The 57,671-nt window shown below is 48.2% G+C and carries 49 protein-coding genes, 3 tRNA genes, 4 rRNA genes and 1 pseudogene; 27 read left to right on the top strand and 30 right to left on the bottom strand.

The window, feature by feature from the left end; all coding sequences use genetic code 11:
- Positions 1 to 162: 162 nt before the first annotated feature.
- Entirely contained in the window at positions 163 to 1,392 is a 1,230-nt protein-coding gene (serA, locus tag CEQ48_RS06635) for a phosphoglycerate dehydrogenase (protein ID WP_089070695.1), read from the top strand.
- Positions 1,393 to 1,622: 230 nt separating this feature from the next.
- On the opposite strand, the gene ilvN is transcribed toward serA, so the two are convergent.
- From ilvN to CEQ48_RS06595, 7 genes and pseudogenes are all read right to left on the bottom strand, one after another.
- Entirely contained in the window at positions 1,623 to 2,117 is a 495-nt protein-coding gene (gene ilvN, locus CEQ48_RS06625) for an acetolactate synthase small subunit (protein WP_001215918.1), read from the bottom strand.
- Between the two features lies 1 nt (position 2,118).
- Positions 2,119 to 3,839: pseudogene (locus CEQ48_RS06620) on the bottom strand (acetolactate synthase 3 large subunit).
- A 484-nt stretch (positions 3,840 to 4,323) separates the two neighbouring features.
- Complete coding sequence (locus CEQ48_RS06615) at positions 4,324 to 6,129, bottom strand: AMP-dependent synthetase/ligase (protein WP_089070694.1); 1,806 nt, start codon at positions 6,127 to 6,129, stop codon at positions 4,324 to 4,326.
- Positions 6,130 to 6,304: 175 nt separating this feature from the next.
- Complete coding sequence (gene leuO, locus CEQ48_RS06610; protein WP_000884665.1) at positions 6,305 to 7,264, bottom strand: transcriptional regulator LeuO; 960 nt, start codon at positions 7,262 to 7,264, stop codon at positions 6,305 to 6,307.
- Between the two features lie 305 nt (positions 7,265 to 7,569).
- Positions 7,570 to 8,658, bottom strand: coding sequence for an MJ1255/VC2487 family glycosyltransferase (locus CEQ48_RS06605; protein WP_089070693.1), 1,089 nt, complete (start codon positions 8,656 to 8,658; stop codon positions 7,570 to 7,572).
- Positions 8,655 to 9,188 carry a phosphatase PAP2 family protein gene (locus CEQ48_RS06600; protein WP_198301220.1) on the bottom strand — a complete coding sequence of 178 codons (534 nt, stop codon included), beginning with the start codon at positions 9,186 to 9,188 and terminating at the stop codon, positions 8,655 to 8,657. Before CEQ48_RS06600 ends, CEQ48_RS06605 begins: the two co-directional genes overlap by 4 nt.
- A gap of 129 nt (positions 9,189 to 9,317) precedes the next feature.
- Positions 9,318 to 9,953 (bottom strand): TetR/AcrR family transcriptional regulator, encoded by a 636-nt coding sequence (locus CEQ48_RS06595; RefSeq protein ID WP_089070691.1) that lies wholly within the window; start codon positions 9,951 to 9,953, stop codon positions 9,318 to 9,320.
- 382 nt (positions 9,954 to 10,335) lie between these two features.
- Here CEQ48_RS06595 and leuA point away from each other — a divergent pair, with 382 nt between their 5' ends.
- The 5 genes from leuA to CEQ48_RS06570 all read left to right on the top strand — a co-directional run bounded on the left by leuA (position 10,336) and on the right by CEQ48_RS06570 (position 16,060).
- On the top strand, positions 10,336 to 11,886 hold the full coding sequence (gene leuA, locus CEQ48_RS06590; protein ID WP_089070690.1) for a 2-isopropylmalate synthase: 1,551 nt from the start codon (positions 10,336 to 10,338) through the stop codon (positions 11,884 to 11,886).
- Positions 11,887 to 11,997: 111 nt separating this feature from the next.
- Entirely contained in the window at positions 11,998 to 13,089 is a 1,092-nt protein-coding gene (leuB, locus tag CEQ48_RS06585; RefSeq protein WP_089070689.1) for a 3-isopropylmalate dehydrogenase, read from the top strand.
- A 57-nt stretch (positions 13,090 to 13,146) separates the two neighbouring features.
- Positions 13,147 to 14,550, top strand: a complete 1,404-nt coding sequence (leuC, locus tag CEQ48_RS06580; protein ID WP_089070688.1) for a 3-isopropylmalate dehydratase large subunit — start codon at positions 13,147 to 13,149, stop codon at positions 14,548 to 14,550.
- Between the two features lie 15 nt (positions 14,551 to 14,565).
- Positions 14,566 to 15,168, top strand: coding sequence for a 3-isopropylmalate dehydratase small subunit (gene leuD, locus CEQ48_RS06575; protein WP_089070687.1), 603 nt, complete (start codon positions 14,566 to 14,568; stop codon positions 15,166 to 15,168).
- A gap of 100 nt (positions 15,169 to 15,268) precedes the next feature.
- Positions 15,269 to 16,060 carry a DUF547 domain-containing protein gene (locus tag CEQ48_RS06570; RefSeq protein WP_089070686.1) on the top strand — a complete coding sequence of 264 codons (792 nt, stop codon included), beginning with the start codon at positions 15,269 to 15,271 and terminating at the stop codon, positions 16,058 to 16,060.
- Positions 16,061 to 16,118: 58 nt separating this feature from the next.
- Here CEQ48_RS06570 and rrf (CEQ48_RS06565) read toward each other — a convergent pair.
- The 8 genes from rrf (CEQ48_RS06565) to CEQ48_RS06530 form a co-directional block, all read right to left on the bottom strand.
- Positions 16,119 to 16,234: ribosomal RNA gene (rrf, locus tag CEQ48_RS06565) — 5S ribosomal RNA — on the bottom strand.
- 42 nt (positions 16,235 to 16,276) lie between these two features.
- Positions 16,277 to 16,352, bottom strand: a tRNA-Thr gene (locus tag CEQ48_RS06560).
- A 48-nt stretch (positions 16,353 to 16,400) separates the two neighbouring features.
- Positions 16,401 to 16,516, bottom strand: a 5S ribosomal RNA gene (rrf, locus tag CEQ48_RS06555).
- A gap of 129 nt (positions 16,517 to 16,645) precedes the next feature.
- Positions 16,646 to 19,532, bottom strand: a 23S ribosomal RNA gene (locus CEQ48_RS06550).
- Between the two features lie 287 nt (positions 19,533 to 19,819).
- A tRNA-Glu gene (locus tag CEQ48_RS06545) sits at positions 19,820 to 19,895 on the bottom strand.
- A 68-nt stretch (positions 19,896 to 19,963) separates the two neighbouring features.
- A 16S ribosomal RNA gene (locus CEQ48_RS06540) occupies positions 19,964 to 21,506 on the bottom strand.
- The 16S, 23S and 5S rRNA genes sit together here with 2 tRNA genes alongside, the layout of an rRNA operon.
- Positions 21,507 to 21,991: 485 nt before the next feature.
- A complete protein-coding gene (locus CEQ48_RS06535) occupies positions 21,992 to 23,245 on the bottom strand; it encodes a cyclic di-GMP phosphodiesterase (RefSeq protein ID WP_089070685.1) in 1,254 nt (417 codons plus the stop codon).
- A gap of 164 nt (positions 23,246 to 23,409) precedes the next feature.
- A tRNA-Leu gene (locus CEQ48_RS06530) sits at positions 23,410 to 23,494 on the bottom strand.
- Positions 23,495 to 23,684: 190 nt separating this feature from the next.
- On the opposite strand from CEQ48_RS06530, the gene CEQ48_RS06525 reads away from it, so the two are divergent.
- Positions 23,685 to 24,158 (top strand): RDD family protein, encoded by a 474-nt coding sequence (locus tag CEQ48_RS06525; protein ID WP_198301286.1) that lies wholly within the window; start codon positions 23,685 to 23,687, stop codon positions 24,156 to 24,158.
- Between the two features lie 103 nt (positions 24,159 to 24,261).
- On the opposite strand, the gene lptG is transcribed toward CEQ48_RS06525, so the two are convergent.
- Together lptG and lptF are read right to left on the bottom strand one after the other, a co-directional pair.
- Positions 24,262 to 25,332, bottom strand: coding sequence for an LPS export ABC transporter permease LptG (gene lptG, locus CEQ48_RS06520; protein WP_089070683.1), 1,071 nt, complete (start codon positions 25,330 to 25,332; stop codon positions 24,262 to 24,264).
- Positions 25,333 to 25,335: 3 nt separating this feature from the next.
- Positions 25,336 to 26,436 (bottom strand): LPS export ABC transporter permease LptF, encoded by a 1,101-nt coding sequence (gene lptF, locus CEQ48_RS06515; RefSeq protein ID WP_000587728.1) that lies wholly within the window; start codon positions 26,434 to 26,436, stop codon positions 25,336 to 25,338.
- Positions 26,437 to 26,629: 193 nt separating this feature from the next.
- Here lptF and pepA point away from each other — a divergent pair, with 193 nt between their 5' ends.
- From pepA to CEQ48_RS06500, 3 genes are all read left to right on the top strand, one after another.
- A complete protein-coding gene (gene pepA, locus CEQ48_RS06510; protein ID WP_055027386.1) occupies positions 26,630 to 28,141 on the top strand; it encodes a leucyl aminopeptidase in 1,512 nt (503 codons plus the stop codon).
- An 83-nt stretch (positions 28,142 to 28,224) separates the two neighbouring features.
- Positions 28,225 to 28,674 (top strand): DNA polymerase III subunit chi, encoded by a 450-nt coding sequence (locus CEQ48_RS06505; protein WP_089070682.1) that lies wholly within the window; start codon positions 28,225 to 28,227, stop codon positions 28,672 to 28,674.
- Positions 28,675 to 28,767: 93 nt separating this feature from the next.
- Complete coding sequence (locus CEQ48_RS06500; RefSeq protein WP_089070681.1) at positions 28,768 to 31,629, top strand: valine--tRNA ligase; 2,862 nt, start codon at positions 28,768 to 28,770, stop codon at positions 31,627 to 31,629.
- 88 nt (positions 31,630 to 31,717) lie between these two features.
- Here the strand turns inward: CEQ48_RS06500 and CEQ48_RS06495 are convergent, their stop codons facing one another.
- The 5 genes from CEQ48_RS06495 to rapA all read right to left on the bottom strand — a co-directional run bounded on the left by CEQ48_RS06495 (position 31,718) and on the right by rapA (position 38,771).
- Positions 31,718 to 32,713, bottom strand: coding sequence for a M48 family metallopeptidase (locus CEQ48_RS06495; protein WP_089070680.1), 996 nt, complete (start codon positions 32,711 to 32,713; stop codon positions 31,718 to 31,720).
- Positions 32,713 to 33,885, bottom strand: coding sequence for a YjgN family protein (locus tag CEQ48_RS06490; protein ID WP_089070679.1), 1,173 nt, complete (start codon positions 33,883 to 33,885; stop codon positions 32,713 to 32,715). The genes CEQ48_RS06495 and CEQ48_RS06490 overlap by 1 nt, the downstream gene beginning before the upstream one ends.
- A gap of 125 nt (positions 33,886 to 34,010) precedes the next feature.
- Positions 34,011 to 34,988, bottom strand: a complete 978-nt coding sequence (locus CEQ48_RS06485; protein ID WP_089070678.1) for a D-2-hydroxyacid dehydrogenase — start codon at positions 34,986 to 34,988, stop codon at positions 34,011 to 34,013.
- Positions 34,989 to 35,027: 39 nt separating this feature from the next.
- Entirely contained in the window at positions 35,028 to 35,765 is a 738-nt protein-coding gene (locus CEQ48_RS06480; protein WP_001251797.1) for a pseudouridine synthase, read from the bottom strand.
- A gap of 96 nt (positions 35,766 to 35,861) precedes the next feature.
- Positions 35,862 to 38,771 carry an RNA polymerase-associated protein RapA gene (rapA, locus tag CEQ48_RS06475; RefSeq protein ID WP_089070677.1) on the bottom strand — a complete coding sequence of 970 codons (2,910 nt, stop codon included), beginning with the start codon at positions 38,769 to 38,771 and terminating at the stop codon, positions 35,862 to 35,864.
- Here rapA and CEQ48_RS06470 point away from each other — a divergent pair.
- The 6 genes from CEQ48_RS06470 (at position 38,770) to CEQ48_RS06445 (ending at position 43,876) form a co-directional block, all read left to right on the top strand.
- A complete protein-coding gene (locus CEQ48_RS06470) occupies positions 38,770 to 38,988 on the top strand; it encodes a hypothetical protein (protein ID WP_001013830.1) in 219 nt (72 codons plus the stop codon). The two genes, rapA and CEQ48_RS06470, sit on opposite strands and share 2 nt — an antisense overlap.
- Before the next feature lie 204 nt (positions 38,989 to 39,192).
- A complete protein-coding gene (locus CEQ48_RS06465) occupies positions 39,193 to 40,569 on the top strand; it encodes a PhoH family protein (protein ID WP_000502893.1) in 1,377 nt (458 codons plus the stop codon).
- Between the two features lie 149 nt (positions 40,570 to 40,718).
- Positions 40,719 to 41,723: an ornithine carbamoyltransferase gene (gene argF / locus CEQ48_RS06460; RefSeq protein WP_089070676.1), complete on the top strand. Its 1,005-nt coding sequence runs from the start codon at positions 40,719 to 40,721 to the stop codon at positions 41,721 to 41,723.
- Positions 41,724 to 41,973: 250 nt separating this feature from the next.
- A complete protein-coding gene (gene pyrB / locus CEQ48_RS06455) occupies positions 41,974 to 42,903 on the top strand; it encodes an aspartate carbamoyltransferase (protein WP_000013845.1) in 930 nt (309 codons plus the stop codon).
- Positions 42,904 to 42,914: 11 nt separating this feature from the next.
- Complete coding sequence (pyrI, locus tag CEQ48_RS06450; RefSeq protein ID WP_089070675.1) at positions 42,915 to 43,382, top strand: aspartate carbamoyltransferase regulatory subunit; 468 nt, start codon at positions 42,915 to 42,917, stop codon at positions 43,380 to 43,382.
- 104 nt (positions 43,383 to 43,486) lie between these two features.
- Complete coding sequence (locus CEQ48_RS06445) at positions 43,487 to 43,876, top strand: RidA family protein (RefSeq protein ID WP_000170058.1); 390 nt, start codon at positions 43,487 to 43,489, stop codon at positions 43,874 to 43,876.
- An 80-nt stretch (positions 43,877 to 43,956) separates the two neighbouring features.
- Here CEQ48_RS06445 and CEQ48_RS06440 read toward each other — a convergent pair whose 3' ends face one another.
- The 8 genes from CEQ48_RS06440 to mlaF form a co-directional block, all read right to left on the bottom strand.
- Positions 43,957 to 44,685: a 1-acylglycerol-3-phosphate O-acyltransferase gene (locus CEQ48_RS06440; RefSeq protein WP_198301219.1), complete on the bottom strand. Its 729-nt coding sequence runs from the start codon at positions 44,683 to 44,685 to the stop codon at positions 43,957 to 43,959.
- Positions 44,686 to 44,763: 78 nt separating this feature from the next.
- Entirely contained in the window at positions 44,764 to 46,023 is a 1,260-nt protein-coding gene (gene murA, locus CEQ48_RS06435; protein ID WP_089070673.1) for a UDP-N-acetylglucosamine 1-carboxyvinyltransferase, read from the bottom strand.
- A gap of 7 nt (positions 46,024 to 46,030) precedes the next feature.
- Positions 46,031 to 46,285, bottom strand: coding sequence for a BolA family iron metabolism protein IbaG (gene ibaG / locus CEQ48_RS06430; protein WP_000376481.1), 255 nt, complete (start codon positions 46,283 to 46,285; stop codon positions 46,031 to 46,033).
- On the bottom strand, positions 46,278 to 46,607 hold the full coding sequence (locus CEQ48_RS06425) for an STAS domain-containing protein (protein ID WP_089070672.1): 330 nt from the start codon (positions 46,605 to 46,607) through the stop codon (positions 46,278 to 46,280). The genes ibaG and CEQ48_RS06425 overlap by 8 nt, the downstream gene beginning before the upstream one ends.
- Positions 46,607 to 47,242: a phospholipid-binding protein MlaC gene (mlaC, locus tag CEQ48_RS06420; protein WP_089070671.1), complete on the bottom strand. Its 636-nt coding sequence runs from the start codon at positions 47,240 to 47,242 to the stop codon at positions 46,607 to 46,609. Before mlaC ends, CEQ48_RS06425 begins: the two co-directional genes overlap by 1 nt.
- A 3-nt stretch (positions 47,243 to 47,245) precedes the next feature.
- Complete coding sequence (gene mlaD, locus CEQ48_RS06415; RefSeq protein ID WP_089070670.1) at positions 47,246 to 47,737, bottom strand: outer membrane lipid asymmetry maintenance protein MlaD; 492 nt, start codon at positions 47,735 to 47,737, stop codon at positions 47,246 to 47,248.
- A gap of 2 nt (positions 47,738 to 47,739) precedes the next feature.
- Positions 47,740 to 48,516, bottom strand: coding sequence for a lipid asymmetry maintenance ABC transporter permease subunit MlaE (mlaE, locus tag CEQ48_RS06410; RefSeq protein WP_080004243.1), 777 nt, complete (start codon positions 48,514 to 48,516; stop codon positions 47,740 to 47,742).
- A gap of 4 nt (positions 48,517 to 48,520) precedes the next feature.
- Positions 48,521 to 49,324, bottom strand: coding sequence for a phospholipid ABC transporter ATP-binding protein MlaF (gene mlaF / locus CEQ48_RS06405; RefSeq protein ID WP_089070669.1), 804 nt, complete (start codon positions 49,322 to 49,324; stop codon positions 48,521 to 48,523).
- Between the two features lie 467 nt (positions 49,325 to 49,791).
- On the opposite strand from mlaF, the gene CEQ48_RS06395 reads away from it, so the two are divergent.
- From CEQ48_RS06395 to CEQ48_RS06345, 11 genes are read left to right on the top strand one after another with little or no spacing between them, the layout of a single operon-like run.
- On the top strand, positions 49,792 to 50,754 hold the full coding sequence (locus CEQ48_RS06395) for a calcium/sodium antiporter (protein WP_089070668.1): 963 nt from the start codon (positions 49,792 to 49,794) through the stop codon (positions 50,752 to 50,754).
- 56 nt (positions 50,755 to 50,810) lie between these two features.
- Entirely contained in the window at positions 50,811 to 51,785 is a 975-nt protein-coding gene (gene kdsD / locus CEQ48_RS06390) for an arabinose-5-phosphate isomerase KdsD (RefSeq protein ID WP_181710728.1), read from the top strand.
- A complete protein-coding gene (kdsC, locus tag CEQ48_RS06385) occupies positions 51,785 to 52,342 on the top strand; it encodes a 3-deoxy-manno-octulosonate-8-phosphatase KdsC (RefSeq protein ID WP_000099768.1) in 558 nt (185 codons plus the stop codon). Before kdsD ends, kdsC begins: the two co-directional genes overlap by 1 nt.
- Positions 52,339 to 52,902 carry an LPS export ABC transporter periplasmic protein LptC gene (lptC, locus tag CEQ48_RS06380; protein ID WP_089070666.1) on the top strand — a complete coding sequence of 188 codons (564 nt, stop codon included), beginning with the start codon at positions 52,339 to 52,341 and terminating at the stop codon, positions 52,900 to 52,902. The genes kdsC and lptC overlap by 4 nt, the downstream gene beginning before the upstream one ends.
- Positions 52,883 to 53,380 (top strand): lipopolysaccharide transport periplasmic protein LptA, encoded by a 498-nt coding sequence (lptA, locus tag CEQ48_RS06375; protein ID WP_181710727.1) that lies wholly within the window; start codon positions 52,883 to 52,885, stop codon positions 53,378 to 53,380. The genes lptC and lptA overlap by 20 nt, the downstream gene beginning before the upstream one ends.
- A gap of 2 nt (positions 53,381 to 53,382) precedes the next feature.
- Positions 53,383 to 54,108 (top strand): LPS export ABC transporter ATP-binding protein, encoded by a 726-nt coding sequence (lptB, locus tag CEQ48_RS06370; RefSeq protein ID WP_000996178.1) that lies wholly within the window; start codon positions 53,383 to 53,385, stop codon positions 54,106 to 54,108.
- Between the two features lie 55 nt (positions 54,109 to 54,163).
- Positions 54,164 to 55,627, top strand: a complete 1,464-nt coding sequence (locus CEQ48_RS06365; RefSeq protein WP_089070664.1) for an RNA polymerase factor sigma-54 — start codon at positions 54,164 to 54,166, stop codon at positions 55,625 to 55,627.
- Positions 55,628 to 55,651: 24 nt separating this feature from the next.
- The gene (hpf, locus tag CEQ48_RS06360) at positions 55,652 to 55,939 is read left to right on the top strand and encodes a ribosome hibernation promoting factor (RefSeq protein ID WP_001166643.1); all 288 of its coding nucleotides are present in this window, start codon (positions 55,652 to 55,654) and stop codon (positions 55,937 to 55,939) included.
- Between the two features lie 2 nt (positions 55,940 to 55,941).
- Positions 55,942 to 56,388: a PTS IIA-like nitrogen regulatory protein PtsN gene (ptsN, locus tag CEQ48_RS06355; protein WP_089070663.1), complete on the top strand. Its 447-nt coding sequence runs from the start codon at positions 55,942 to 55,944 to the stop codon at positions 56,386 to 56,388.
- 12 nt (positions 56,389 to 56,400) lie between these two features.
- Positions 56,401 to 57,261 (top strand): RNase adapter RapZ, encoded by an 861-nt coding sequence (gene rapZ, locus CEQ48_RS06350; RefSeq protein WP_089070662.1) that lies wholly within the window; start codon positions 56,401 to 56,403, stop codon positions 57,259 to 57,261.
- A 9-nt stretch (positions 57,262 to 57,270) separates the two neighbouring features.
- Positions 57,271 to 57,549: an HPr family phosphocarrier protein gene (locus tag CEQ48_RS06345; RefSeq protein ID WP_001135899.1), complete on the top strand. Its 279-nt coding sequence runs from the start codon at positions 57,271 to 57,273 to the stop codon at positions 57,547 to 57,549.
- Positions 57,550 to 57,671: the final 122 nt, after the last annotated feature.

The raw sequence follows: 57,671 nt of genomic DNA, 5'->3' as shown, positions 1-57,671 counted from the left end.
TTATTCCGTAATTTTCTTACCCAAAGCAAAAAAAGTTTGTTAATTTAGTGAGCAGAAGGCGCACAAGGAAAACGTTTGCTTTTCTAAATTACGACTCAAATTCGAACAATTCGAACCCAAGCGCCTGTTAGCCCACCTTCCCATAGTTTTAAGGACGATAAAATGGCCAAAATTTCACTGGAAAAAGACAGAATTAAGATCCTCCTTCTTGAAGGACTTCACCCCTCTTCGGTGGAAGTTTTGCAAGCGGCCGGTTACAGCAATATCGAATACCATAAAGGCTCGCTGGAAGAAGCAGAGCTGATTGAAGCTATCAAAGATGTGCATTTTGTCGGGATCCGCTCGCGCAGTAATCTGACGGAGAAAGTGATCAATGCGGCAGAGAAACTGGTGGCGATTGGCTGTTTCTGTATCGGTACTAACCAAGTCGACCTTAATGCCGCCGCCAAACGCGGTATTCCAGTGTTTAACGCACCATTCTCCAATACTCGCAGTGTGGCGGAACTGGTGCTCGGCGAAATTTTACTGTTACTGCGTGGCATTCCAGAGAAAAATGCACTTGCTCACCGTGGGATCTGGAAAAAAAGTGCAGATAACTCTTATGAAGCACGGGGTAAACGCCTAGGCATTATCGGTTATGGTCATATCGGTACTCAGTTGGGGATCATTGCTGAAAACTTGGGGATGCACGTGTATTTCTATGACATTGAAAGCAAACTCTCGCTCGGTAACGCTACCCAAGTGCATACCTTAAGCGAGCTACTCAATAAGTGTGATGTCATTTCACTGCATGTTCCGGAAACCGCTGGCACTAAAAATATGATGGGTGCGGAAGAGTTTGCGCGCATGAAACCGGGCGCTATCTTCATTAACGCAGCGCGCGGTACTGTGGTCGATATCCCAGCTCTGTGCAATGCGCTCGAATCTGGTCATATTGCAGGGGCAGCGATTGACGTATTCCCAGAAGAACCAGCATCAAACAAAGAGCCGTTTGAATCGCCACTGATGAAGTTTGATAACGTGATTTTGACACCACACGTGGGGGGGTCAACCCAAGAAGCACAAGAGAACATTGGCATTGAAGTTGCTGGCAAGCTGGCTAAATACTCAGACAACGGCTCAACGCTCTCTAGTGTCAACTTCCCTGAAGTGTCACTGCCAGAGCATCGCAGCTGCTCTCGCTTACTGCATATTCACTCCAACCGTCCGGGTATTTTGACCCAAATTAACACCATCTTCGCCGAAGAAGGGATCAACATCGCGGCTCAATATCTGCAAACCACTGCAGAAATCGGCTATGTGGTCATCGATGTGGAAACAGCTCGCTCTGAAGAAGCGTTAACTAAGCTTAAAGCGATCGACGGCACGATTCGCGCCCGTATTCTGCACTAATTGATGGGTGGGCTACATCGCACACCAATCTAGAACCTTGAATATAAAAACCAGCCTTTCGGCTGGTTTTTATTTGTACTTTGCTTGTAATTATAAAGACTATACCCAAACTACTTGGAGTTGCAGGTAGGCGGCAAGAGAGTTCATCCCCATGAGCATAGATACACTATGTGATTGGGGTGAACGAACGTAGCCAACACCGCTGCAGCTTCAAGTAGGAAGGGGATAAACTAAGCTCTGAGCGCTCGCTCACCACGCGCGATGCCTACCACACCACTTCGTGCCACTTCGATAACTTCCGTCACTTCCGCAATCGCCTCAATAAAAGCATCCAGTTTCTCGCTCGTACCGGCCAGTTGCACTGTGTATTGTGAAGCTGTGACATCAACAATCTGGCCGCGGAAAATATCCGCCGTACGTTTTACTTCCGCACGTGCAAAACCAGAAGCCTTGACTTTGACCAGCATCAGCTCACGCTCGATGTGTTCACACTCCGTCACTTCCTGCACTTTCAAAACATCAATCAATTTATGCAACTGCTTTTGGATCTGCTCTAGCTGCATTTCATCGGTTTTCGTCGTAATGTTCAGCCGTGAAAGGGTTTCGTCATCGGTCGGTGATACGTTTAGCGTTTCAATGTTGTACCCGCGCTGGGAAAATAGCCCGACAACACGAGACAGCGCCCCCGGTTGGTTTTCCAATAGCAGTGAAATAATGTGTCTCATCTTAGGTTCTCTCCGTTTTGCTCAACCACATTTTGTCCATCCCTTCGCCTTTGATCTGCATTGGGTAAACGTGCTCAGTTTCATCGACATTAATGTCGACAAACACCAGACGATCTTTCATCGCTAACGCTTTTTCCAGCCCAGCTTGCAGCTCATCAGGGTGAGAAATACGGATCCCAACATGACCATAAGCTTCTGCGATCGCCGCAAAATCCGGCACAGAACTCATGTATGAGTTAGAGTGACGACCTTGATAAATAATATCCTGCCACTGTTTCACCATTCCAAGAAAACGGTTGTTGAGGTTAATGATTTTCACTGGAATATCGTACTGCAGTGCGGTCGATAGCTCTTGAATATTCATCTGAATACTGCCATCTCCCGTCACGACCAGTACCTCTTCTTCTGGCATGGCGAATTTCACGCCCATTCCCGCAGGTAAACCAAAACCCATGGTGCCTAGCCCGCCAGAGTTAATCCACTGACGCGGCTTATCAAACGGATAGTAGAGTGCCGCAAACATTTGGTGCTGCCCCACATCCGAGGCCAAAATTGCTTTACCTTGCGTGATTTTATACAGCGTTTCAATCACTTGCTGCGGCTTAATCCGTTCTGCTGAGGTTTCATAAGCCAAACAGTGACGATCACGCCACACTTGGATCTCATTCCACCAACGATCCAGTGCTGCCGCATCATTGCGCTCAGCATTCTCTTCCAGAAGCTTGAGCATGCCATCCAATACTTGGTCGGCAGAACCAACAATCGGCAGATCGACTTTCACGTTTTTAGAAATCGATGACGGGTCAATATCGATGTGCATGATTTTCGCGTTGGGCAGTACTTCTCTAGGTTGTTAGTCGTACGGTCATCAAAGCGCACACCTACCCCAAAAATCAGATCTGCATTGTGCATCGCCATATTGGCTTCATACACACCGTGCATACCAAGCATACCCAGTGAGTTTTTATGAGTGCCAGGAAAAACGCCCAATCCCATCAAAGTACTGACCACGGGCAGATTTAAAGCCTCTGCAAGTTGGCGAATTTGCTGATCTGCATTAGCAATAATCGCCCCGCCACCGACGTACAGTACTGGCTTTTTCGCATCGAGCAGTGCGCGTAACCCTTTTTTGATCTGTCCTTTGTGGCCAGCCGTCGTTGGGTTGTAAGAGCGCATTTTAATGGTTTCTGGATACTCATAAGGCAGCTTATTAAGCGGGCTCATCACATCTTTTGGCACGTCAATCACTACAGGACCAGGACGCCCCGTTGACGCGATGTAAAACGCTTTTTTGATGGTTTCTGGAATATCTTCGGCTTTTTTCACTAAAAAGCTGTGTTTAACGATGGGACGAGACACGCCGACGATATCGCACTCTTGAAATGCATCGTTACCAATAAGATTAGTGGCTACGTTACCGGAGATCACAATCATCGGAATCGAGTCCATATAGGCGGTTGCAATACCAGTCACCGTATTGGTGGCGCCCGGACCTGAGCAGACGAGCACTACGCCCGGTTTTCCAGTGGCACGCGCATAACCATCAGCCATATGTGTTGCGGCTTGTTCGTGACGAACCAGAACGTGTTTAATTTGGTCGGTTTTTTCGTGAAGGGCATCGTAGATGTCGAGTACTGAACCGCCGGGATATCCGAAGATTTGCTCCACACCTTCATTGATCAGAGATTGGACGATCATCTCTGCGCCAGATAGCATTTCCATCTTGTCTCCTTACCAACATACCTTGTGCTCGGTCGGCAAAAGGGTTGGTTTTACATAGTTTAGGGCTTATTTGTAGCCTAATTCGAAAACGCTCCGCTTTCGGCTATGTCCTGCGTCTGTCATAACAGCCGCGAGGTTACGCAACAAATGTAACGCTTTCTTAGCAACTGGTCTAACCCCAATTTGTGCACTTTTACAGCAGACTCGAAAATAAGACGGTGATTAAGCATTCCATTTCAACCTTTACCTTGCTTTTAGGTCGAACAGCCATTGAGTAGTTAAAAAAAAGTAGATTATTTTGTCAGTACACCGGAGTATCGGATCTCACGGTTCCATCAACACCAAAAGACAATATGATTGGCATGAGCGAAGCTTGTCGCTTCAGGTAGCAAGGGCATGGATCATAGTATTGCAGATATAAAAACACCTCTGAGCGATTTTCGCCAAGAGGTGTTTAGAACATTCAGATAACAGCTTGATCGCGCTATTTTTTCGGAGAATCTTGGTACATTTCTTCGATTTCATCCTGATAGCGATCGTTAATCACTTTACGACGCAGTTTTTGGGTCGGTGTCAGCTCACCACTGTCCATCGAAAATGCTTTTGGCAACAATCTAAACTTCTTCACTTGTTCAAATTTCGCCAGCTCTTTTTGTAAATCGTTAACGCGCTTTTCAAACATCTCCAGCACTTGGCTATGTTTGATAAGCTCCAAACGGTCATGATATTTAATGTTCAGCTCTTTGGCGTACTCTTCCAATGAATCAAAGCAAGGCACAATCAATGCAGAAACAAACTTGCGCGTATCGGCAATCACCGCGATCTGTTCTATGAAATGATCTTTGCCAATCGCCCCTTCAATCACCTGCGGCGCAATATATTTACCACCTGAGGTTTTCATCAGCTCCTTGATGCGATCGGTAATAAATAAATTACCATTTTCATCAATATGACCCGCATCACCCGTTTTTAGGAAACCATGCTCATCAAAACTTTCGGCGGTTTCTTTATCGAGCTTGTAGTAGCCACGCATCACCATTGGACCACGAACCAGAATTTCATTGTTCTCGCCAATTTTGACTTGAGCTCCCGGCATAGAAAGCCCAATCGAATCTGGGTTAAAACAGTGGTCATCCCAACAAGAAACTGTGGCCGTGGTTTCTGTCATGCCATAACCAAGCTTGACGTTGATGCCAATCGCATGGAAAAAACGGCCGATGGTTTCATCCAACTTAGCGCCACCACAAGGCATGAAATTGATCCTTCCCCCAAGCAAAGCGCGCAGCTTACTTAACACCAGCTTGTCAGCGAATTGGTGGCTCTGTTTAAGCATCCAAGAAGGTTGGCGCTGCTGCTGTCGGCACACCGCCATTTTCGCCCCCATATTGACAGCCCAAGTAAAAAGAACCTTGCGTACCAACGGCGCTTTAGCGACTTTTTCATGGATTGCTGAGAAGATCTTTTCATAAAAGCGCGGTACGGCACACATCACGGTTGGACGGACTTCAGCTAAAGCTTCACGTACATGAGCCACGTCTTGCAAGTAACAGTTGGTCGCACCTTTATAAAGCACATACGCCGTCCATGCTCGCTCAAAGACATGAGAGAGTGGCAGGAAACAGAGTGAGACATCCTCTTGAGTCAGATTCAGGCGCTGATCGTGCCCCTCTAGCTGAGCACCGATATTACGATAATCCAGCATCACCCCTTTCGGCGTCCCGGTAGTGCCTGAGGTATAAATGAGGGTAAACAGATCGTCATAGTTGGCTTGCTCAATTAAGGCATCCAACGGCGCTCGATCTTGATGGTGACTTTGAGCAACAAACTCATCCCAATGCATCGCACAACTGGCTTGTTTGAGGTCGGTATTGGCATTCATAGCCACAATCAGACGCAGCTCTGGGCATTGTTCAAATTGGCTGAGCGCAGCATCAAATTGTGCCTGCTCACCCACAAAAACCACTTTCACATCCGCATTCTGTAAGATATAAGCCGCCTGCTCTGGCGTATTGGTAGGATAGATAGGAACCGTTACCGCACGGATCTGTAAAGCGGCAAAATCAGCAATCGTCCAACGTGGCATATTGTTGGAAAAAATCGCAATTTTGTCCTGTACACCGATGCCTTGAGCTAACAACGCCATCGAGAGTTCATCCAATTGTTCACCAAACTGGTGCCAATTGATTGCTTGCCATTGGCCGTTTTGTTTATGTTTTAGCGCGGCGTTATCACCCCCTTGGGCAATACGTTGGCGGATCCGTTTAACGATGTGGAAATCTAAGTTCGTCATATCTCTTACCTGTAGCTTACACCTGTAAGCCTTTTTCAGCGCACAAGTGTACATTTCAAAGGCCAAAACACAACTGACTAACGTCAAAGTTATCGATTAAAACTCATTCTGTAACAAAAAAGCCTTGGACAGTTTTTACTGCCCAAGGCTTTAGAAACATAGAATGAACAAAGGATCAGCGATTCGCGACCACTTCGCCACAAATCACCATCAGTTGGTCACGCAGCCAGATATGGCCTTTGTCTTTTTCACTCGACTCATGCCAACTCAGATAACCCGAGATTTTGGACTCAGCAAATGGGAAAGCGAGGATTTGCAACTCATCACGATTGGCCGCATTTTCCGCCATCCAACGTGGAGCAACGGTCACCAGTTCAGACTGGCCAACCACATACAACACATTGCTTAGGCTGGTGCCTTCGTAATAAGACTGACAATCAAAATCACGATACGCCAGCTCAGAGAAACTGCGCTGCCCATGTACTTTGGACAATTTTGCGTGTTTTTCCGCACTCAATTGCTCGGCCGTGATACTTCCTTGGATACGAGGGTGAAGTTTTGATGCCACCACCACCAACTCATCTTGGAAAATCTCAGTGCTTGAAAAACCTTGATCATCAAATCGAGCGTAATCAATCACAAAATCAATTTCTTGATAACGCATGCGCTCTGCGATTTGGCGATCAAACTCAGCATCCAAATGCAATTGTACACTCGGTGCTAATTCATCAATCGATGCCATGATCTGAGGAGCAAAGCGTAAATCGCAAGGACTGCAGATCGCAAGCTTAAACAGACGCGTTGAGGTTTCCGGTGTGAAAACTGAACTCGGTAGCTCGTTACGGATCAATTGCAAAGCTTGGCGGATCGGGCCAAACAGTTGGCGAGCACGTTGGGTTGGCTGAATGCCACGCCCTTGGCGCATAAACAACTCATCATTGAACATCACTTTTAAACGCGCCACGGCATTACTGACCGCAGGCTGTGACATACCTAAGTTGTGTGCCGCTCGCGTAATGTTTTGCTCTTGCATTACTGCATCAAAAACGGTTAACAGATTGAGGTCTACGCCTCGGAGGGTGCTTTCCATGCGGTAACTCGCAATGGCACTCATTGCGTCTTTTTTATCTAACATTTGCATGCCTCACAGTGTCGTCACTAGCGATAAATATGCATAAATCGCCAATGGAAAGATAAGCGCTGTTTCTATTATTTACCGCCCAGATATTTGGTGGATGGCGAGTAATATCGGCTAATCATTCGAAGCTATGCAATAGCATTGACAAAAAGTCACTTAATTTTAGCAATCACTAAAAAAAAGCCTTAATAATCAATGCGATTAATTTTTATAAAAATCTATAAAAATGCATTTTTAATGGGTTTTTATTAATTATTAATTTGAACAATAGATACATCCTTTAATGAACACTAATATTCACGTCAAAAATGTTTTAACGAAGGACTCATTGAGTTAGTCGGCTCATTGCTCAAAATCGCGTAACTTGGGAAATCGACTTTTTGCCAAAGTTGCTGACAAAGTACTTCACTATTTTCCCACTTCCCCTTGAGAATCCATTCAACTAAAGAGTGAGCCACATCGGGATAAATCACACGCTCAGCCTGTTTCTCATCAAGCCACTGACGTAAGCAGGCAGGGTCGAGAAACTCCATCACACTTGCCAGCCCAAGTGTTTCAAGGGTTGCCGCATTACTCACTTGTTCAAATTGACCAGCCAATGGCTTCATTAATAACTTTTTGCCTAACGCTAAAGCTTCAGAAGGCAACTCAAAACCACCACTGGTGATCACTCCGCTGCATTGGTGTAAATGATGCTGAAAATCACCATGATGCAAACGACGCAGTTCGACATTTTCCGTCAATTCGTTTTCTTGCACTTCAGGGTGATAACAAATGAAGTGTACATTGGTAAATCTATACAGTAACTCACAGATTTCATTCACATTTTCAAATGGAAGATAGATTAATATAAAGTTCTGCTGACTCAGCGGCTGCTCCGGCGCATAAATAATGGGAGGCAAGATCGGCTGTTCAAAATGGTACCAATGTAAACCTAAATGGTACTGGGCTGGCGCAAAATGCCGCAATATCGCTTTATCCAGCCAAGAAGCGCCTTTTAATGGCACTGGATACAAGAAGGCATTCTGATGACTAATTCCAATACAGGGAATATTTTGTAATTTGGCAGCCCAAGCCGTCACTGGCTCAAAATCGTTCAAAATCAGGTCATAACCAGAGAGATTTAGGCGCTTTACCTCACTCCAGAACTGCAACAGATTATTCTTACGTAATGTTTTAACGTAATTGACGTGACCATTTTCGGTGGCAAAGGTCAGCCCTCGTCGAGTTGCGAAATCACCAAAGCATTCCATTGAAAAATAGTTCTCGACTGGGCGTCCTGAAAACAGGTAATCAACGTCAACTTGCTGCTGCTTAAGTGCCGCACACATGGCTCTTGAACGCGCAATATGCCCATTCCCAGTTCCTTGAACGCCATACAATATTTTCAAATACTTTTCTCCATTACACTCATTGCGTAAGTTGCGCTGCCCATCCCAAGTAAAGCTCCAGCGATCACATCGCTTAGAAAATGCACGCCCAATAACACTCGCGCCAAGCCAATTAAGCCAGCCCAACAAACTGCGACGGCATACCAATGAGGATAGATATAACCAATTAATGTCGCCATGACGAAGGCGGCAGCGGTATGTCCCGACGGTAAGCTGTAGCGATCGCTCGGCGTGATATAAGCCGTAACTAAGGCGGAAAGTTCTTGTGGACGTCGGCGCTGAATACTGTTTTTCAGCAGCCAATAAATCGGTAATTCAATAGCAAACGCAAGCAAGCCAACCGCGAGAAACAGCAGCCCATGAGTCTCATCTAACCACCAAGCCAGAATGCCCATCAGCGCGTAAAGATGCCCATCTCCTGTATGAGAAATTGACTTACTGAGCCTTGCGACTCGCGTATTGTACTTATGCTGTAAGCAGAGTAATGAAAAAGCTAAATCGAGTTTAGCGATCGGTGCCATAGCTCGCATCACACATCCTTCCTTCTGGTGAGGTGATGCTTTGAGCTTATCGGCAGCAAATGACAGTCAGGTGAAAATTATTTGTCGAAATGGTGACAAGGAAACCGACTGTTTAGGTATCCATAACAGGGTGATTGCTTATACCACTCTTGTAATAAATCCTTGTTCCATGAGTTGAATGTTGTGTTCTACCAAGTTTTCAAGAAAGGTTTGCGATAATTCAACCCCATGAATCTTAAGTAGGGCTGGCGGAGCGATAAAAGGAAAAATCATCAAACTCAGGTAAGAAATTTTACACAGTTGCGGATCCATACCTTCTCGAATCACCCCTCGCTCAATCAGCTTCTCAAACAAAGTTTCCTGAATCGGGCGCGTAATATCGAGAACCACTTTCTCAATCAACTGCTTTTTCATATCGCTACCAGGTGTACTCATCACCTGCATAATCAAACGTGGGAAATACGGTATTTTGAACATTTCTCGATAGTAAGTGCGCATTAAATCGGTCAGATTTTGGTGACTACTTTCTGCCACCAACACCCCAAGCTGCGCTTTCATCGGTAGCAACGTTTCGCGCAGCATGGTCTCAAACAGGCCAGCTTTGTTGGCAAAATAGTAGCGAATCAAACCAATATCGACGCCGGCTTTGCTCGCAATCAAGCGTGTTGAGACCTTGTCATACGGCATAACAGAAAAAAGCTCACGGGCATGGATGATTAACTGGTCACGAGCTTGGGTCTGCTGGCTTGGTCGACCAACTTTACGTAATGGCATGAGCAATCCTTATTCATCATTTGATGAATTATAAATACTCGAGTGCTTTTTGTTCAATTTACTTGTCTTTTCAACTGATCGTTTCTCAGTGTTACGCTCAAATACTTATCAAGATGAATAAAAAATCAACTTTGGGGTTGACGCATTGTGTCGAGTACGGTACTAATCTGTTAACTTAATTTGGTGGATTGTTACAGATGACAATGCGTTTTTCTCTCCTGCTAGGCCTACTACTGATCGTGGAACCATCACGCGGGTAGGCTGTGGACGAAAAACACCACACAAGATAAAAAACCCGCAGCTGATGCGGGTTTTTTTATAGCCGATTTTTACAACAATATTCAGGAAGTTAGCCGTTAACTCTCGGTGCGAGGAAGCAAACATGAACAATCAGGTGATTATATTCGATACCACATTACGCGATGGTGAGCAGGCATTGTCTGCCAGCTTGACAGTAAAAGAGAAACTGCAAATCGCCTACGCACTGGAGCGCTTAGGGGTAGATATTATCGAAGCTGGATTTCCTGTTTCCTCTCCGGGCGATTTTGAATCGGTACAAACCATCGCTAAAAACATCAAAAATAGCCGTGTTTGTGCCCTTTCGCGAGCCGTTGCGAAAGACATTGATGCCGCGGCAGAAGCCTTGAAAGTGGCCGAAGCCTTTCGTATTCACACTTTTATCTCCACATCCACTATCCATGTACAAGACAAATTGCGCCGCAGCTATGACGATGTCGTCGAAATGGCAGTCAAAGCGGTGAAGCATGCGCGTCAATATACGGATGATGTGGAGTTCTCTTGTGAAGATGCGGGCCGCACACCTATCGATAACTTGTGCCGTATGGTCGAAGCTGCGATCAATGCCGGTGCGCGTACCATCAATATTCCAGATACGGTCGGCTACACAGTGCCGAGCGAATTTGGCGGCATTATTCAAACGCTGTTTAACCGAGTCCCCAATATCGATAAAGCGATCATTTCCGTGCACTGTCATGACGATTTAGGCATGTCGGTAGCCAACTCGATTGCCGCTATTCAAGCGGGAGCGCGCCAAGTAGAGGGAACCATCAACGGTATTGGCGAACGTGCGGGTAACTGCGCATTGGAAGAGATCGCGATGATCATCAAAACCCGTCAAGAGTTGCTCGGGGTAACCACGGGCATTAAACACGACGAGATCAGCCGTACCAGCAAGCTTGTCAGCCAGCTTTGCAACATGCCGATTCAAAGCAACAAAGCGATTGTCGGAGCAAATGCGTTTAGCCACTCTTCGGGCATTCACCAAGATGGCATGCTCAAAAACAAAAATACCTACGAAATCATGACTCCCGAATCGATAGGCCTCAAAAACCAAGCACTGAACCTCACTAGCCGTAGTGGGCGTGCCGCAGTGAAAAGCCATATGGATTCAATGGGCTACAACGAAAATGAATACAATTTGGATGCTTTGTATGAAGACTTCTTGAAGCTGGCAGATCGCAAAGGCCAAGTGTTTGATTACGATTTAGAGGCCTTGATGCATTTCTCTAATTTGCGTGAAGAGGATGACTTCTACAAACTCAACTACTTGAGCGTGCAATCCGGCAGCGTAATGGCCACCACCAGTATCAAGTTACTGTGCGGCGATGAAGAAAAATGCGAAGCCGCCGTTGGTAACGGTCCGGTCGATGCATTATATCAGTGTATCTACCGCCTAACTGGGTATGAGATTGTACTCGATAAATTCGATCTCACCGCCAAAGGCGAAGGTGAGGATGGCTTAGGTCAAGCAGATATCATCGCGAATTATAAAGGACGTAAATATCACGGTACCGGCGTCTCAACCGACATCGTTGAAGCTTCCGGTCAAGCCTTGTTGCATGTTATCAATAGTATTCATCGCGCGGATCAAATCGCCCAGATTAAACAGAAAAAAAGCGTCGCTACGGTTTAATACTAATACTCCTTAGCTCTACTGAAGTTACTGCTAACGCTGAGTAACTTCAGTATTCAAGAACCTTAGGCGCCACAAACACAACTTAAAAATCGATCATAAAGGACTCGCATGACAGACAAACATTACAAAATTGCCGTATTGCCCGGTGACGGTATCGGCCCGGAAGTGATGGCGCAAGCCCACAAAGTATTGGATGCCATTGAACAAAAGTACGGTATTCACTTCAGTCGAGAAGAACACGATGTCGGTGGTATCGCCATTGATAACCATGGTTGTCCATTACCGGAAAACACTCTGCATGCCTGTGAAGAAGCTGATGCGGTCTTGTTTGGCTCCGTCGGCGGACCAAAATGGGAACATCTGCCACCTAACGAGCAACCTGAACGCGGTGCGTTGCTACCACTGCGCAAGCACTTCCAACTGTTTTGTAATTTGCGCCCGGCTCAAATTCACCAAGGCTTAGAGGCCTTCTCACCTCTTCGTGCTGACATCTCTGCTCGCGGTTTCGATATTGTGGTGGTGCGTGAACTGACTGGCGGCATCTACTTTGGTCAACCGAAAGGTCGTGAAGGTGAAGGTGCCAATGAAAAAGCCTTCGATACCGAGGTTTACCACCGTTTTGAAATTGAACGTATCGCACGTATCGCCTTTGAATCAGCTCGCTTGCGCCGCAAGAAAGTCTGCTCTATCGACAAAGCCAATGTGCTGCAAAGCTCGATTCTCTGGCGCGAAGTGGTCAGCGAGATTGCCAAGGATTATCCCGATGTCGCGCTTTCACACATGTACATCGATAATGCCACCATGCAGCTGATTAAAGATCCTGCCCAGTTTGACGTGATGCTCTGCTCGAACATTTTTGGTGACATCCTTTCTGACGAATGCGCGATGATCACCGGCTCCATGGGCATGTTGCCTTCGGCCAGTATGAATGAAAGCAAGTTTGGTTTGTATGAACCCGCCGGCGGCAGCGCTCCCGATATCGCAGGCAAAAATATCGCCAACCCTGTCGCGCAGATCCTTTCTGCTGCGCTCATGCTGCGTTACAGCTTGGGTGAAGAAGCCGCAGCGCGTGATATTGAAAATGCGGTTAGCCAAGCATTAGCAGCAGGTGAACTGACGGCGGATCTCGCAGGCAATAAACCGGCTCTATCGACCTCAGCAATGGGCGATAAAATCGCAAGCTATATTTTGAATTCATAAGTTTGAGAGTGGGGTTACCCCACTCCTCTTTAGCTCACTGAGCTCAAGGAAGAAGCAATGTCAAAAGCCAAAACGCTTTACGAAAAAATTTACGATGCCCATGTGGTGGTTGCCGCACCGGGTGAAACGCCGATTTTGTACATCGACCGTCATCTAGTCCATGAAGTGACCTCTCCACAAGCCTTTGATGGCTTGCGTGAAAAAGGCCGCCCTGTACGCCAAGTCAGCAAAACTTTTGCGACCATGGATCACAACGTCTCCAGCACCACCAAAGACATCAATGCCTCTGGTGAAATGGCGCGCATCCAGATGCAAACCCTCTCCAAAAACTGTGAAGAGTTCGGCGTCACTTTGTATGACATAAACCACAAGTACCAAGGTATTGTGCATGTGATGGGACCTGAGCTTGGTATTACCCTCCCCGGTATGACGATTGTATGTGGCGATTCACACACCGCGACTCACGGAGCTTTCGGCTCGCTTGCCTTTGGGATCGGCACCTCAGAAGTAGAACACGTACTGGCCACTCAAACCCTAAAACAAGGCCGCGCTAAGACGATGAAAATCGAAGTGCGTGGCAAAGTGGCTTCAGGCATTACCGCTAAAGACATCGTACTGGCGATCATTGGCAAAACAACCGCAGCTGGCGGTACAGGCTATGTCGTGGAATTTTGTGGAGAAGCGATTCGCGATCTCTCCATGGAAGGTCGCATGACCGTGTGTAACATGGCGATTGAGCTAGGTGCTAAAGCAGGCTTGATTGCCCCTGATGCAACTACATTCAACTACATTAAAGGTCGTAGATTTGCCCCACAAGGCAATGATTGGGATGCCGCTGTCGACTATTGGCAAACCTTAAAAACCGATGAGGATGCACAGTTCGATGCCGTCGTGACGCTTGAAGCCAGCGAAATCAAACCGCAAGTAACTTGGGGAACCAACCCAGGCCAAGTGATTGCCGTTGATGAGCCAATCCCATCACCTAGTCAGTTTGCCGATCCTGTTGAACGCAGCTCAGCAGAAAAAGCTCTGGCTTATATGGGACTTGAAGCCGGCAAAATGCTCTCCGATTATAAAGTCGATAAAGTGTTCGTCGGTTCATGCACCAACTCGCGCATCGAAGATATGCGCGCTGCGGCAGCGGTAGCCAAAGGTAAAAAAGTCGCGGCTCATGTCCAAGCACTGATCGTACCCGGCTCCGAACAAGTGAAAGCGCAAGCCGAAGCGGAAGGTTTAGATAAGATCTTTATTGAGGCAGGGTTTGAATGGCGCTTGCCGGGTTGCTCAATGTGTTTAGCCATGAACAATGACCGCTTAGGGCCAGGAGAACGCTGCGCATCTACCTCAAACCGCAACTTTGAGGGACGTCAGGGACGTGATGGCCGCACCCATTTAGTTAGTCCAGCCATGGCAACTGCTGCGGCGATTGCTGGTCACTTCGTCGATATTCGTCAGTTTTAATTCAAGGAGAACCCCATGTCAGGATTTCAGCAACACACCGGCGTAGTCGTTCCTCTTGATGCCGCCAACGTCGATACCGATGCGATCATTCCAAAACAGTTTTTGCAAAAAGTGAATCGCACTGGCTTTGGCAAACATCTGTTCCACGACTGGCGATTTTTGGACGATGCAGGTGAAAAAGCCAACCCAGAATTTGTGATGAACCAATCTCGCTATCAAGGTGCTAGCATTTTGCTGGCAAGAGAGAACTTTGGTTGCGGCTCCTCACGCGAGCATGCCCCTTGGGCATTAGCGGATTATGGCATCAGAGTCATGATTGCCCCAAGCTTTGCCGATATTTTCTATGGCAACTCGATCAACAATCAGATGGTGCCTGTTCGTTTAACCGAGCAAGAAGTGGATGAACTCTTTAGCTATGTTCACAACACGGAAGGTGCAACCATTACCGTCGATTTAGAAGCGCTGAGCGTAACCGCGAATGGTAAAACCTACCATTTCGAGATTGACGATTTCCGTCGCCATTGTCTACTCAATGGCTTAGACAATATCGGCCTGACTCTACAGCACGAAGCAAAAATTGCGGAGTATGAAGCCAAGATACCGAGCTTCTTAAAATAAGCATTTCTAGGCTGCCAAATGGCAGCCTTTTTTATCGCGAAAGAAAATGCGTTGCCATCGGGTCTAGCTAATCACAATCTCACGATAAGGTTACTCTGATATGAAAATACTCTTCGCTTTCTGTATTCTGATTTTTTCCAACATAGTATACGCAGCGCCAAAGGCGGAGCTTTGGGCTTATTGGCAAGCGAGCAACGACAGTAATACGACAAGCATCTCTCACCAAGCTTGGCAAAGCATCCTCGATCGCAATCTTGTCCAAGTGGGAGAGAACGCCCTCTTTCGTTATGCAGAAGTAACAAAGGAAGATAAAACGCTACTCAATGATTACTTAGATCAACTTTCAAAATTGGATCCAAGAGAATTTAACCGCCAAGAGCAATATGCTTATTGGGTTAATCTCTACAACGCTCTGACAGTGAAATTAATTTTGGATAACTACCCAGTCGCGTCCATAACCAAACTAGGGAGCCTATTCAGTTTTGGACCGTGGGATGAGAAAGTTTTTACTGTGGCAGGACAAACCCTAACCCTCAATGACATCGAGCACCGAATTTTACGCCCTATCTGGAAGGATCCACGAACCCATTATGCGGTTAATTGTGCCAGCCTAGGCTGCCCAAATCTTCAATCCCAAGTCTACACCGCACAAAACACCGATCAGTTGCTTGATAAAGCCGCTAAGGCCTTTATCAACAGCAGTAAGGGAGCAACATTGAACAATGACACCTTAATCCTCTCCTCTATTTATGACTGGTTTGCCGTTGATTTTGGTAATAAAAAAGATCTTCTTATTCACCTTGCGCAGTATCGTCCTGAGCTATCTCTTTATTCGGGCAAAATCGACTACCAATATGATTGGAAACTGAACGATGCGAAAGAAAAGAAATAATACAGAAAAGTGAAATAGCAAAAAGCCGCTGTATCTCTACAGCGGCTTGGTAAATCAAGCCTGGCGATGTCCTACTCTCACATGGGGAAACCCCACACTACCATCGGCGCTACTTCGTTTCACTTCTGAGTTCGGGATGGAATCAGGTGGGTCCAAAGTGCTATGGTCGCCAAACAAATTTTGTGATGTCAGCTTTGAGCTAAGCATCGAAATAGATGGTGCTGATACCCAGAATCGAACTGGGGACCTCATCCTTACCAAGGATGCGCTCTACCGACTGAGCCATATCAGCACACAAAAATTTAAAACACGTTATAAGTAACGTGTTTTGTAAATTAAAGCCTGGCGATGTTCTACTCTCACATGGGGAGACCCCACACTACCATCGACGCTGTTTCGTTTCACTTCTGAGTTCGGGATGGAGTCAGGTGGGTCCAAAACGCTATGGTCGCCAAGCAAAATTCTGTTTTTGATTTCACTTTTTCTTAAAAAGTGATAACCAACAATTCTGGAAAGCTGTTTCGTTCTCACACACATTCTTATGCGCTTAACTTTGAGTCCACTACAAAACCCCTTGGGTGTTGTATGGTTAAGCCTCACGGGCAATTAGTACAGGTTAGCTCAACGCCTCACAACGCTTACACACCCTGCCTATCAACGTTCTAGTCTCGAACAACCCTTTAGGACGGTTAAACCGTCAGGGAAGACTCATCTCAGGGCTCGCTTCGCGCTTAGATGCTTTCAGCGCTTATCAATTCCGAACTTAGCTACCGGGCAATGCGTCTGGCGACACAACCCGAACACCAGAGGTTCGTCCACTCCGGTCCTCTCGTACTAGGAGCAGCCCCCTTCAATCTTCCAACGCCCACGGCAGATAGGGACCGAACTGTCTCACGACGTTCTAAACCCAGCTCGCGTACCACTTTAAATGGCGAACAGCCATACCCTTGGGACCGACTTCAGCCCCAGGATGTGATGAGCCGACATCGAGGTGCCAAACACCGCCGTCGATATGAACTCTTGGGCGGTATCAGCCTGTTATCCCCGGAGTACCTTTTATCCGTTGAGCGATGGCCCTTCCATACAGAACCACCGGATCACTATGACCTGCTTTCGCACCTGCTCGAACCGTCATTCTCGCAGTTAAGCGGGCTTATGCCATTGCACTAACCTCACGATGTCCAACCGTGATTAGCCCACCTTCGTGCTCCTCCGTTACTCTTTGGGAGGAGACCGCCCCAGTCAAACTACCCACCAGGCACTGTCCTCAACCCAGATAATGGGTCTAAGTTAGAACATCAAACATACAAGGGTGGTATTTCAAGGACGGCTCCAACGCAACTAGCGTCACGTCTTCATAGCCTCCCACCTATCCTACACATGTAGGTTCAATGTTCAGTGCCAAGCTGTAGTAAAGGTTCACGGGGTCTTTCCGTCTAGCCGCGGGTACACTGCATCTTCACAGCGATTTCAATTTCACTGAGTCTCGGGTGGAGACAGCGTGGCCATCATTACGCCATTCGTGCAGGTCGGAACTTACCCGACAAGGAATTTCGCTACCTTAGGACCGTTATAGTTACGGCCGCCGTTTACCGGGGCTTCGATCAAGAGCTTCGCTTGCGCTAACCCCATCAATTAACCTTCCGGCACCGGGCAGGCGTCACACCGTATACGTCATCTTGCGATTTTGCACAGTGCTGTGTTTTTAATAAACAGTTGCAGCCACCTGGTATCTGCGACTCTCGTCAGCTCCATCCGCGAGGGACTTCACCATCAAGAGCGTACCTTCTCCCGAAGTTACGGTACCATTTTGCCTAGTTCCTTCACCCGAGTTCTCTCAAGCGCCTTGGTATTCTCTACCCGACCACCTGTGTCGGTTTGGGGTACGATTCCTGACTATCTGAAGCTTAGAGGCTTTTCCTGGAAGCATGGCATCAATGACTTCACTGCCGTAGCAGCTCGACGTCGTGTCTCAGCCTTAAAGAGAGCCGGATTTACCTAACTCTCAAGCCTACGCACTTGAACCAGGACAACCGTCGCCTGGCCCACCTAGCCTTCTCCGTCCCCCCATCGCAATAGTCAGAAGTACGGGAATATTAACCCGTTTCCCATCGATTACGCCTTTCGGCCTCACCTTAGGGGTCGACTCACCCTGCCCCGATTAACGTTGGACAGGAACCCTTGGTCTTCCGGCGGGGAGGTTTTTCACCCCCCTTGTCGTTACTCATGTCAGCATTCGCACTTCTGATACCTCCAGCAAACCTTACGATTCACCTTCAACGGCTTACAGAACGCTCCCCTACCCAATATCTAAAAGATATTGCCGCAGCTTCGGTGTATTGCTTAGCCCCGTTACATCTTCCGCGCAGGCCGACTCGACTAGTGAGCTATTACGCTTTCTTTAAATGATGGCTGCTTCTAAGCCAACATCCTAGCTGTCTGAGCCTTCCCACATCGTTTCCCACTTAGCAATACTTTGGGACCTTAGCTGGCGGTCTGGGTTGTTTCCCTCTCCACGACGGACGTTAGCACCCGCCGTGTGTCTCCCGGATAGTACTTACTGGTATTCGGAGTTTGCAAAGGGTTGGTAAGTCGGGATGACCCCCTAGCCTTAACAGTGCTCTACCCCCAGTAGTATTCGTCCGAGGCGCTACCTAAATAGCTTTCGGGGAGAACCAGCTATCTCCGAGTTTGATTGGCCTTTCACCCCTAGCCACAAGTCATCCGCTAATTTTTCAACATTAGTCGGTTCGGTCCTCCAGTTGATGTTACTCAACCTTCAACCTGCCCATGGCTAGATCACCCGGTTTCGGGTCTATATCCAGAGACTGAGCGCCCAGTTAAGACTCGCTTTCGCTACGGCTCCCCTATACGGTTAACCTTGCCACTGAATATAAGTCGCTGACCCATTATACAAAAGGTACGCAGTCACACCACGAAGGTGCTCCTACTGCTTGTACGTACACGGTTTCAGGTTCTATTTCACTCCCCTCACAGGGGTTCTTTTCGCCTTTCCCTCACGGTACTGGTTCACTATCGGTCAGTCAGGAGTATTTAGCCTTGGAGGATGGTCCCCCCATATTCAGACAGGATATCACGTGTCCCGCCCTACTCGATTTCACGCTCGATGAAGCGTCGGTTACGGGGCTATCACCCTGTATCGCCAAGCTTTCCAGCTTGTTCACCTACTTCACCGAGCGCTTAAGGGCTAATCCAGGTTCGCTCGCCGCTACTACCGGAATCTCGGTTGATTTCTTCTCCTCGGGGTACTTAGATGTTTCAGTTCCCCCGGTTTGCTCTGTTAACCTATGGATTCAGTTAACAGTAACTGCTTATGCAGTTGGGTTTCCCCATTCGGAAATCGCAGACTCAAACGGCTCTTACTGCCTTATCTGCGCTTATCGCAAGTTAGTACGTCCTTCATCGCCTCTGACTGCCCAGGCATCCACCGTGTACGCTTAGTCACTTAACCATACAACCCGAAGGAGTTTCGGATTGTTGTTTAAACAACCTAAGTTGTCTCGCGTTTAATTTACATGAGTGCGAGACAGATTTTGCCGGACTCAAATTTGAACAAGACCGAAGTCTTATTCGATACCAAGCACACTTGAATGTGTTGTTGGTGTTTATCTTTCGATAAACATTGAGAACTTTACAAACAACAATAAATTGTTGTTTTGTCAGCTTTCCAAATTGTTAAAGAGCAAGATTTTCTGATGAAAACCATTTTTAAACATTCTCAGCGAAAACGCTTAAAGATGGTATCCCGTAGGGGAGTCGAACCCCTGTTACCGCCGTGAAAGGGCGGTGTCCTAGGCCTCTAGACGAACGGGACACTAAGATACTCTTCTCTAATCTAAACCGAATCAATCTGTGTGGACACTCATCACGACAACCATCGTGTAAGGAGGTGATCCAGCGCCAGGTTCCCCTAGCGCTACCTTGTTACGACTTCACCCCAGTCATGAACCACAAAGTGGCAAGCGTCCTCCCGAAGGTTAAACTACCTGCTTCTTTTGCAGCCCACTCCCATGGTGTGACGGGCGGTGTGTACAAGGCCCGGGAACGTATTCACCGCAACATTCTGATTTGCGATTACTAGCGATTCCGACTTCATGGAGTCGAGTTGCAGACTCCAATCCGGACTACGACGTACTTTGTGAGATTCGCTCCACCTCGCGGTATCGCTGCCCTCTGTATACGCCATTGTAGCACGTGTGTAGCCCTACTCGTAAGGGCCATGATGACTTGACGTCGTCCCCACCTTCCTCCGGTTTATCACCGGCAGTCTCCCTGGAGTTCCCACCATTACGTGCTGGCAAACAAGGATAAGGGTTGCGCTCGTTGCGGGACTTAACCCAACATTTCACAACACGAGCTGACGACAGCCATGCAGCACCTGTCTCTCAGTTCCCGAAGGCACAAGACTGTCTCCAGTCTCTTCTGAGGATGTCAAGAGTAGGTAAGGTTCTTCGCGTTGCATCGAATTAAACCACATGCTCCACCGCTTGTGCGGGCCCCCGTCAATTCATTTGAGTTTTAATCTTGCGACCGTACTCCCCAGGCGGTCTACTTAACGCGTTAGCTCCGAAAGCCACGACTCTAGGTCACAACCTCCAAGTAGACATCGTTTACGGCGTGGACTACCAGGGTATCTAATCCTGTTTGCTCCCCACGCTTTCGCATCTGAGTGTCAGTATCTGTCCAGGGGGCCGCCTTCGCCACCGGTATTCCTTCAGATCTCTACGCATTTCACCGCTACACCTGAAATTCTACCCCCCTCTACAGTACTCTAGCTTGTCAGTTTCAAATGCGATTCCTAGGTTGAGCCCAGGGCTTTCACATCTGACTTAACAAACCACCTGCATGCGCTTTACGCCCAGTAATTCCGATTAACGCTTGCACCCTCCGTATTACCGCGGCTGCTGGCACGGAGTTAGCCGGTGCTTCTTCTGTAGGTAACGTCAAATGATTAAGGTATTAACTTAACCACCTTCCTCCCTACTGAAAGTACTTTACAACCCGAAGGCCTTCTTCATACACGCGGCATGGCTGCATCAGGCTTGCGCCCATTGTGCAATATTCCCCACTGCTGCCTCCCGTAGGAGTCTGGACCGTGTCTCAGTTCCAGTGTGGCTGATCATCCTCTCAGACCAGCTAGGGATCGTCGCCTTGGTGAGCCCTTACCTCACCAACTAGCTAATCCCACCTGGGCATATCCGGTAGCGCAAGGCCCGAAGGTCCCCTGCTTTGCTCTTACGAGGTTATGCGGTATTAGCCATCGTTTCCAATGGTTATCCCCCTCTACCGGGCAATTTCCCAGGCATTACTCACCCGTCCGCCGCTCGCCACCCAAGGAACAAGTTCCTCTGTGCTGCCGCTCGACTTGCATGTGTTAGGCCTGCCGCCAGCGTTCAATCTGAGCCATGATCAAACTCTTCAATTAAAAGTTTTTTGAAGCTTTCGCTTCGGCTCAATGAATACTGATACTATCTTTCGATAGTGAATTGACTGTGCTGAATGATTGCTCATTCAAATGGTCACTCAGTTCATTGATAAATCTTTTTTGATTATCATCAACGAGTGCCCACACAGATTGATTGGTTTATATTGTTAAAGAGCGTTTTGCTTCGGCTTTCTTACCGAAGAGGCTGTGCATTCTAGCGAGATAATTGTCAGAGTCAAACTCTTTTTTCAACTTTCTTCATCGAAGCGTTTTAGCCTTACTGACTGGCTCTGAAGCCTTGCGGCGTCTGCCGTGTCAGTGAGGGCGCATTATAGGGAGCTCCGTTTTTAATGCAAGCCCCTAAGCACAGTTTTTTCTAAAAAAACGTTCATTAGAACAAAAAGCCCACAAGGTGATCATTTTCCAATCTTTTTGAGCAATAACCTGACTCTCTATGCCTTTGTCGGACTACCATTTCAATTCTTTTATTCCTCACTATCGAAAAAGTAAGAGATGCGAGAGCGAGGATTAAGATAATCACGAACCTTATCCGGCAATTTATTTGGCAAAATAGCATTAACGATTTTTAGGTCGCGGTCCGCAAGGTCAATAATTGGTGCTTGAGAACGCGGGACTGAAGGATCATAAATCAGTACATTCGGATACAAGAGGCTATTTGCATTCACCGAGATGACTAGTCCCACCATATCATTAGAGAGCTGTACGACGGTTCCTGGCGGGAATACCCCCATAAACTTAACTAAGATGCCTAAATTCTCCGCATTATAGAGATGCTTGCAGTTCTTAAATAAATGAGACAACGCAACATACGGGATCTTTTGTTCCGAAGGAATATTGGGGTGGCAAAGATTGTCGAACGCGTTCGCTACCGCCACAATCTGTGCAAGCTCATCAATATCATCCCCCTTTAGGCCGAGTGGATAGCCCGAACCATCTCGCAATTCATGATGTTGTTCGATGACGCGTTTAGCACTTTCAGGAAACGTATCTATATTATCGGCCAGCTCTATGCCATATCTGGTGTGAAGTCGTAAATAGTTCTCTTCCGGATCTGTTAATGGGGTCTTTTTGCGCACGATCGCGGTTGGCACTCTGACTTTTCCTATGTCATGAAATAGCGCCGCAAAAGCCAGCTCTTTGATTCTTTCTGCAGGCAAGCCTCTAGCTTTACCAATCATCATGGCAATCACTGACACATTTAAAGAGTGAAAATAAATATCTTCAAATTCACTTTTGCTGTTCATTAAATGCAAGGTGACATTATCATCACTCAGCAATTTATCGACGATATCATCGACCAATATGATGGCTTCGCCAACAGCATCTAAAGGACGGTTACGAATTTTATTCACCACGGCACGCATACGAGCAAGAGAACGCTCAAACTCTTTCTCACAAGTTTGTACTCGACGTCGATATGCGTTGAGCTTTTCTATCCGCGTCTGCTTTTCCTGCCATAGTTTTTCCGCTTCGCTATCAACTGGTGGTAAAACATATTCCGGAGTTGGTTCTTCAGCGTTTGGCGGTAAAGGCTGGCTGTCGCTTAATCCAGGATTGAGAAAAACGTGCTGGATACCAAGATGCTTGATCAGTTGGATCTGCTCTTGTGATTTGATTTTAAAGCTATTGAATAGGAAAGGATGTTCATTCCATTTGACTGGCAACCGAATGTAAAGTCCGGGTTGCAATCTATCTACCGTGATTTTAATGCTTGCCACAATCTTGATTACATCTAAGTTAATAACCCGAATATGATAGAAGAAGTTAATAATAACTTCATCAGTCTTATTGCTACCAGAGCTGTAGAATCACGAACCTGGATTTGAATTTTAAAATGACAAATAGCAAGAAGCCGACTCATTGAGTCGGCTTCTTTAAATTATGGTACCGATGGACGGACTTGAACCGTCACTCCCGAAGGAAACGGATTTTGAATCCGTCGTGTCTACCAATTTCACCACATCGGCATCTAGGCTGTTGCCCTTTGATGGAACGCATTATACGTAAGAAGTCGAAGCACGCAATAGCAAAAGATTGAAAATAAAATCGTTTGCCGATTATTTCACCACAAAGCCTTAAGCTGTGCGTTAGCTCTCTTTCTTTCGGATTTTGCACTGGCTATGCTTGGCATCTTTCAAGTAACCAAGAATGATAATGATGAACTACGCGACACTTCCTCCGGCTGGTTTTTTTCGGCGTTTAGGGGCATGGACTTACGACGCACTGATCGTAATGGCGATTCTAATGATGGCTGGCGGCGTAGTCGTCGCAGTGCTTGAAGCTTTGGTGGCAACGGGGCTCATGAGCTATGCCCCGTATCAAGATGCGAGCGATCTTCTCTCTTCTCATCCGATTTGGAGTCCAGTGTATACCGTTTATCTCGCCTTGGCTTGGATCTATTTCTTTGTTTACTTCTGGACTCGCGGCGGACAAACGCTAGGTATGCGCGCATGGAAAATGCACATTTGCACTGAGGAAGGACACCACATCTCAGCCACACAAGCGCTGATCCGTCTAGCAACATCGGGGTTTGGGCTCGCGAACTTAACCGTGTTGTTTGATCCGAAAAAACGCGGCTTTCATGATATCTGGGCTAAAACAAAAGTGGTTGTGTTACCGAAAGCCAATTAACCAACTTGGATAAGCAATAGAAAGAGGAAGGTAATCACCTTCCTCTTTTGATTTTGAGATTGCCACTCTGACCAAAATGAGATTTTTGGTGGGACATTGGGGGTTATAGTTTTCTACCCAATAGCCCTAACGCTATGGCCAAGAAAACTAAGCTTGGCGCTAGCGCACCAAACAATGGCGGTAATCCATACACCAAACTGAGTGGGCCAAAGAACTCACTTGAAATGTAGAAAGTAAATCCGGCAATGACGCCAGATAAAATCCGCGCCCCCATGGTGACGCTACGCAATGGGCCAAAAATGAACGACAGCGCCATCAACATCATCACCGCAATCGAGATCGGCTGAGTCACTTTGCGCCACAAAGCCAGCTCATAGCGCGATGAGTCTTGCTCTGATGCTTTTAAGTAATGCACGTAATCACTTAAGCCAGTGAGAGATAATTCTTCCGGCTTAACCGTCACTACGGCAAGTTTGTCTGGAGCAAGAGAGGTTCGCCAGCGGTACTCAGGCAACGATTGTTTGCTGATCTCGATGTCATTCACCAAACGAGTCAATACTGCATTTTTCATCAGCCATTCATTGTTAGCAACGTAATCGACTTTCTCAGAAAAAATCACCGTACTCAGTTTTTTATTTTCGTCAAAGCGCCACAGATTCAATCCATACAACTGTTCGTTTTCAACTTTGGCGATAAAGATAAAATCATTCGCATCCCGTGCCCAAACCCCAGTACGCACCGACATAATCGCACCACCCGAAGTGGCAAATGCGCGCATATCACGTGCCATTTTTTGCGCTTGTGGTGCGCCCCACTCTCCGAGCAAAGTGATAATAATCATCAGCGGAATAGCGGTTTTGAGCACAGAAAGACCGATATCAAGCTTAGAAAAACCAGCGGCCTGCATCACCACCAATTCAGAGCTAGAAGCCAAAGCACCCAAACCGATCAAAGCCCCTAGCAGCGCAGCCATCGGGAAAAACATTTCTACATCACGTGGAATACTCAGCACTACAAATAACAAGGCTTGTAGTAAGTCGTAACTTCCCTCACCGACTTTGCGCAGTTGCTCAACATATTTGATGATGCCGGAGAGACCAACAAAAGTAACTAATACGAGTGCTGTGGTGGCAACAATAGTGCGGCCAATATACCAATCAAGAATTTTAAACACGACTTAAGCTACCTTTCTCTGTTTCCATCGATCTTTAAAACGGCGCACAGGAATGCTATCCATGGTATTGACGATCAGCGCCGCAAACAGCAGTGCCGCATTCACTGGCCATAAACCAATGATCACGGGTAACGAGCCATCTTCAATCGCGGATTTGGTTGCACTGAGCGTAAGGAAATAAGTCAAATAGATCAAAATGGCCGGCCCCATTTTGGCAAAGCGCCCCTGACGAGGATTTACAGCCGATAGAGGCACCACCAACATCGTAAGCAAGGGAATACAAACCACTAAGGAGAGTCGCCATTGCAATTCAGCTTGAGCTTGGCGATCTGCATTCTTCAGCAAACTTAATGTGGGTAACGCTTCCCAATCACGCCCAGTAGATTTCACTTCGCGTTGACCAATCAAACCATCGTAAGAATCGAAGTTGGTGATCATGTAGTCGACCCGAGTCGGTACGCCTTCGTAGCGAGTGCCATCGTAAAGGGTAATGATCTGGCGACCATCACTGAGCTCTTTTACGGCTCCGGAGTTGGAAAACATCACGCTCGGCAGTACAGAATCTCGCGGCGCTAACTGTGCCACAAACACATTATGCAGTTTGCGGTTTTCAATGTTGTCGATAAAAACCACCGACGATCCATCAGGTGAGCGTTGAAAGTGGCCTTTTTGCAACAGATCGACACTGTTTTCTGCCGCAAACTGCTCCATCAATTGTGCTTCTTTGTCTTGGCTCCAAGGCGCAAGCCACAGCGCGTTAAAGGCCGCGACGGAGGCGGTAATCAAAGCAAGGTAAAGCGCAGCTCGGATTAAGAATTTATTACCAATACCTGTCGCGTTCATCACGGTTATCTCACTCTCCGCGTACAAACGGCCGAAAGTGAGCAAAATTCCGATGTACAGGCTAAGCGGCAACATTAATAGCCCCATCGCCGGCATATTCAATCCAACGATGGATAAGATCATGCTGGTAGGAATTTCACCGTCAGAGGCATCCGCCAAAACACGAATAAACTTCTGGCTGAGAAACACTAAAAACAGCACGAAAAAGATCGCAAACTGGCTTTTTATTGTTTCTCGGATCAAATATCTAACAATAATCACGCTGAAATTACCTATGCAAAACTTGTTTTTTTGATTGAATCACTATAATTTCCCGATGAACCTTTTATTTTTTGAATAATTTCGCTAACGGTTAGGTTGCGCACGCAAAAGGTCGATCCTTCATGGGATCCAGCAAGTAAGAGCGCATTATCTACCATTTAGTTCTATTTGTCTTCAGGATGTAGGAGTACGCATGGAGTTCAGTGTTAAGAGTGGCAGCCCTGAGAAACAGCGCAGCGCATGTATCGTTGTTGGGGTGTTTGAACCACGTCGCCTTTCTCCAGTCGCAGAACAGCTTGATAAAATCAGCGACGGCTATATTAGTTCACTGCTACGTCGCGGTGATCTAGAGGGTAAACCGGGGCAGATGCTACTGCTGCATCAAGTACCCGGTGTGTTGTCTGAGCGAGTACTGCTCGTCGGTTGCGGTAAAGAACGCGAACTGGGTGAACGTCAGTACAAAGAGATCATTCAGAAAACCATCAATACCTTAAATGAAACTGGCTCGATGGAAGCGGTCTGCTTCTTGACCGAGTTGCACGTCAAAGGTCGCGATACCTATTGGAAAGTGCGCCAAGCGGTTGAAGCCACCAAAGATGGCCTGTACACCTTTGACCAATTCAAAAGTGTGAAACCAGAAACTCGCCGTCCACTGCGTAAACTGGTGTTCAACGTTCCCACTCGCCGTGAATTGAATCTTGGTGAGCGTGCAATTTCCCATGGCTTAGCCATCTCTTCCGGCGTGAAAGCCTGTAAAGACCTTGGCAATATGCCACCAAACATTGCTAACCCAGCTTACCTCGCGTCTCAAGCTCGTCGTCTGGCTGACGATTACGAGAGCATCACCACTAAAATCATTGGTGAAGAAGAGATGGATAAGCTCGGCATGGCTTCTTACCTCGCGGTAGGCCGTGGCTCACGCAATGAATCCATGATGTCGGTTATCGAATACAAAGGCAATCCAGATCCTGAAGCCAAGCCAATCGTACTGGTGGGTAAAGGTCTGACTTTTGACTCAGGCGGTATCTCACTCAAACCAGGTGAAGGTATGGATGAGATGAAGTACGACATGTGTGGCGCAGCATCGGTATTCGGCACTATGAAAGCCATTGCCAAACTCGGCCTACCACTCAATGTGATTGGCGTATTGGCTGGCTGTGAAAACATGCCAGGCAGCAATGCTTACCGCCCGGGTGATATTCTGACTACGATGTCAGGTCAAACGGTGGAAGTGTTAAACACCGATGCAGAAGGTCGTTTGGTACTGTGTGACGTACTGACTTACGTTGAGCGCTTTGAGCCTGAATGTGTAGTCGATGTCGCAACGCTAACCGGTGCTTGTGTGATTGCATTAGGCCATCACATTAGTGCAGTAATGTCGAACCACAACCCGCTAGCACATGAGTTGGTGAATGCCTCTGAGCAGTCGAGCGATCGCGCATGGCGTCTGCCAATCGCTGATGAATACCATGAGCAGCTCAAGAGCCCATTTGCTGATATGGCAAACATCGGTGGCCGCCCAGGTGGCGCCATTACTGCAGCTTGTTTCCTGTCTAAATTTGCGAAGAAATACAACTGGGCACACTTAGACATCGCAGGTACTGCATGGAAATCGGGTGCCGCGAAAGGCTCAACCGGTCGTCCTGTCTCGCTACTAGTCCAATTCCTGCTTAATCGCAGCGGTGGCCTAGACGCTGAAGAGTAATCGCAAAAGGGCCTTCCGGCCCTTTTTCATTACTAGACCTAAACTACCGCCACAGGCGTGGCGATTGTTTGCAAGAGACCAAGATGCCTACCGCAACTTTTTACCTGACTTCCCCAGATTCTGCTCAAGCAACGCCAGAAGGCTTCGCGCAGTACGTGCTGTATTTGACGCGTCACTTTGCCGCGCAAGGCGCACGCATTTATCTACAATGCCAAGATAAACAACACGCCGAGCAGCTCGCTGAGCGATTTTGGCAAATCGAACCCGACCAGTTTTTAGCGCACAATCTGGTCGGTGAAGGCCCCAAATCTGGTACCGCGATTGAAATCGGTTATGTGGGCGTTTCCCCCTCTTGGAATCGTCAACTGGCAATAAATTTGGCGGATAATCAGACAACCTTTGCGCGTACCTTTGCCGAAGTGGTAGACTTCGTGCCCTGCGCAGAAAATGCCAAGCAGCTAGCACGCGAGCGGTATAAACTCTATCGACAAGCGGGTTATCAGCTGCAAACTGTTGAGATTCAGTACCCATAACCGTCCATCCTTATAGTTAAGCTCTCTTATCCAAGAGAACTCACTTATAGCGATAGACTGAATTAACCATCACAGCATCCATCAAAGAGCACTATGGAAAAGACATACAACCCAACATCAATCGAACAAGATCTGTATAAGACTTGGGAAGAGCAAGGCTACTTTAAGCCTCACGGTGACACATCAAAAGACGCGTACAGCATCATGATCCCGCCACCGAACGTCACAGGCAGCCTGCACATGGGTCACGCCTTCCAAGATACCATTATGGATACTCTGATCCGTTGTCAGCGTATGAAGGGTAAAAATACCTTGTGGCAAGTGGGTACTGACCATGCTGGTATCGCCACTCAAATGGTGGTTGAACGTAAGATCGCTGCAGAAGAAGGTAAAACTAAGCACGATTACGGCCGTGATGCGTTCATCGACAAGATTTGGGAATGGAAAGCAGAATCTGGCGGCACCATCACTAAACAGCTACGTCGTCTTGGCGCCTCTGTCGATTGGGATCGTGAGCGCTTTACGATGGATGATGGCTTCTACAAAGCCGTGCAAGAAGTGTTCGTGCGTCTCTACAAAGATGACTTGATCTACCGCGGTAAGCGCCTAGTTAACTGGGATCCAAAACTGCACACTGCGATCTCCGATCTGGAAGTGGAAAACAAAGAGACCAAAGGTCACATGTGGCACTTCCGCTACCCGCTAGCCGATGGCGTAAAAACGGCCGATGGCAAAGATTACATCGTGGTTGCCACCACCCGTCCAGAAACCATGCTCGGCGATACAGGTGTTGCGGTTAACCCTGAAGATCCTCGTTATAAAGATCTGATTGGTAAAGAGATCATTCTGCCAATCGTCGGTCGTCGCATCCCAATCGTGGGCGATGAGCACGCCGATATGGAGAAAGGCACGGGCTGTGTGAAAATCACCCCTGCGCACGACTTCAACGACTATGAAGTCGGCAAGCGCCATAACCTGCCGATGATCAACATCTTCACTTTTGATGCCAACATCCGTGATGTGGCAGAAGTGTTTAACACCAAAGGTGAAGCAAGCGATGTTTACAGCGGCGAACTACCAGCGAAATACCAAGGCATGGAGCGTTTTGCTGCACGTAAAGCGATCGTGGCGGAATTTGAAGAACTGGGTCTACTGCAAGAAATCAAAGATCACGACCTAACGGTTCCTTACGGCGACCGTGGTGGCGTGGTGATTGAGCCAATGCTGACTGACCAATGGTACGTTCGCGCCGGCATTCTGGCAAAACCAGCGGTTGAAGCGGTAGAAAATGGCGATATTCAATTTGTACCAAAACAGTACGAGAACATGTACTTCTCTTGGATGCGTGACATTCAAGACTGGTGTATCTCTCGCCAACTGTGGTGGGGTCACCGCATTCCGGCTTGGTATGACGAGCAAGGCAATGTGTTTGTAGGCCGTAACGAAGAAGAAGTGCGTGCAGAAAACAACATCGCGGCTGATGTTGCACTTCGTCAAGATGATGACGTGTTAGATACTTGGTTCTCTTCTGCACTGTGGACTTTCGGAACACTGGGCTGGCCAGAAAAAACGCCAGAGCTAAACGTCTTCCACCCAACCGATGTTCTGGTAACGGGTTTCGACATCATCTTCTTCTGGGTGGCGCGCATGATCATGATGACCATGCATTTCTGTAAAGATGAAGATGGCAAAGCACAAGTTCCTTTCAAAACTGTGTACGTAACGGGTCTGATCCGTGACGAAAATGGCGACAAAATGTCGAAATCGAAAGGTAACGTGCTTGACCCAATCGATATGATTGACGGTATTGATCTTGAGTCTCTGGTCGCGAAGCGCACCGGCAACATGATGCAGCCTCAGCTAGCGGCAAAGATCGAGAAAAACACCCGTAAGACGTTTGAAAACGGCATCGAAGCCTACGGTACTGACTCACTACGTTTCACTCTAGCGGCCATGGCGTCAACTGGTCGTGACATCAACTGGGATATGAAACGTCTAGAAGGTTACCGTAACTTCTGTAACAAGCTGTGGAACGCAAGCCGTTACGTGCTGATGAACACCGAAGAGCAAGATTGCGGTTTTGCTGCCGGTGCTGAGCTTGAATACTCACTGGCCGACAAGTGGATCGAATCGCAGTTCGAGCTGGCTGCGAAAGAGTTCAATGGTCACATTGATAACTTCCGTCTGGATATGGCAGCCAACACGCTGTACGAATTCATCTGGAACCAATTCTGTGACTGGTACTTAGAGCTGACTAAGCCAGTTCTGTGGAAAGGCACCGAAGCTCAGCAACGCGCGACCCGTCGCACGCTGATCACCGTACTAGAGAAAACCCTGCGTTTGGCGCACCCAGTGATCCCTTACATCACCGAAACCATCTGGCAAAGTGTTAAGCCACTGGTGGATGGCGTGGAAGGCGACACCATCATGCTGCAAGCGCTGCCTCAGTACGATGCGGCAAACTTCAACCAAGAAGCCTTGGATGATATTGAGTGGGTGAAAGCCTTTATCACTAGCATCCGTAACCTGCGCGCTGAGTACGACATCAACCCTGGTAAGCCTCTGGAAGTGATGCTGAAAGCGGCGAATGAGCAAGATGCCGCGCGTATCGAAGCGAACAAGCCAGTGCTGGTTTCACTGGCCAAGCTCGAAAGCATTCGTGTATTGGCGGATGGCGAAGCGACACCGGCGTGTGCAACCGCACTGGTTGGTAAGTCTGAGCTGATGATCCCAATGGCCGGTCTGATTGATAAAGACGCTGAGTTGGATCGTCTGGCCAAAGAGATTGCTAAGACGCAAGGTGAAATTGCGCGTATCGAAGGCAAGCTGGGTAACGAAGGTTTCGTGGCGAAAGCACCAGAAGCGGTAATTACCAAAGAGCGTGAAAAGCTCGCAGGTTACCAAGAAGCGCTGGTGAAGCTTGAGCAGCAGAAAGCGACTATCGCGGCGCTGTAAGCCAAGCATTCCATACAAAAAGTCGATAGAAAAAAGGCAGCGATTTCGCTGCCTTTTTGTTTACGATGCTGAATGCTATTACCTGAGATTAAGGCTGACGCGCCGCATCGATCCGCTGTTTGAGATCCGGATGGGTACTGAGCCAAGCCGGAACCTCGATCGTTTCTTGCTGCTGAAACAGTTCAAACATTTCAGCTAGCGGTTCACTGCTACCATAAATCGCCTGCATTGCTTGTTTCGCGTATTGATCGGCCTCTTGTTCCGCCTCGCGGGATTGGCCGTTGGAGAGCGTAAACACCCCAATCCCAACCAGATTATCCACCACCCCAGAGCTTTCCCCCGTCAGCAGTGCCACACCAATCGAAAGCACACTCGAATGCACCAAACGTTTAAGCATATGACGATGATGCACATGCCCCAGCTCATGCAGAATAATGCTATCTAACTGCTCGGGCGTTTTGGCCAGTAGCACCAACTCATCCAGTAACACCAAGGTTCCACCGGGCAAAGCAAACGCGTTAGCGCCAATATCTGAGTGACGAAACTCCACTTTGATCGGATAAGGTAGCGGCTCAAGTTGGTTAAGATGGGAGAAAACGCGTTGCTTTATCTCATCTTGTTGCGCGAGAGAAAGTTCACTCGGTTTTAAATCGCGATCTAACGTTTGCAGAATTTTCTCACCCAGCACCACAGCGGCAGATTCCGGAACTCGTTCAGCCACCTCTTTGCTTAGCCAAGGCAGGAATGCCACATAAGCCCAAACACATAAACCGATACCAAGCACTACAGCGATTAGCCAAGCGATCCACTTTCCTTCCAGCCGATCCACCCACCCCGGTTTATTGTGTTGTTCTAACCAAGCGTTCAACGGCGCATTACGTTCACAAACGAAAACCCAGCCACTGGGTAATTGAAAACGAATCGGTAATTTTCCCACGGGAGCACTGATTTGAGCATCGCTCCGCGCGCAGCGAATGATCTCTCCATCGACGTGCAAAGCGAGAAAATGAGTTTGTGATAGATCGAGCTCGGCCTCGCAACGTAATGAGCTGCGAGGTGGAAAAGCGGTTCCGGTAATGCGCATCAGCCGATCCCGATACCAAGATCAAACGCTTGAGCCAACTCATCCGAGATAGCCGATTTTACATCTGAAGATTGATCGGTCGATTTGAGCAGATCCATATCGCCAATCACGGCAGTATGTTCAGCCAGATAGCACGTCGTTCTCACCATCACCCATGGGCGTGCGATACCGACTGTCACGGCTTGCAGTAAGAAGTTACTGATCACTAAGCCAGTATAACCACGAGCACTGAGAGTGGATTCAAAACGAAAGGCTGTGTCCTCGTTCAGCGCTTGCTGCATCACCAGTTGCGAGAAAATGTAATTGCGTACCCGCGAAGTAATATAAGCCGTCACCGCGATACCCATTACGATCATCCCTATGTACACAGTAGCGATCAGCATAAACGGTGAGCCACTTGCAAGTAGCGAGCTTTCCCAATTGGTAAGATTAGAGAAATCGATACTGCCGAACACCATGATAAGTACCATAGAGATGATCGCGAGCACCGAGGCAACCCCAATTGCCGCTGCTTTTAAATAGGTATGCAGGAAGAAGCGCGTAGTCAGTTGGGCGCTAAACTGCCAATCCCCATAACGGTAACCATTAGCAAAATAGTTTTGCACGCCAGCAATAACCCAAGCATAGAGCGCCGCCATCACTAAAAAAGAGCCAATAAACATGACAACAGAAAGACTTGCCGAAACAGATGCTGAGACCGAAGCAATAATAAAGTAGATCAGAAACGCGACTAATGCGCCAATCCCTCGGCCCATAAACGAGAAATAGGCCTCTTGCAGTGTGCCGTTAAAGGAGAAGTGCACATTACGAAAGCTGGTCATCGCCGAATCAAAGCGAGCGTTGCTCCAAAGCAGCCAAGGCAAAGCAAAATAAAACACCAAGAGCAGCAACAATGAAGCGATCGGGAATAAAGAGTTAGCCACGAACCACACGAGAACAGCGGCGAATGCGACCAAACGCCCTTTGAGGATTTGCATCGGCTGGGCATGATATTCAAAGTTATCGCCCGCAATGAAAGTATTGCCGTAGAAATAGCGCTTAGTACGCACCTTAGCCCATGCAGAGTAGATGCCCAAGGTAATAATGGAGAGCAGAAGATTGACACTCCAGATCCCAAAAAACTCTTTACCCTCACCACTGAAGGTGACGGTATGTTTATGTTGATTAACCATGAATGATTCCTGACGTTGTTTTTAGAGTAAAAAAGCGATCCGAGTGTAACAACCTGTAAGAACCATTCACAACGCCAATTGAATTATGGCGATATAAATCACACACATAATCAATAAAGCAACTTCTAGACGACTCGATTTTTCGCTTCACCACACATAAATACATTGATGTTGTCGATCAAGATAGTCGCCAGTTGTTGTATCGAAGAATCACTGCCCCACGCCACATGCGGTGTCAGCAGGAGATTAGGCAAATCACGGTTGGCTATCAATGGGTTATCCATATCCGCGGGCTCGACACTAAACACATCCACCCCAGCCCCAGCAATTTGACGTCTTTTCAGCGCATCCACCAGCGCCTGTTCATCCACTAAACCGCCGCGCCCAGTATTGATCAGAAGAGCATTGGGCTTCATCTGCGCCAATTCCGCTTCTGAGATAATATTTCGCGTTTCATCGGTCAGCGGACAGTGCAGTGATAGCACGTCCGACTGCGCCAGCACTTGTTCAAATGGTGTGTACCCATCGCGGCATTCCACCTGACCTTTACGTTCAGCCAACAGCACATGCATACCTAATGCGCGAGCCAAATTCGCCGTCGCTTGGCCTAATGCACCACTGCCGATAATGCCCATGGTTGAACCCGCAATATCGCCAATCGGATGCGTGAAAAAACAGAACTGCTTATGGCGCTGCCACTCTCCGGCCGCAATATCATTGTGATAACCGATAAGATTACGTCTTAAAGCAAACATCATGGCGACAACATGCTCAGGGACAGAGCGCGTGGCATAGCCCTGCACATTACACACTGCGATATTCAGGTCACGACACGCCTGCAAATCGACGTTGTTGGTGCCCGTGGCAGAAATAGCGATCAGCTTGAGCTTAGGCAACTGAACCAGCATTTCACGGGTGAGTACCACTTTATTGGTGATAACAATATCGGCCGCTAAGAGGCGCTCAACCACTTGCTGAGGCTCACAAGCATCATACTCAAGCCAATGGTGTTCAAAAGGCAGAGCAGGTAAGAGGATATGGCGCGGAATGGTCGCGCGGTCGAGAAAAACGACCGTAGGCAAAGAAGTAGTGGGTAGTGACATGCTGACTCCGGGTCTGATTATCCGCTACCCACAATAAGATTAGTCTTGGGATAGCTTTTTATAGTCCGGTAATTTTCGCTCAGGATCGAAATGCTGCAAAATCTGCTCCTCGGCTTCGGGATAGAAGTCACAAGGGACAAACAGAGTGCGTAGCCAATGACTACGTGGATGGTAGAAACAGAGCTCCGCGGCGTGCAGTTGCAGACGATCGGCAAACTCGACGGCTTCTTGTGGCGCGTAAAGATCATCACCGACAATCGGATGGCCGAGCGATTGCATGTGCACACGCAGCTGATGAGATCGTCCAGTGATCGGAATAAGGCGTACGACTGTGGTTTTCTCTTCTCTCTTTACGACTTGATAGCGGGTCAGAGAATCACGTCCCTCTTCAAAACAGACTTTCTGTTTCGGGCGGTTTGGCCAATCACAACACAGCGGCAAATTCACTTCGCCTTCATCTTGCTCCATCACACCCCATACGCGGGCATAGTAGATTTTATGAGTGAGACGATACTGGAACTGCTTCTTCAACGCCGATTCCATATGTTTGCCTTTCGCAAACAGGATCAGCCCAGAAGTCGACATATCCAAACGGTGGACGACCTTCACATCAGGGCAGTAATCCACCAAACGAGCCCACATACTGTCGTAGTGCTCAACAGGTCGCCCAGGAACAGATAACAAACCAGAAGGCTTGTTGGCTGCGATGATGTGTTCATCCTCATAAATCACATCAATCCACGGATCCTTAGGCGGATTGTACTCGGTCATTGCCATCGCTATCGTCTCGTATCACAAAAAACGGCGCATTATATACGCAAAATGTCGCCAAAAGGGAATAAAACAAGGCCCTCGTTTTGAGGGCCTACGTCATCAGTTGTGTGCCACCACAATCAAACGCAGTGAATCCAGCTGATACTGCGCCTGCGCAATATAGCCAGTCAGCTCTTTGATTTGCAGCTCCAGCACTTCGATCTCTTCATCACGAATGTTCGGGTTAACCGCTTTGAGTGCCAACAAACGCTCCAACTCGCTGTTGAGGCTCTGCTGCATATCACGCTGCGCTTGTTCACGAATCGCGCTCACTCGCGGTTCAACCGCCGCTTCGCTTGCCGTAATCAAACGATGCACGTCATGCTGTACTGAGCTCACCAACTTGCTGGCCAAATGACGATTCACTGGGCTAAGCTGACGGTTAAAGCTTTCAAACTCCACTTGCGAAGAGAGATCATTACCGCGCGCATCCATCAGAATTCGGATTGGAGAGACAGGCAAGAAGCGGCTGATGCCACTGCGTTTCGGCGCTTGGGCATCCACCACATACACCAGTTCCAGCAAGATGGTACCCACTGGCAGCGCTTTGTTTTTCAACAGCGACACCGCGCAAGTCCCCACCCCTTCACTCATCAGCAAATCAATGCCGCCTTGCACCATGGGGTGTTCCCAGCTGATGAAGTGCATATCTTCACGCGACAGTGCGGTGTCACGATCAAAGGTAATGGTGGCGCCTTCATAAGGAAGACCCGGATAGCTTGGCACCATCATGTGTTCGGCAGGAGTCACCACTAGAGCATTCTCGCCACGATCTTCTTGATGCAGACCAATCGCATCAAACAGGCTCAACGCAAACGTCACCAGATTGGTATCACCATCGGTTTTCGCGATCTGCTCAGCAATCTGCTGCGCTTTTTCGCCACCGTTAGAATGCATTTCCAGCAAGCGATCACGCCCGACTTCCAGCTGTGACTTCAGCGTTTTGTTGAGCTTGGCTGACTCTTCGATGATCACTTCCAGCTCTTCACCGCCACCGGCGGCCAGAATGGGGATCAAACGCTCAGCGAAAGCATCATACACCGCACGACCGGTTGGGCAGGTTTCCGCAAAGGCATTCAAACCTTCTTGAAACCAACGCGCCAAAATCGCTTGTGACGTTTCGGTCAGGTACGGCACGTACACGTCGATATCACGTTTTTGACCAATACGATCCAAACGCCCGATACGCTGCTCTAGCAAGTCTGGATTGAACGGCAGATCGAACATCACCAACTGGTTAGCAAACTGGAAATTACGACCTTCCGAGCCAATTTCACTACAGATCAGTACCTGCGCGCCGCCCTCTTCTTGGGCAAAGTAAGCGGCGGCTTTGTCACGCTCAATGATCGACATGCCTTCATGGAATACCGTTGCACGAATGCCTTCACGCTCACGCAGTGCCTGCTCTAGCTGCAATGCGGTACTGGCACGTGAAGCGATGACGAGGATCTTCTCGCTGCGTTTGGCTTTGACTTTTTCGAGCAGCCAGTTGACGCGTGAGTCAAATTGCCACCAGCTTGACTCATCGCCTTCAAACTCTTGGAAAATCTCTTCTGGGTAGAGCATTTTCATCGCGCGCGCTTCTGGCGTCAGTTTACCGCCGAGCATGCCCGCAACACGCATTGACGTGGTGTATTGAGAAGGGATCTCCAATGGCAGCAAATGCACATTACGCACAGGGAAGCCTTTGATAGCCGCACGCGTGTTACGGAACAACACGCGCCCAGTACCGTGACGATCCATCAGATTGTCGATCAGCTCTTGGCGCGCCAAAGCAATTTCGTCTTCACTGGCGTGGCTTTCCAACGCTTTAAACAGCGGCTCAACATCTTGCTCAGACAGAAGCTCAGTGATTTTATTTTTCGCTTCATCACTCAGCTTCTCACCGCTGAACAGCGCAGTAACGGCATCGGCAACGGGTGCGTATTGCTCTTCTTCTTTAACAAAGGCTTGGTAATCGTAGAAACGATCGGCATCCAGCAGGCGCAGACGAGCAAAGTGGCTTTCACGACCTAACTGCTCAGGCGTTGCCGTCAATAGCAGTACGCCCGGAGTCTGTTCGGCCAGAGCTTCAATCACTTGATATTCGCGGCTTGGCTTTTCTGGGTGCCACTCAAGATGGTGAGCTTCATCGACGACCAACAAATCCCATTCCGCTTCCAAGGCTTGTTCAAAACGCTGGCGGCTTTTACGCAAGAAATCGAGTGAACACAGCACATACTGCTGAGTTTCAAATGGGTTATCTGCCTCACTAAAGGCTTCCACGCAGCGCTCTTCGTCAAAAATGGAAAAGTGCAGGTTGAAACGGCGCATCATCTCCACCAACCATTGATGTTGCAGCGTTTCAGGTACCACAATCAGGATGCGTTCAGCACGCCCAGTCAGCACTTGCTGATGGATGATCATGCCCGCTTCGATGGTTTTACCCAAACCGACTTCATCGGCCAGTAACACGCGAGGGGCATGGCGACGACCGACTTCATGGGCAATGTACAGCTGATGCGGGATCAGCCCTGCGCGCATACCACACAAACCACGCATTGGGCTTTTGTGCTGCTGATATTGATTGGCTAGAGCGCGATAACGCAGCACGAAGTTGTCCATGCGATCGATTTGACCGGCAAACAACTTGTCCTGCGGTTTATTAAAACGAATTTGGTTACTGAGGAAAATTTCACGCAGCGCGACACCGCTTTCTTCGGTATCCACTCGCGTGCCTAGATAGGTGTAGACGCCTTGGTCTTCCACCACTTGTTCAACTTGTAACGACCAGCCTTGCTGACTATCCACCACATCGCCGACATTAAAGATCACACGGGTGACCGGCGCATCTGAACGTGCATAAACACGATTTTCTTCCGATGCTGCAAACATCAAGGTCACTGTACGCGCATCAAGCGCCACCACAGTACCTAACCCGAGATCACTTTCCGTATCGCTTATCCAGCGTTGCCCTAAAGCAAATGACATGAATGGACTACCTCATCAAATAGCGTTGCAGAGAATTTTTGCACTTCACTCCAGCCAGCTTTTTATTATGGATGCTGACCGCTTTGAGTGCAGAAAAAGGCCGCTAATCTTACTTGATGGCGTGACACAGGTCACGCCCATTCCCTGCCGTAACGCGCTTTTTTTTGTAGAGCTTTTGGGTGACATCAAATTGTCAAAAACCAATGGCATTTGTTAACAAGATGATTGCTATACTCGAATTGAAGGTGCGGGATTTGTGTCAAAAATTGGTTGGCACAAAGCCTGCAAGTTCAAACAGAGAGTATCAACACGGGTTTGCAGCAAGTCGACAATGATCGCAACGCTCACCTGAGCGTACGATCCTACAGGCCGCTTGTGAACATCCACGACAAAGCATGCTACATGTAGCAAGGAGACGCTTATGGGCGATACCGATCGGAAACTGTTTGTACTGGATACCAATATCCTACTCCACGAACCTCTCGCGATTTACTCTTTTAAAGAGCACGACGTGGTCATCCCGATGACCGTTCTTGAAGAACTCGACCGAATCAAAGACAGCAAACGCGATGTGGCGCGCGATGCACGCGTAGCGATTCGGGCTTTAGAGCACTTATTCCATGATGCCACTCCCGAAGAAATCACCGAAGGGATCCCGCTTTCTAAGCAAGAGGGCGCAACAGGAACCATCTCGATCCTCGCCGATTATGAACTGCATGAAACCGTCAAAGCCTTTACCGATAAAGAGGGCGATAACCGGATCCTCAATGCCGTACTTTATCTCCAAACTCAACGTGCGCCACGCGCCGTGGTACTGGTGACCAAAGACATCAACATGCGTTTGCGCGCCAAAGGAGCGGGTGTGCTGTATGTAGAGGACTACCGCACCGACCAACTGATTGATGATATTCAATACCTGACCAAGGGCTTTCAAACTCGTCCCGGCAGTTTTTGGGACAGCGTCGAAGATGTCGCGAGCTACACGCTCGGCGGCAAAACCTTTCATAAACTGGATCGCGCGCCGTTCGATCCAACCTTCCTCAACCAATATGTCATTGATGAAGACAGCGATTTTGCCGCGCGGGTCGAAACCATCGATGGCGATAAATTGACGCTGCGCGATCTGAGCCGTGAACGCATGATGCATCGCAAAGCGTGGGGCATCACCCCAAAAAATATCTACCAAGGGATGGCGCTGGACGCACTGCTCGATCCGGATATCGATCTGGTGATCCTGACCGGTGCGGCGGGCAGTGGTAAAACTTTACTGGCGATGGCGGCAGCGTTGGAGCAAACCGTCGAGCGCAAAATGTTCGATAAAATCATCGTCACTCGTAACACCCCTGATATCGGCGAATCAATTGGTTTCCTGCCCGGCACGGAAGAGGAAAAGATGATGCCGTGGCTTGCCTCTGTCACCGATACCTTAGAAGCGCTGCATAAAAATGATCACTGTACCGATGGCTCGCTCAAATACATCTGCGATAAAGCCAACATTCAGTTTAAATCGATCAACTTTATGCGCGGTCGTTCAATCCAAAACGCTTTCGTGCTGCTCGATGAGTGTCAAAACCTCACCGCCTCGCAGATCAAAACCATCATCACCCGCTGTGGGGAAGGCACCAAGATTGTCTGCTCTGGTAACTTAGCGCAGATTGACTCCCACTATTTAACCCCTGTGACCTCAGGCCTTACCTACATGGTTGAGCGCTTCAAAAATTTTGAAGGCAGCGCCAACATCCACCTCAATGGCGTAGTACGCAGCCGCTTGGCTGAATTCGCCGAAGAGAATTTATAATCACTTTTGGCGAGATGTTATGTGCATCTCGCCTCACAAAATCTATCCTCACTTGCCTTTTCTTTATTTAATTTAAAATATTTATTCACTTTTATAGCATTTTCATGCTTTACTAGCCGCAACTGGAATCGCCAAACGAGGATAGGGAAATGGCTTTCAATTTACGTAATCGCAACTTTTTAAAACTGCTCGACTTCACTCCAAAAGAGATCCACTTCCTGCTGGATCTGTCTGCCGAGCTAAAACGCGCCAAATACGCAGGCACCGAGCAGAAAACCCTGCAAGGCAAAAACATTGCGTTGATCTTTGAAAAGTCATCGACCCGTACTCGCTGTGCCTTTGAAGTGGCGGCGTTTGATCAAGGTGCGCAAGTCTCTTACATCGGCCCTTCTGGCTCGCAAATTGGCCATAAAGAGTCGATGAAAGATACCGCGCGCGTGTTAGGCCGCATGTACGATGGCATTCAATATCGTGGCTTTGGCCAAGAGATTGTTGAAGTGCTAGGAAAATACGCGGGGGTGCCAGTGTGGAATGGCTTAACGGATGAGTTTCACCCCACGCAGATCTTGGCCGATCTTCTGACTATGCAAGAGCACGGACGCGGTAAACAACTGCATGAAATGAAGTTTGCTTACCTTGGCGATGCACGCAACAACATGGGCAATTCCCTGATGGTGGGAGCCGCCAAAATGGGCATGGATATTCGCTTAGTCGCGCCCAAAGCCTACTGGCCGAATGAATCATTAGTGGCAACCTGCCAAGAGATTGCCAAGCAAACCGGAGCCAAAATCACTTTGACCGAAGAGGTTCAAGAAGGCGTAAAAGGCTGTGATTTCCTTTATACCGATGTATGGGTTTCGATGGGCGAAGCGGCGGATGCGTGGGATGAGCGGGTTGCGTTAATGAAGCCATATCAAGTCAACATGGATGTGATCAAAGCAACAGGCAATCCACAGGTCAAATTCATGCACTGCTTACCGGCATTCCATGATGACCAAACCAAAGTAGGCCAAGAGATTGCGGCCAAATACGGCATGCAAGGATTGGAAGTCACCGAAGAGGTGTTTGAGTCAGAATATTCGATTGTGTTTGATGAAGCGGAGAACCGACTGCACACCATCAAAGCAGTGATGGTCGCAACGTTAGGTCAATGAATTGCCACTGATTTAATATCCCTGCACTCTGTGATGTAATCGCTTGCGCTCACACACTTTCGGCGTATAATGCCGACCGTTTGTCTGAGGGGTAGCCAATGAAATTTGCACAGCGTGCAGCTCAAAGCAGTGTCCACTATAGTAAGCAAATTGGCTTACTGGCCTCACTGTTTTTCCCCTCATCGATTTGTTAAAGCCTCCCTTATGGGGGGCTTTTTTATGGCTGTTAGAAAATATAGGGAAGACGATCATGGCGAATTCGCTTTACCAAAAGCACATCATCTCCATTGCTGAACTCTCACGCGCTGAGTTGGAGTTGATAGTGAAAACCGCAGGCCAACTGAAGGCACAACCGAATCCAGAATTGATTAAGCATAAGGTCGTGGCCAGCTGTTTCTTCGAACCCTCCACTCGTACTCGCCTCTCATTTGAAACGGCGATTCAACGTATCGGTGGCAGCGTGATTGGCTTTGATAACGGCGGCAACACGTCACTGGCGAAGAAAGGCGAAACCTTAGCCGACTCAGTACGCGTCATCTCCTCTTATGTTGATGCTTTTGTGATGCGTCATCCGCAAGAAGGTGCCGCGCGTTTAGCGTCTGAATTTTCTAACGGCATCCCAGTGATTAACGCTGGTGATGGTTCAAACCAACACCCATCGCAAACCCTGCTCGACCTCTACTCCATTTTCGAAACCCAAGGCCGTCTCGATAACCTCGATGTCGCGTTTGTCGGTGATTTAAAATATGGCCGCACCGTGCATTCGCTGGCACAAGCGCTGGCTAAATTTGATAACAACCGCTTCTACTTTGTGGCACCGGAAGCCCTAGCGATGCCAGACTACATCTGTGAAGAGCTGGATGAAGCTGGTGTGAAATACCAAGTGTTCAGCGATATGGAAAGCGTGATCCCAGAGCTGGATATTCTCTACATGACGCGTGTACAGAAAGAGCGTTTTGATGAGTCGGAATACGCACACATCAAATCGGCCTATATCTTGACGGCCGCTCACCTGAGCGATGCGCGCAGCAATCTCAAAGTGCTGCACCCACTGCCACGCGTGGATGAGATCACCACCGATGTCGATAAAACCCCACACGCCTACTATTTCGAGCAAGTTGAGAACGGTGTTTACGCCCGTGAAGCCTTGCTGGCTCTAGTTTTGAACGAATCGCTGTAAGGAGAGCAATCATGAACAAAGAGACGAAATTACAAGTTGAAGCGATCAAAAACGGCACGGTGATTGACCACATTCCCGCCAAAGTAGGGATTAAAGTGCTGAAGCTGTTTGATATGCACAACTCCGCGCAGCGTGTCACCATTGGCCTCAATCTGCCCTCTTCTGCCCTCGGCAGCAAAGATCTGCTCAAGATTGAAAATGTGTTCATCAGTGAAGCGCAAGCCAACAAACTCGCGCTGTACGCGCCACACGCGACCGTGAACCAAATTGAAAATTACGAAGTGGTGAAGAAGTTAGCGCTGCAACTCCCAGAGCGCATCAACAATGTGTTTGCCTGCCCAAACAGCAACTGCATTTCTCACAATGAGCCCGTGGAAAGCAGCTTCAAGCTTTCTGAGAAGAACAACGACATCCGCCTAAAATGCAAATACTGCGAAAAAGTGTTTGCGCGCGATGTGGTCACGGAAATCGAAGCTTAACCGCTGTCAGCAAGATAGGGATAAATGAGCGCGCGGCGCTTTACCTACCAAAGCTTTACAGGCAAACTGAACAGCGATTTTCGAACCACTAACGGATAAGAAAGATGACAAAAGTTCTGCATACTGACGCGGCTCCGGCTGCCATTGGCCCATACATTCAAGGTGTTGATCTTGGCAACATGGTACTGACGTCTGGTCAAATCCCAGTAAATCCTGCCACAGGTGAAATTCCTGCGGATATCGCTGCGCAAGCTCGCCAATCGCTGGACAACGTGAAAGCCGTGGTTGAAGCCTCTGGCCTAACCGTCGGTGACATTGTGAAAATGACCGTATTCGTGAAAGATCTCAACGACTTCGGCACGGTAAACCAAGTGTACGGCGCATTCTTTGATGAGCATAAAGTGGCGCACTACCCAGCGCGCTCTTGTGTTGAAGTGGCACGTCTGCCAAAAGATGTGGGCATCGAAATCGAAGCGATCGCGGTACGCAAGTAATCCATTTTATTGGTTCTCAAATACAAAAAGGGTTGCCAGTGGCAACCCTTTCTTTTTATTCGTTTTGATCAAAACTGCGGCTAGGCTTTACGGTTCAGCTCAACCACTTCGGCATCCAACTGTGCCAGTTTGGCTTTCATCAGATCATAACAGTGCTGTGACAGCTCGCGGATATTCTCTTTGCTGTAGCCTTCGGTGCTGATGGGAGGCAACACTTCGACAATCACATGGCCGTTATTCCAGCGGTTGAATTTAAGCTTATCGGTCGAGCTGCACACGATAGGAATAATTGGCACACCCGCACCAATCGCCGCATGGAAAGCGCCAGCTTTAAACGGCAATAAACCGCGACCACGTGAGCGCGTACCTTCCGGAAACATCCACACCGAAACATCGCTCTGTTTCATCGAATCAACCACTTGATCAATGGTGCCTTTGGCTTTGGCTTTGTTGGCGCGATCAATCAGGATATTGCCCGTCAACCAATAGAGCTGACCAAACAGTGGCATCCACGCGAGACTTTTCTTACCGACGGTGACCACTTTTGGCGTTACCGCTTTAGAAACGGTAAACAGATCCCAGTTATTCTGGTGGTTAGCAATATAAATGTGCTGACCACGCTGATCGACATCGGCCGGAGCGCGGTATTCAAGCTTAATGCCGAACACTTTCGACATCGCCGCAAACTGCTTACCAAAGGTATAAACGTGTTTAGGGTTACGAGGGCTCAATAAGCAGTAACCACAACCAAACACAAACATATAGACAGCGAACACTGCCACTGCCAAGATTCGCAATAACGCAATCATGCAACTTCTCCGAAGGCACTGGAAGAAAAAGGCCGAAACCCTTGGATTTCGGCCGATTCATGAATGAGGAGTTTAACGCTAGTCGCGGAAACGCTCAATATTGGCACCAAGCGCTGAGAGTTTGTCCTCAATTCGCTCGTAACCACGATCAATGTGATAGATACGATCGACAATGGTTTCGCCTTTGGCGATACAACCTGCAATCACCAGACTGGCAGAAGCTCGCAGATCGGTCGCCATCACTTGCGCGCCACTTAAACGATCGACATCACCGCAAATCACGGTATTGCCTTCAATTTCCGCTTTGGCACCCATACGTTTTAACTCAGGTACATGCATAAAGCGGTTTTCGAAGATGGTTTCAGTGATCACGCCACCGCCTTTTGCCATCATGTTCAACAGTGTGAACTGCGCTTGCATGTCGGTTGGAAAACCTGGGTGCGGCGCAGTACGTACATTGACGGCTTTTAACTCGCGCCCTGTCATATCCAAGCTGATCCAATCATCGCCACACTCAATCTCAGCACCGGCTTCTTCAAGCTTAGCTAAGACCGCTTCTAACAGATGAGCGTGCGTATTACGACACATGATTTTGCCACGCGATACGGCAGCTGCGACTAAGAAAGTACCGGTTTCGATACGATCGGGAACCACCGCATGCTTACCACCGCCAAGGCGTTCTACACCTTCAATGGTAATGCTGTCCGTGCCAGCACCAGAGATTTTCGCGCCCAGTTTATTGAGGAACATGGCGGTATCCACAATCTCTGGCTCGCGCGCCGCGTTATCCAGCACGGTAGTGCCTTCTGCTAAGGTTGCGGCACACATGATGGTGATCGTGGCGCCCACGCTCACTTTATCCATCACAATATGCGCGCCTTGCAAACGGCCATCAACGTGGGCTTTCACGTAGCCATCTTCCAAGGTAATGGTTGCACCAAGCTGTTCCAAACCATGGATATGCAGATCCACTGGGCGAGCACCAATCGCGCAACCACCCGGCAGAGAGACTTGGCCTTGACCGAAACGCGCCACTAATGGACCTAATGCCCAAATCGAGGCACGCATGGTTTTCACCAAATCATAAGGTGCGCAATATTGGTTGATTGAACCCGCATCCACATGCACCGAACCATTACGTTTCACTTTTGCGCCTAAACGCTCAAGCAGTTCCATCGTGGTGTCGATGTCACGCAGGTGAGGCACATTGGCCACTTCAACTGGCTCTTCCGCCAAAATTGAAGCAAACAAAATCGGTAGGGCAGCATTTTTTGCGCCTGAAATGGTCACTTCGCCTTGGAGTGGCTGCGTGGACCCAATAACTCGAAACTTTTCCATAAAAACCTTAAAGGGACATCAACTTCTTATTGCGTGCCCACTCTTGTGGGGTAAACGTCTTCATTGTGACCGCGTGAATATCATTGCGTTGGATGTAACCCATTAAAGGGGCATAAATCATCTGCTGTTTCTTCACGCGGCTCATATCGGCAAAACAAGCATCGACAGCGATCACTTCGTAGTGGCTGCCCTCTCCTTTGACATGAATTTCTTCGAGATTAAGAGCTTGTTGTAAAATTTGTTGGACTTGTGCACTATCCACAATTCACCTCTGCTGGTTTGGCTATGTGTTGAGACATCAGATGTTCAATATTGCTCAACTGAAACAGTGTGCGCAGCTGCTCTGGCACGAAGCTGAGCATTATATGACAGTTTATCACTTTTGCATGCTCTATTAAGTGAATTAACAGCACCATTCCCGCCGAGTCAATTCTGACAACTTGTTGCAAAGAAAGCTCGATTTGCTTCACTTGCGGCTGCCAATTTTTGAGAAAGATCCACAATTCAGGCACGGTTTCTCGATCCAACTCGCCAATCAAACTGAACTTTCGTTCATTCTCAACTAACCATTGTGGATGAGTCATTAATTTTTGCTCTCAAAACGAATGGGTTGTTTAGCCAATTGTTCTAACTCTTGTGCTACCGCTAAAATGCCATCTTGACGAATTTTTCCGTTCCACTCCGATTGCTTACTGGAAAGCAGGCTCACCCCTTCAGCGATCATATCGAATGCTTTCCACTCACCGGATTTTTCTTGGCGTAGTTTAAACTCCAGTTTGATATTCGGACGCGGCGCATCAACAATTTCGACTTTAACACTGGTGATCCGACGATCGTCTTCTAGAGGCATTTCAGGGCCAAACTCGATGGTTTGATTTGTATACTGCGTTAATACCTGTGCATAGTTGGTGACCAAGTAATCACGAAACGCTTTAACAAACTCTGCCACATCTTCACGTTTCGCGCCCTTGAGGTTCGGGCCAAGCAACTTCAGGGCGGCGTATTGATCATTCACATAAGGCATCAATTCTTCTTCCACAATCACTTTGAGGTACTGCGGATCTTGATGCACTTTCTCTTGCTCATTTTTCAGACGATCGAACGACTTTTCAGCCACCGCCTTCATCATTTGATAAGGGTTGCTACTATCAATGGTGGCCGCGGTTGCGAGCCAAGGCATGACCAGAACACTCACTAGGAGCAGGGCTTTCTTCCACATGACTTATTCCTTCTTGTCCTTATCTGATCCACCACCCACGCTGTACAGCACTTGGCCGATCAAATCTTCAAGAACCAATGCTGATTTTGTATCTTCAATGCGATCGCCATCTTTAAGCATGGCTTCGTCATCCAACACAAAACCCGGCACTAAGCTCAAATATTGCTCACCGATCAAACCTGAGGTCAGGATCTGTAAGCTTGAGTTTTCAGAAAACTGGTTATATTGGCTATCGACCGCCAACGTCACGGTAGGCAGTAGGCTTTTTTTATTGAGTGCAATCGACTCAACCCGTCCAACCACGACACCACCGACTTTGACTGGCGAACGCACTTTCAAGCTACCAATGTTGTCAAACTCCGCCGTCAGGCGATAAGTATCGCTAGCACCCAGACCTTTCACGTCAGCGACCTGAAAAATCATCACCAAAATCGCGCAAATTCCTGCGAGTACAAAGCTGCCAACCCAAAATTCAATTTTTCGTGTTTGTTGCATGATCAGTTCCCAAACATCAATGCGGTTAGAACAAAATCTAGCCCAAGTACGGCCAGTGATGAGTGCACTACGGTGCGGGTGGTGGCTCGGCTGATCCCTTCTGAAGTGGGGATCGCGTCATAACCGTTAAACAGAGCAATCCAAGTCACGGTAAACGCAAACACCACACATTTGATGGTGCTGTTACCGATATCTTGACCTAATTCGACCGAGGCTTGCATGGCTGACCAGAAACTGCCGTGATCAATCCCTTTCCAATCGACACCCACCAATTGACCACCCCAAATACCAACCGCCATGAAAATCATCGCCAACAGCGGCATGGAGATAACGCCGGCCCAGAAGCGTGGCGCAATAACGCGTTTCAGTGGGTCAACCGCCATCATCTCCAAACTGGATAATTGCTCGGTCGCTTTCATCAAACCAATTTCAGCAGTTAAGGCGGAACCAGCACGCCCAGCAAACAGCAGTGCCGTGACTACTGGGCCTAATTCACGCAGCAATGATAACGCCACCATTTGACCTAGGCTGGTTTCAGCACCGTAATCAACCAGAATCACATAGCCTTGCAAGCTGAGCACCATGCCAATAAAAAGACCCGAGACAATGATGATGGCCAAAGACTGCACGCCAATGCTGTACAACTGACGGACTAAAAGAGGGAAATGACGTACCGGCTGCGGACGCCCCACCAGTGCACCGAACAACATCAAACTCGCACGGCCAAAAGTTTCACTGACCGCTAGCGTGCGTTGCCCGACTGAGCTGACCCATCGCATCACATCATTTAGCACTAAACAGCTCCTGTTCTATCGGCTGGGCAGGAAAACGAAATGGCACAGGTCCATCTGCATCGCCGCATAAAAATTGTTGTACGCGCGGATCGGGATTATCACGCAGCGCTTGTGGTGTACCCTGAGCGATCACCTTACCATCTGCCAACAGATAAACCCAATCTGCAATGCTCATGACTTCAGGCACATCGTGCGATACCACCACAGACGTCACCCCCAAGGCTTGGTTGAGGCTGCGGATTAATTCCACTAACACGCCCATGGTGATGGGGTCTTGCCCCACAAACGGCTCATCAAACATAATCAATTCAGGGTCGAGCGCAATCGCACGCGCCAGAGCGGCTCGGCGCGCCATTCCGCCTGACAGTTCGCTCGGCATTAAATACGCGGCACCACGTAAACCCACGGCCTCTAATTTAAGAAGTACCAAGGTTTTGATCATGGATTCATCGAGCTCGGTATGTTCACGCAGCGGATAAGCCACATTGTCAAACACATTAAGGTCGGTAAAGAGTGCGCCTGATTGAAACAGCATGCTCATTTTTTTACGCGCGCGGTATAGTTTGCGACGACTGAGAGTAGGAATGTTGTCACCATCGAACCAGATCTCACCCTGCTCAGGCAACAGTTGACCACCGATTAAGCGTAAGAGCGTGGTTTTACCTATCCCTGAAGGCCCCATAATCGCGGTTACTTTGCCTTTGGGGACATGCAGATCGATGTCATCAAAAATCACGCGCTGCGAGCGCGAAAAACGCAATTTTTTGATGGTGACTAAGTCAGATTCAGACATATGGGCACTTCACTGTTAGGTCGACATCCTGAAAGAATGCGCATGATAATGCACAATATGATGCAATTAAAAGCACGCTTCAATGCATGCTTGGGTTCTTGACCGAGATTTGTCAAAGCCATGTCTCGCATTTTGCACCATAGAAACAAGATAAAAGCCCTCATCCAGCATAGTCGATAGCATACCGAAGGCCACGCAAACACAAGCTTTAAAGGCTGACGCTTATCATGACAAACAGGCAAAATCGGAAGGAGATAAGGATAATTAATTGGAACTTCGACTTCCCTTTTCATACCCAACACGTCAAAATTGGCGGTCAATTTTCTGCCTAAACGGCTAAAGATGCCTAACCGTGCGCAAATTCGTCCATTGATGGAGGTGCTTGCTCTGTCTAAGAGTCGACACTCTTAGCGTTTGTGCATCCAACCCGAAGGCCTTTGTTTTCATTTTATTACTTGGGAATCAACATGCTTATTGAAGCGATGGTCTTTCTGTTTATTGGTCTCGCAATCCTAGTTTGGGGCGCGGACAAATTGGTGTTCGGATCTGCGGCATTAGCTCGCAATATTGGCATTTCCCCTTTAGTGATCGGTATGACTATCTTAGCGATGGGCTCCTCAGCACCCGAGATGATGGTTTCCGCCACCGCAGCCCTAGAGGGTAAAACCGATACCGCTGTGGGTAACGTCCTGGGTTCAAACATTGCCAATATCGCTTTGATTTTAGGTATCACCGCGCTTGTTAAGCCGCTCTCAGTTGGCTCGGCGGTGTTACGTCGAGAACTGCCGATGATGATTGGTGTGACTCTGATTGCCGGTGCGATTTTGTGGGACAATCACCTTGGTTTCTATGAAGGTATTTTACTGATCGCCCTGTTTGCTGCCTTTATTTTGGTCATGCTGCAAGTGAGCCGCAAAGAGAAGCAAAACGGCGATGCCTTGCTGGATGAACAAGAATCGGAGATTCCGGTTGGCGTCAGTAACCCGAAAGCCGCATTTTGGGTAGTAGTCGGTCTCATTCTGCTACCGATTGGCGCAGGCATGCTGGTCGATAACGCGGTGGTGATTGCCAAGCATTTCGGGATGAGCGATCTGGTGATCGGCTTAACCATTATTGCGGTGGGCACCAGCTTACCTGAGCTTGCTGCCTCATTGGCGGGCGCGCTTAAAGGCGAAGATGATATGGCGGTCGGTAACATTATCGGCTCAAACGTTTTCAACATTTTAGCGGTGATGGGCTTACCGGGTTTACTTAACCCTTCTCTGCTTAGCCCTGAAGCCATGAGCCGTGACTTTTGGGTGATGCTCGGTGTATCTCTGCTGCTGGTTGCGGTCGCTTTAGGTAAAAAACGTCAAATCACTCGCTTAGAAGGCGCACTCCTACTGTGCTCTTTCATCGGTTACATTACTTACCTATTAATCAACATCTAAGTGGTTGAATATTTAAGTTAATGAATATCGCAGAGTATTAAAGAGGAAACTTGAGGATGCCCCATTCATTTGATTACCAAACGGTCGCTAAACAAGTGCTGGCAACCGAAATCCATGCATTGCAACAACTAGAACAGTACATCAATGACGATTTTGCACGTGCTTGCGCGATGATTTTGGCCAATCAAACGGGCAAAATAGCGGTGATGGGGATGGGCAAATCAGGCCACATTGGTAAGAAAATTGCCGCAACCTTAGCCAGTACAGGAACGTCTGCCTTTTTTGTACATCCGGGTGAAGCTTCACATGGGGATCTCGGGATGATTGAGCGTGGCGATATCGTACTCGCCATCTCTAATTCCGGAGAATCATCAGAAATCCTCGCCCTGCTTCCCGTGCTCAAGCGCTTGAGTATTCGCGTGATCAGCATGACAGGCAACCCCAACTCTAATATGGCGAAATTGGCCGATATCCATCTGCAAATCACCGTACCGCGTGAAGCTTGCCCGTTAGAGCTTGCGCCAACCTCAAGCACCACCGCCACTCTTGTAATGGGCGATGCGTTGGCGGTGGCTCTGATGCAAGCACGCGGTTTTACCGCAGAAGATTTTGCTTTGTCTCACCCAGGTGGCGCACTTGGGCGTAAACTCTTGCTCAAACTCAATGACATCATGCACAGTGGTGACGCACTGCCTAAAGTGGCACCACAAGCCTTGATCCGAGATGCTTTGCTCGAAATCAGTCAAAAAGGGCTTGGTATGACGGCCATTGTCGATGAACAAGACACTCTACTCGGTATTTTTACTGACGGTGATTTACGGCGCATTCTTGATAAACGCATCGATATTCACAGCACTGTGATTGCCGATGTGATGACGCGCCAACCAACCGTTGCTCAGCCTAATTTACTGGCGGTAGAAGGATTGAATTTAATGCAGGCCAAACGCATTAATGGCCTGATGCTCGTTGAAAATAATAAATTGGTCGGCGCACTGAACATGCACGATCTACTCAAAGCCGGAGTGATGTAATGAGTTCAACCGTCTCAACCTTGTATGGAGAAGTGGAACCTTCACTGCTGGAGATTGCCAAACAGATCAAACTGCTGATTTGCGATGTCGACGGTGTGTTTTCTGACGGCTTAATTTACATGGGTAACCAAGGCGAAGAGTTAAAAACCTTCCACACTCGTGATGGTTATGGAGTGAAAGCTCTAATGAATGCGGGGATTGAAATCGCGATCATTACTGGCCGCCGCTCACAAATTGTTGAAAATCGCATGAAAGCGCTAGGCATTTCACTGATCTATCAAGGTCAGGATGATAAAGTGCAGGCTTATTATGATATTTGTCAGAAATTGGCCATTGCTCCAGAGCAGACTGGCTACATTGGCGATGACCTCATCGATTGGCCTGTAATGGAAAAAGTCGCACTGCGCGTGTGTGTGGCCGATGGCCATCCACTGCTGGCACAACGCGCTAATTACGTTACCCATATCAAAGGCGGTCACGGCGCCGTGCGCGAAGTGTGCGATTTGATTTTGCAAGCGCGTAACGAATTGGATGTTCATAAAGGCTTGAGCCTATGAGTTTGTCGCGCATTGCTTACGTTGTACTGTTGTTTATTGCTTCTTGGTCGCTCTATTACTTATTGGGACAAGAACAAGACAGTAAGATTCAGGTGGCTCCCAATTTGGAACTGCCGATGTTCAGTGGCGAGAACTTAGAAAATATTTCTTATAACGAACAAGGTATCCGCAACTACGTGATCACTTCGATTCATCTGGATCACTATGCGAAAAGCGGCAATACCCTGTTTAAAGCGCCGATACTCAAAGTGTATCGGGAAGGTACATTACAAGAGTGGGAAATCACCGCACGCAGGGGCATTTTGAGCAAAGATCAGGTGCTGACCTTATATGACAACGTATTGGCTAAAAATCTACTCCCAGACTCCGGCTTTGATACCCTCACTACTAGCGAGATGAGTATCCAGCTCAAAAGCCGTGACTTCTGGGCAGATAAACCGGTCGAACTGCGCGGCCCACAATTTGAAACACACGGTCAAGCGATGAAAGGCAACTTTGCTGATCATTCGGCTGAACTTTATAACCAAGTACAAGGTAGATATGAAACGCTCACACCTTAGTCTTATTGCTTGTTTGCTCGCCTCGACTCAGGCTTATGCACTCTCTACCGACAGAGAACAACCAGTTTATATCGACTCAGACAGTCAACAACTGGATATGAAGAGCAATCGTGTCACCTTCTTAGGCGATGTAAAACTCAAGCAAGGCAGCATCAACATCAATGCCGACAAGTTGATCGTGATCCGTAATGCTGAAAACGGCAAAATTGAAGAAATCGAAGGCTACGGCAACGTCGCAACCTTCTCGCAACTGACTGATGAAGGCAAAACCCTGTATGGTGAAGCCAAAGAGCTGTACTACAAAGTTCGCGACGATGAGCTAGTGATGATCAATAAAGCCATGTTGTCACAAGATGACAGCGAAATTCGCGGCAGCAAAATCCGCTACAAAATCAGCTTGCAGAAACTGATTGCCGATAGTGATGGCAAAGGGCGCGTCTCTACCGTTCTTCAACCACAAGCAGTACAACAAGAGTAACCATGGCCATTCTAAAAGCACAGCATTTAGCTAAGAGCTACAAAAAACGCAAAGTGGTTTCTGACGTCAGCTTACAAGTTGAGTCAGGTCAGATTGTTGGCCTGCTTGGCCCCAATGGCGCGGGTAAAACCACCTCATTTTACATGATTGTCGGCCTTGTCGCGCGCGATGAAGGCACCATCACCATTGATGACAACGACATCAGCATTCTACCGATGCACAGCCGTTCACGGATGGGCATTGGTTATCTGCCGCAAGAAGCGTCGATCTTTCGCAAGCTCTCGGTCGAAGACAATATCATGGCCGTCCTGCAGACCCGCGAAGAACTGACCCATGAGGAGCGTCAGGACAAGTTGGAAGATTTGCTCGAAGAGTTCCACATTCAGCACATTCGTAAAAGCGCTGGGATGGCGCTCTCTGGCGGTGAACGACGCCGAGTGGAAATCGCCCGCGCTCTGGCGGCTAACCCACAATTTATCTTGCTGGATGAGCCTTTTGCTGGCGTTGACCCAATCTCGGTCATCGATATCAAAAAAATCATCGAACATCTGCGCGATCGCGGTCTAGGTGTCCTCATCACCGACCACAACGTGCGTGAAACGCTCGATGTGTGTGAAAAAGCGTATATTGTCAGCCAAGGACGTCTGATTGCGGAAGGTACGCCACAAGATGTTCTCAATAATGAACAGGTGAAGCAGGTTTATCTCGGTGAACAATTCCGTCTATGATTAAAACAGAGTAGAGTTCAATCAATACTAACAATAACAAGGCATCCATTACTGCATGAAACCGTCATTACAGCTCAAGCTAGGTCAACAGCTAGCCATGACTCCTCAGCTCCAGCAGGCGATCCGTCTGTTGCAGCTTTCGACGCTGGATCTGCAGCAAGAAATTCAGGAAGCATTGGAATCTAACCCCTTGTTAGAGGTGGAAGAGAACCAAGACGATGCGCCATCGCTCGATAGCGTACGTATGACGGAAGAAAGCTCACACGAGCCCGAGGAACTCTACGAACCTGAACCTCAGGATAGCTCGGATCTGATTGAAAAATCTGAAATCAGCGCTGAATTAGAGATGGATACCACTTGGGATGAAGTCTACAGCGCCAATACCGGCAGTACGGGGCTGGCACTCGATGATGATGCCCCCATCTACCAAGGTGAAACCACCCAAACCCTGCAAGATTATCTTCACTGGCAACTCGACTTAACTCCCTTTAGCGACGTGGATCGCACCATTGCCGTGGCGCTTATCGATGCCATGGACGACTACGGTTATTTAACCGTCTCACTAGAGGAGATCCAAGAGAGCCTGCACAGTGATGAAGTTGAGTTGGATGAGATTGAAGCCGTACGTAAGCGCATTCAGCAGTTTGACCCTTTTGGTGTGGCATCACTCAATCTGCAAGACTGCTTGTTGCTGCAACTCACCACCTATCCCTGTGATACCCCTTGGCTGGAAGAAGCACGTTTGCTGCTCTCACAGTACATCGATGATTTAGGAAATCGCGATTACAAAACCATTCTGAAAGAGACTAAGCTCAAAGAAGAGGACTTGCGCGAGATCCTGCAACTCATCCAGCAGCTCGACCCACGCCCCGGCAGTCGAATTGCCCAAGATCACGCAGAATACGTCATTCCTGACGTATCAGTTTATAAAGAACAAGGTCGATGGCTGGTCACCATCAACCCAGATAGTGTGCCTAAACTGAAGATCAATCAGCAGTATGCCGACCTGATGCGCGGTAATAATGCGGAGAGCAACTACATCCGTACCAATTTGCAAGAGGCAAAATGGCTGATCAAAAGTTTAGAAAGTAGAAACGAGACACTGCTCAAAGTTGCCAAGTGCATAGTTGAACACCAACACGATTTCTTCGAGTATGGAGAAGAGGCGATGAAGCCGATGGTGCTCAACGATGTGGCGATGGCGGTGGAAATGCATGAGTCAACGATTTCGCGTGTCACTACGCAGAAATACATGCACACCCCACGCGGCATTTTTGAATTGAAGTACTTTTTCTCCAGCCACGTCAGTACCGACAATGGCGGAGAGTGCTCGTCCACTGCGATCAGGGCGCTGATCAAAAAACTGGTGGCGGCGGAAAGTCCAGCCAAACCACTCAGTGACAGCAAGATCGCAACCCTACTGGCTGACCAAGGTATCCAAGTCGCGCGGCGAACCATCGCCAAATATCGTGAATCACTTGGCATCTCCCCATCAAGTCAGCGTAAACGCCTGCTATAGGCCTAAACTAGAGAAGGAAAGTCTATGCAAATCAACATTCAAGGCCACCACATTGATCTTACCGATTCAATGCAAGACTATGTTCACTCCAAATTTGACAAACTTGAGCGTTTCTTCGACCACATTAATCACGTTCAAGTCATTTTACGTGTTGAAAAACTGCGCCAGATCGCCGAAGCTACGCTCCACGTAAACCAAGCTGAAATTCACGCCCACGCGGACGATGAAAACATGTATGCCGCCATCGATAGTTTGGTGGATAAATTGGTTCGACAATTGAATAAGCATAAAGAAAAGCTAAGTAGTCATTAATCATGCAATTGAGCGAAGTACTTTCATTGGACTGCACCAAAAGTGCAGTCCAATGTTCTAGTAAGAAACGAGCACTAGAAATCATCAGCGAAATCGCTGCCCTTCATACTGGCCAGAATGCCACCGAACTGTTCGAGTGCATGTTAAGCCGTGAAAAAATGGGCAGTACGGGCATTGGTAACGGGATCGCCATCCCACACGCACGCATGTCCGACAGTGAAAAAGCCGTCGCCATACTATTGCAGTGTGAAGAGCCGATTGAATTTGATTCGATTGATAACCGCCCGGTCGATCTCCTATTTGCTCTCTTGGTTCCAGAAGATCAGTGCAAAGAGCATTTAAAAACCCTCGCTTGCATGGCAGAACGCCTCAACGATAAACAGATCCTCAAACAGCTTCGCAATGCAGCAAGCGATCAAGAACTGTTTAACATCATGGTTAACCAATAGCAGGCAAACAGTATGCGTTTGATCGTGGTCAGCGGACAATCGGGAGCCGGTAAGAGCGTCGCTCTTCGAGTACTCGAAGACCTTGGTTACTACTGTGTCGATAACCTGCCCGTCAGCCTGCTGACAGCCTTTATCCAATCGGTTCAAGGCAGTCAACAAAACGTGGCGGTCAGCATTGATATCCGCAATCTGCCCAAAGAACCAAGCTTGGTACAAGATGTACTCGACCAGCTCAAGCAGAACAACGATGTCAGCATGCTGTTTCTCGACGCCAGTAAGGAGACCTTGCTCAAACGCTACAGTGAAACGCGGCGCATTCACCCCCTCTCTCTCAGTCAGAGCAAGCCTTCACTTGCACAAGCCATTGAGTTAGAAAAACAGTTGCTTGGCCCACTCAAAGAGCAAGCAGACTTGTTGCTCGACAGCAGTAACCAGTCGCTGCATGAGCTGAGTGAAACGGTGCGAATGCGGATTGAAGGCCGTGAGCGCAAAGACCTTGTTATGGTGTTTCAATCGTTTGGCTTTAAGTACGGTTTACCAACCGATGCCGACTATGTGTTCGATGTGCGCTTTCTCCCCAATCCTCATTGGCAGCCCGACCTGCGCCCGCTGACGGGACTGGATGCGCCCATCAAATCTTTCTTGGAAGGTCATAGCGAAGTGATGGAGCTGAAACAACAGATCCAAAAATTCTTCGAATACTGGTTGCCCATGCTTGAGAAAAATAATCGCAGCTATCTCACCATTGCGATCGGTTGTACTGGCGGCAAACACCGCTCAGTCTATCTGACACAACAGATTGGCGAATACTTTGCCCAACTTGGTCATCAGGTACAAATCCGCCATACTTCATTGGAAAAACAGCAATCCTAGGAGTCCACCATGCCACAATTGAGCCAAACCGTTCTCATCCAAAACCGCCTTGGTCTGCATGCGCGCGCAGCCGTCAAATTGGTGCAATTGGCTCAATCCTTTGATGCAGTATTGACCGTACAGAGCCAAGATGGCCGTGAAGCGACTGCCGACAGTGTGATGGGACTACTGATGCTGGAATCGGCGCAAGGACAAAATGTGGTGATCTCCGCAGAAGGCTCGCAAGCCGAACAAGCACTACAGGCCGTTTGTCAGCTTATCGAACAAAAATTTGATGAAGATGAGTAAGGCTCATCACTAGGAACCTATCGCTAAGCCCCACCCGCTAGCCCTATCAAGGCAAAGAAGAGTAAAGAAATCCTTCTCCCTTACTAAGATCTTATTAAATAAGCGGGTAAATTAAGTTACCA

It is taken from the genome of Vibrio tarriae, assembly GCF_002216685.1.
Taxonomy (GTDB): Bacteria; Pseudomonadota; Gammaproteobacteria; order Enterobacterales; family Vibrionaceae; genus Vibrio; species Vibrio tarriae.
The sequence above is the reverse complement of the archived record's forward strand: the minus strand, read 5'-3'. Positions and strand labels throughout refer to the sequence as shown.

Excerpts from the sequence above, each read along its gene's own strand:
- serA (WP_089070695.1), top strand. The coding sequence starts at position 163 with ATGGCCAAAATTTCACTGGAAAAAGACAGAATTAAGATCCTCCTTCTT.
- ilvN (WP_001215918.1), bottom strand. The coding sequence starts at position 2,117 with ATGAGACACATTATTTCACTGCTATTGGAAAACCAACCGGGGGCGCTG.
- CEQ48_RS06615 (WP_089070694.1), bottom strand. The coding sequence starts at position 6,129 with ATGACGAACTTAGATTTCCACATCGTTAAACGGATCCGCCAACGTATT.
- leuO (WP_000884665.1), bottom strand. The coding sequence starts at position 7,264 with ATGTTAGATAAAAAAGACGCAATGAGTGCCATTGCGAGTTACCGCATG.
- CEQ48_RS06600 (WP_198301220.1), bottom strand. The coding sequence starts at position 9,188 with ATGCGAGCTATGGCACCGATCGCTAAACTCGATTTAGCTTTTTCATTA.
- CEQ48_RS06595 (WP_089070691.1), bottom strand. The coding sequence starts at position 9,953 with ATGCCATTACGTAAAGTTGGTCGACCAAGCCAGCAGACCCAAGCTCGT.
- leuA (WP_089070690.1), top strand. The coding sequence starts at position 10,336 with ATGAACAATCAGGTGATTATATTCGATACCACATTACGCGATGGTGAG.
- leuB (WP_089070689.1), top strand. The coding sequence starts at position 11,998 with ATGACAGACAAACATTACAAAATTGCCGTATTGCCCGGTGACGGTATC.
- leuC (WP_089070688.1), top strand. The coding sequence starts at position 13,147 with ATGTCAAAAGCCAAAACGCTTTACGAAAAAATTTACGATGCCCATGTG.
- leuD (WP_089070687.1), top strand. The coding sequence starts at position 14,566 with ATGTCAGGATTTCAGCAACACACCGGCGTAGTCGTTCCTCTTGATGCC.
- CEQ48_RS06570 (WP_089070686.1), top strand. The coding sequence starts at position 15,269 with ATGAAAATACTCTTCGCTTTCTGTATTCTGATTTTTTCCAACATAGTA.
- CEQ48_RS06525 (WP_198301286.1), top strand. The coding sequence starts at position 23,685 with ATGAACTACGCGACACTTCCTCCGGCTGGTTTTTTTCGGCGTTTAGGG.
- pepA (WP_055027386.1), top strand. The coding sequence starts at position 26,630 with ATGGAGTTCAGTGTTAAGAGTGGCAGCCCTGAGAAACAGCGCAGCGCA.
- CEQ48_RS06505 (WP_089070682.1), top strand. The coding sequence starts at position 28,225 with ATGCCTACCGCAACTTTTTACCTGACTTCCCCAGATTCTGCTCAAGCA.
- CEQ48_RS06500 (WP_089070681.1), top strand. The coding sequence starts at position 28,768 with ATGGAAAAGACATACAACCCAACATCAATCGAACAAGATCTGTATAAG.
- CEQ48_RS06495 (WP_089070680.1), bottom strand. The coding sequence starts at position 32,713 with ATGCGCATTACCGGAACCGCTTTTCCACCTCGCAGCTCATTACGTTGC.
- CEQ48_RS06490 (WP_089070679.1), bottom strand. The coding sequence starts at position 33,885 with ATGGTTAATCAACATAAACATACCGTCACCTTCAGTGGTGAGGGTAAA.
- CEQ48_RS06485 (WP_089070678.1), bottom strand. The coding sequence starts at position 34,988 with ATGTCACTACCCACTACTTCTTTGCCTACGGTCGTTTTTCTCGACCGC.
- CEQ48_RS06480 (WP_001251797.1), bottom strand. The coding sequence starts at position 35,765 with ATGGCAATGACCGAGTACAATCCGCCTAAGGATCCGTGGATTGATGTG.
- CEQ48_RS06470 (WP_001013830.1), top strand. The coding sequence starts at position 38,770 with ATGAATGGACTACCTCATCAAATAGCGTTGCAGAGAATTTTTGCACTT.
- rapA (WP_089070677.1), bottom strand. The coding sequence starts at position 38,771 with ATGTCATTTGCTTTAGGGCAACGCTGGATAAGCGATACGGAAAGTGAT.
- CEQ48_RS06465 (WP_000502893.1), top strand. The coding sequence starts at position 39,193 with ATGGGCGATACCGATCGGAAACTGTTTGTACTGGATACCAATATCCTA.
- argF (WP_089070676.1), top strand. The coding sequence starts at position 40,719 with ATGGCTTTCAATTTACGTAATCGCAACTTTTTAAAACTGCTCGACTTC.
- pyrB (WP_000013845.1), top strand. The coding sequence starts at position 41,974 with ATGGCGAATTCGCTTTACCAAAAGCACATCATCTCCATTGCTGAACTC.
- pyrI (WP_089070675.1), top strand. The coding sequence starts at position 42,915 with ATGAACAAAGAGACGAAATTACAAGTTGAAGCGATCAAAAACGGCACG.
- CEQ48_RS06445 (WP_000170058.1), top strand. The coding sequence starts at position 43,487 with ATGACAAAAGTTCTGCATACTGACGCGGCTCCGGCTGCCATTGGCCCA.
- CEQ48_RS06440 (WP_198301219.1), bottom strand. The coding sequence starts at position 44,685 with ATGATTGCGTTATTGCGAATCTTGGCAGTGGCAGTGTTCGCTGTCTAT.
- murA (WP_089070673.1), bottom strand. The coding sequence starts at position 46,023 with ATGGAAAAGTTTCGAGTTATTGGGTCCACGCAGCCACTCCAAGGCGAA.
- CEQ48_RS06425 (WP_089070672.1), bottom strand. The coding sequence starts at position 46,607 with ATGACTCATCCACAATGGTTAGTTGAGAATGAACGAAAGTTCAGTTTG.
- mlaC (WP_089070671.1), bottom strand. The coding sequence starts at position 47,242 with ATGTGGAAGAAAGCCCTGCTCCTAGTGAGTGTTCTGGTCATGCCTTGG.
- mlaD (WP_089070670.1), bottom strand. The coding sequence starts at position 47,737 with ATGCAACAAACACGAAAAATTGAATTTTGGGTTGGCAGCTTTGTACTC.
- mlaE (WP_080004243.1), bottom strand. The coding sequence starts at position 48,516 with ATGCGATGGGTCAGCTCAGTCGGGCAACGCACGCTAGCGGTCAGTGAA.
- mlaF (WP_089070669.1), bottom strand. The coding sequence starts at position 49,324 with ATGTCTGAATCTGACTTAGTCACCATCAAAAAATTGCGTTTTTCGCGC.
- CEQ48_RS06395 (WP_089070668.1), top strand. The coding sequence starts at position 49,792 with ATGCTTATTGAAGCGATGGTCTTTCTGTTTATTGGTCTCGCAATCCTA.
- kdsD (WP_181710728.1), top strand. The coding sequence starts at position 50,811 with ATGCCCCATTCATTTGATTACCAAACGGTCGCTAAACAAGTGCTGGCA.
- kdsC (WP_000099768.1), top strand. The coding sequence starts at position 51,785 with ATGAGTTCAACCGTCTCAACCTTGTATGGAGAAGTGGAACCTTCACTG.
- lptC (WP_089070666.1), top strand. The coding sequence starts at position 52,339 with ATGAGTTTGTCGCGCATTGCTTACGTTGTACTGTTGTTTATTGCTTCT.
- lptA (WP_181710727.1), top strand. The coding sequence starts at position 52,883 with ATGAAACGCTCACACCTTAGTCTTATTGCTTGTTTGCTCGCCTCGACT.
- lptB (WP_000996178.1), top strand. The coding sequence starts at position 53,383 with ATGGCCATTCTAAAAGCACAGCATTTAGCTAAGAGCTACAAAAAACGC.
- CEQ48_RS06365 (WP_089070664.1), top strand. The coding sequence starts at position 54,164 with ATGAAACCGTCATTACAGCTCAAGCTAGGTCAACAGCTAGCCATGACT.
- hpf (WP_001166643.1), top strand. The coding sequence starts at position 55,652 with ATGCAAATCAACATTCAAGGCCACCACATTGATCTTACCGATTCAATG.
- ptsN (WP_089070663.1), top strand. The coding sequence starts at position 55,942 with ATGCAATTGAGCGAAGTACTTTCATTGGACTGCACCAAAAGTGCAGTC.
- rapZ (WP_089070662.1), top strand. The coding sequence starts at position 56,401 with ATGCGTTTGATCGTGGTCAGCGGACAATCGGGAGCCGGTAAGAGCGTC.
- CEQ48_RS06345 (WP_001135899.1), top strand. The coding sequence starts at position 57,271 with ATGCCACAATTGAGCCAAACCGTTCTCATCCAAAACCGCCTTGGTCTG.